We start from the raw sequence: 57671 nt of genomic DNA, 5'->3' as shown, positions 1-57671 counted from the left end.
GCCTGTATAGGCGATATATATACGTTTACGTTTCATAAAAAAGCCCAGTAAATTAACTGGGCTTAGTATACCTAAAATCGCGTTAGTTAGTAACTTATTGAATTACATTACACACTAAACAGCGTGCATAGACACCTTGTGGGTCGTTGTAATCTTTTAAATTATCAATTTCACTACTCAACTGCTTAACAAGGCTTTGTAAGTTAGCTTGTGTTGCAAGCACAGAGTCAGAAGACTGCGACTTAGCTAAGAATGCTTGTACAGCAGCGGTGCCAAAAATATCCTGTAGCATTTGCTCTTGGGGTGTTAAAGATTGCTTGATGGTTTTAACATCGTAATGCTTTAATTTTGCAAGTTCTGCTGCCGCTTCAATCGCATCTTGTTTGTCACCTAGTTTATCAACTAAGCCAAGCTCTTTCGCCTGAGTTGCAATCCACACACGCCCTTGGGCAATTTTATCAACTTGCTCAGGAGTCATATTTCGTGCTTCGGCTACAACGTTTAAGAAGCGTTTGTAGGCATTTTCTACACTGAGTTGAATGATGTCGGCCATTTTTTCATCCAGTGGGCGAGCAATAGAGAAGCCTGCTAAATCAGTGGTTGCAACACCATCTGAATAGATACCTAACTCAGCCATGGTGTTTTCAAATGTCATAAAAGTACCAAAAACACCGATTGAACCTGTAATCGTACTTGGCGCTGCCCAAATCTCATTCGCAGCAGAGGCAATCCAGTACCCCCCCGAGGCCGCAACAGAACTCATTGACGCAATAACCGGTTTTCCTGCGGCTTTAAGTGCCAGAACTTCAGCACGAATAACCTCAGAGGCAAACATGCTACCACCGCCTGAGTCAATACGCAGAACCACAGCTTTTACTTTATCATCTAAGCGCGCTTTGCGAAGTAGGGCTGCGGTAGAATCACCGCCAATTTCACCGGCTTTACGTTCACCATCAACAATCGTGCCTTTTGCAACAACTACCGCTACTTTTTCAGTAATAGGGTTATCAAATTCGATAGGAGGTTTAACCAGCGATAAATATTCACGGAAGCTCACTTGCTTAAATGTTTTACCGGTTTCTTCTGTACCGACTAGGTCAATAAGTTGCTGGCGAATTTGTTGAGATGTTTTTAGTGAATCAACCCATTGATTGTTTAAGGCATAGTCACCTGAATTTCCATCCACTGCTTGCATTTTTGCAAGGTAAACATCCATATCTTCGTCAAAGTTACTTTCATCAAATGGACGAGAAGCGGCAACATCTGACTTATATTCGTTCCAAAGTGCAGTTAACCATACTTGGTTAGCTTCTTTTGCTGCATCTGACATATCATTACGAATAAATGGTTCAACTGCTGACTTGTACGTACCTACACGGAAAATGTGTTGTGTTACTTTTAGCTTTTCAAGGGCGTCTTTAAAGTAAAGCGGGAACATGCCGTAACCTTCAATGCTGACACCACCATAAGGGTGCATAGACACTTCATTGGCATGTGCTGCAATATAGTACTGTGCTTGAGTGTAGTAATAGCCTGTAGCAATAACTTGTTTACCAGCGTCTTTGAACTCATCAATCGCTTTTGTTATTTGTTTAAGCTTATTGATATGCGCGCTTGGCATTTTTTGAAGATCAAGCAACATAACAGAGATACGGTCATCTTTTGCAGCTTGGTTGATAACTTCAATAATATCATCAAGCAAAATCTCTGAAGGTGCTTCTTTGCCCATAGTCGCATCATTAATGGCTGCTTCTACAGGGTCAACATAGGTTTTCTCTTCAACGATAGGGCCATTTAAGTTTAGGCGCAGTACGGTTCCATCCGCGACTTTAACTTTGTCTTCTTCGCTAGTAATAGCGACAATAAAGAGTATTACTAGTATTAAAAATAATAGGTTTAGAACCAAACGGCGGGAAAAGTTTATCCCAGTCCATATGCCTTTAAATATCTTTGCTAGCAAAATAATTCCTTAATTCAGTACAGCTTAGTAGTAATCCCATCTTAGCTTAGAATAATCTGAAATTTAACTGTTAAATAGTAACAGAGTGTTTAAAACGAGAAATTGCGACAGTTAATTACTCGCTAAAAGTTGATTATTCTGGGTTATTACCGCAGAATCTAAACATCATAGAGGTTCGACCAGTTAACGGGGCAGACAATGTTAGAACAAAAATTACAATTACCGCATACCGAACTTCGTAATCGTTTGGTTATGGGCTCAATGCACACCGGTCTTGAAGAGGGCTGGCATAATCGTAAACGGTTACGCGCATTTTATGAAGCACGTGCTAAAGGAGGCACAGGCTTAATTATTACCGGCGGGTATAGTCCGAATTTACGCGGTAAACTTACTCCTTTTGCATCAACGTTTAGCTCATATTATGACGTTGTTAAACACCGTGCTTACACTGAAGCAGTACACCAGCATGGTGGGAAAATTTGTTTACAGCTTTTGCATGCAGGGCGTTATGCCTACCATCCATTTAATCATGCTCCTAGTGCGATTAAAGCGCCAATAAACCCATACAAACCAAAGGCGATGTCGCTTGGTGCCATTAAAAAAACCATAAAAGATTTTGCAAGCTCAGCGCGCTTAGCCGAAAAGGCGGGCTACGATGGTGTTGAGATCATGGGCTCAGAAGGCTACTTAATTAATGAGTTTATGGCGAATCATACTAATAAGCGAAATGATGCTTATGGTGGTAGCTTAGAAAACCGAATGCGCCTAGCTGTTGAAATAGTGAAAGCAGTACGCGCAAAAGTCAGTGAAAAATTTATTATTATTTTTCGTTTATCAGTGATGGATTTAGTTCCTGACGGTTCTACTCCTGATGAAGTAAAGCAACAAGCTTTGGCGCTTGAAGAAGCCGGCGTTGATATCTTTAATACAGGTATAGGTTGGCATGAGGCTCGCGTTCCAACGATTGCCAGTATGGTTCCTCCTGGCGCATTTAAAGAGGCGTCAAAACGTTTAAAAGACACGGTCTCAGTTCCTGTGGTTGCGGTAAACCGTATTAACACCCCACAGATTGCTAATAGTATTTTAGCGGCAGGAGAGTCAGACCTTATTTCGATGGCAAGACCACTTTTAGCTGATCCTGAGTTTTTTAATAAATACGTAAATAATAAAACTGAGCAGATAAATATTTGTATTGGTTGTAATCAGGGTTGTTTAGACCACGTATTTAAAAATAAACGTGCGACCTGTTTAGTGAACCCTCAAGCTGCATTTGAGCTTGAATATAGCCTAGAAAAAGCCGCGTCATCACGTTTAGTGTTAGTGGTAGGTGCAGGACCAGCTGGCCTTGCTGCGAGTTGCTATTTAGCGCAAAAAGGGCACAAAGTAACGCTCATTGAGCGTAAAGAGCAAATGGGCGGCCAGTTTAATTTAGCCATGCAAATACCCGGAAAAGAAGATTTTAATCACACGCTAAATTATTTCACTAATGAACTTAAGCGTTTAAATGTTGAATTAAAATTGGGCACTGAGTTTTCAGATAACATGCTAAATCAATACGCTGATGTTGTCTTTGCGACCGGTGTTAGACCTCGTGAAGCTAAAATTGAATGTGCTGATGGTAAGCGTGTTTTTGCCTACGATGAAGTGATTAGAGGTGAGGTTGAACTGGGTGAAAAAATTGCGATATTAGGCGCTGGAGGTATCGGTTTCGATATGGTGGCCTTTTTAAGTGAGCATAAAGATCAAACCATTGAAGAGTTTAAAACTCAATGGGGAATAGAGTGTGAGCCACAACCTCACAAAGATAATCGCCAAATTTATATGCTAAAACGAAGCTCAGGTCGCTTTGGCAGTGAGCTGGGTAAAACGACGGGTTGGATCCACCGCCAAGTAGCAAAACAGCATGGTGTTAAACAAATTGCTGACTGCCAGTACATCAGTTTTGATAACCAAGGGTTAAAGATTACCGTAAAGGGTGAGGAACAGATACTTGATGTTGATACAGTGATTGCCTGTATTGGTCAGGTGTCTAACAGTGAACCATTTGCAGCTGAGGCTGAAAACGCAAAAGTGCATGTGATAGGTGGTGCAAAACTGGCCGCGGCCATTGATGCAAAACGCGCTATTTTTGAAGCATTGCAAGTCGCACGCAAAATCTAACTGAAAGATAACCACATTGTTAGCGGTCTTATTGATTAATCTATTTTAGTCATGAGACCGCTATGCACATTACACATACCTATCAAACAATCTTCAAACGTCTGCAGTGTTTAGAGTGGATACCCGCTTTAATTTTTCGCTTAATCTTAGCGCCGGTGATGATAATCGCTGGGTTTAACAAGTTAGCGTTGAGCGGAGATGTCTCGCATTTTTACCAATATTTTCTTGCATCTGATGACATCGTTACATGGTTTGGTAACAAAGAATGGGGCTTAGGTTTACCGATGCCTGCACTACTGGCATTTTTGGCCGCATGGGCAGAGTTTCTTGGCGGTATACTGCTATTTTTGGGGCTGTTTACACGTCTTACAGCTATTCCATTAATGATTACGATGTGTGTGGCTGCGACTAGCGTACACGGTGATAATGGCTGGTTTGCTGTCACGCCTACAGATGCCAGTACCAGTCCTGCAAGAGTATTAAGCTGGCTACAAATACCAGGTGCACAAGCAAGCCTAGACAACTCCTCAGCGGCAGCTGAGCGCTTAACAAAAATGCGCGACTTATTAGAAACCCACGGTTTTACTGATTATTTATATGAAACAGGGCGCCCTGTGATTTTAAATAACGGAATGGAGTTTTCTGTTATTTATTTTGCGATGCTGTTAAGCCTATTTTTTACAGGCGGGGGACGCTATGTCAGTCTAGATTACTGGTTTAGCAGAAAGTACCGTAATCGCTTTATTGATAATGAAGTTAAATGATAAGCTTACATTTTATTGCCCGTATTAACGGGCATCGTATTTAAGAATTTACGGAAAAATAATGGACGCTTTAACGCTTTTACAAACACGACAGTCAGATCCACGTTTAATTTCACCGGGTCCAACAGAAGAACAGCTTTCAATTATTCAGCGCGCTGCGATTAAAGTCCCCGATCATGGTTGTATTGCGCCGTGGCGTTTTATCGTGGTGGAAGGCGAAGCACGCCATAAATTAGGTGAGATCTATCACCAAGCCGCTATCGAAGAGCAGCAAGATGACCGCGTAATTGAGCGGGCAAAAGAGCTCCCCCTCAGAGCACCCATGGTGATAATCACAATTGCCGATGTAAAAGAAAACCCAAAAGTACCGCGCATAGAGCAGGTGCAAAGTGCTGGGTGCGCTGTGTTAGCAATGCAACAAGCTGCATTCGCTCAGGGATTAGGTGGCATTTGGCGCACAGGCTACTTTGCGCAAAGTCCAGCTGTTAAACACGCGCTTGGTTGCAAAGCAGAGGATGAAATTGTCGGCTACTTGTATATAGGCACACCTGAGGTAGATATTAAAAAGCCCATTCGTCATAAACCAGACACTTTTTTTGAGAAACTGTAAGTTAAGGGAACTTTTTAGCATCACAAGAGTCATACCTGATTAAGCTTGCTTATGTTACTTTTTTTCAAGTTGTGGCTTTGCTGTAAGAAGCGCTTGGATGCAAAAACTTAATTATTCTTCTTCAGTATGTTTTTTAATCGGTTGTTTTTTGTTAACGTATGGATAGTCTTAGAAAAATAACGATAAAGAAGACGAGAAAAATGGGAAACTTATTTTTACGTGAAAAAGAAAATTGGTTCGCTTGGTCTCTTTGGGGTATTGTTGGTGCAGTGATCACTTTGTTTGTTGCACTCTCGACAAAAGCGCCTCAGTTTTTAGGTTTATCAGCGGTCGGTGTTTTGTTTCTACTTACCTGGTGGATGCACAGTACAAAACGTTTTGATTTTGGGCGTGCGTTTAAAGTCTGTTGTTATGTTTTAACGTTTAGCAGTCTACCGGCCTTTTTACTGGTGATTGTGCCAAATCACAATATGAATAAAATAGACATTATTGTTCAAACACTCGGCTTTGCACTAATCAGTTTATTCGTCTGTTTAATTTGTTCATGGATTGCCCGCAGACCAAAGCAATATTATTGATTTAAATTTTTTAGGCTTTTTTACAGTTAAGTCTTTACAATGAAAGCTGTAAGCACTATTATGCGCGCCGTACGGAGAGATGGCAGAGTGGTCGAATGCACCGGTCTTGAAAACCGGCAGGGGTTTGTAGCCCCTCTAGGGTTCAAATCCCTATCTCTCCACCATTATTTTTTAAAAAACCGCCTACAGGGCGGTTTTTTGCTATCTGGAGATAAGTCATGTCAACAAGCGAGTCTTCGTCTACTTTTAAACACCTTATAAAACATATTCTGCTTTGGAGTGTTTTTTCTTATTTTTATCATAGCGGCGTGAATGTTCTAGTTGCTATGGCACATGATGCAAAGCCAGAGCATGGTTTACTCACATCGATTGCTTATGGCATCGGTTTTAATGTGCTGGTTGGTCACTTAATTGGAAAATATGATAAGCATTGGCCTGTTATAGCTGCACTGTATATCGCATCTGTTGGCTTGTTAATTGTGCCACTTGTTATACTCGGTAAAGCAGGATTGATGGATGTTTATTTTATTGTCGCAATGATCTTAAGTTTACCAACGTCAACCTTTGTCATTGAAAAAATAAAGCAGCGAATTAGTTTAAACACTGAGCAAACGCAGTAAACTAAGCATTATTCGTTGTTTTTTTATGTTAGTATAAATGCATCTTTTAACTAATAAACGTGAATTTAAACATGTCAGATATTTTTACAACAGACGCTGAAAAAGCAAGCTACGGTATTGGTTTACAAATGGGTGAGCAACTTAAAGCTAACCCTTTTGAAGGTTTAAACCTAAACTCAGTTTTTGAAGGTATGAAAGACGCATACGCAGGAAGTGATTTCCAAGTTGAGATCCCTGCAATTCAAGCTGCTTTCGAAAAAATCAATGCAGAAATCCAAGCTCGTCGTGAAGAAGAAGCTAAAGTACTTGCTGCTGAAGGTGTTGCGTTCTTAGAAGAAAATGCAAAACGTCCAGAAATTACGGTAACCGAATCAGGCTTACAGTACGAAGTATTAACAGCGGGTGAGGGTGAAAAGCCAACTGCTGAGTCTACAATTCGTGCTCATTACCACGGTACATTAATTAACGGTACTGTTTTTGACAGCTCTTATGAGCGTGGTCAACCTGCTGAATTCCCAGTAAGCGGTGTTATCAAAGGTTGGACTGAAGCGGTACAAATGATGGGTACTGGTTCAAAATGGCGTTTATACGTACCACACGAACTTGCCTATGGTGAGCGTGGCGCAGGTGCTGCAATCGCACCTTTCTCAACATTAATCTTTGATGTTGAGTTACTAGAAATTATCTAATTAATTTCTACAGACATAAAAAAACCTGCTTAATGCAGGTTTTTTTATGTCTAAATCAAATTTTAACTATTTGATTCAGCGAACTCTTTGCACTTAGCAGTGTCTTCGCATTCACCATAAAGGTAAAGAGAGTGGTTTGTTAGTTTAATACCGTTCTCTTTTGCGATTTCTTCTTGGCGACGTTCAATCGTATCATCTTCGAACTCAACAACTTTACCACATTTTAAACACACTAAGTGGTCGTGGTGAGTACTACCCGATAATTCAAAAACTGACTTGCCACCTTCAAAATGATGACGAGATACAATACCTGCATCGTCGAATTGGTTTAAAACACGATAGACAGTTGCAAGACCAATCTCTTCGCCAATGTCTAACAGAATTTTATAGACATCTTCAGCGCTGATGTGTTGGTTGTCTGGAGATTGTAGAATCTCTAAAATTTTAATACGCGGCAGTGTTACTTTTAACCCTGCTTTTTTTAATTCCAAGTTGTGATCAGTCATTAAATCTGTCTCAATTTTATTTATTTATACTAGGCATCATAAAGATGCACACGACACATTAGCAAATATTAGAATAACGTGCCTAGTTACTAAGTGCAAAGAACAATTCGTTTAATTGCCGATTTTTTAGACAAAAATGAACTGGTTGTGCATCTTTACATCAGCTAGTAAATGCGAGTAGTACTTGTTATTAATCAGCAAGTTCTGCTAAACACATTTCTTCATAAACTTGAGCACACCACTCTTTAACACGCTTTTCAGTAAGTTCTGGCTGACGGTCTTCATCAATGCCTAGGCCTACAAAGTGATTATCATCAATGACCGCTTTTGAGGCTTCGAAGTCGTAACCTTCAGTAGGCCAGTGACCCACAACTATAGCACCACGTTCAGTAACGATATCGTTGATCATGCCCATCGCATCTAAGAAATACTCAGCATAGTCTTCTTGGTCACCGCAACCAAAAATAGCAACAAGTTTACCATCGAAGTCTACTTCTTCTAACTCAGGGAAAAAATCATCCCAGTCACATTGCGCTTCGCCATAGTACCAAGTGGGGATACCGAATAACAATAAATCGAATTCAGCAATCTCTTCTTTAGAACTTTTTGCAATATCGTGAACAGCAACGAGCTTTTTACCTAATTCTTTCTGAATCATTTTTGCTACGTGTTCAGTATTGCCTGTATCGCTTCCGAAAAAAATACCTACGCTTGACATGGATTTAAAACCTTCTATCTATCAATAGCCAATCTTTCTTGTAAAATTGTTTCAATCAACGCGCTACGGCTAATATTCTGCGCATCGGCCATATCGCTTAGTGCTTGATATAACTGTGATGAAACCTTAAATTCTACACGCTTTAAACCACGTGCTTTGTCTCGTTTTATTTGATTACGTTTGTTGACTTTCAACTGCATGTCACGTGGTAGGGGATTTGTTTTTGGTCTACCAGGACGCTTTTCGTATTCAAATAAATCGGGTGTTGTTCTATCTGTTTCTGACTTTGCCATGCCTAGCCTACACCTGCGCCTTGCCAGAAGACTTGAATAAGTCCTTTTGCTATAAAACCAGAGCAGCCTAAAAATAGCACTAACCAAACGATGTATCGGCCAAATCGGGGCACGTCACCTTTCTTTAGTACGTCTTGAATTGCCATACCAATAAAAAAGAAAATGCCGGCTAAGCCAAAATACAACCCTAAGGTATCAAATTCGTTAATTAACTGACTGACCATCAACGTATAAACCTTCAAATTAAACGGCGCGTACTATACCACACAAAATCGTATTAATTTAGTGCGTACGATCAAAAACAGTGAATTTTATCGACGTTAATTCGAGGCTAAAAAATCACTGATTGCTTTATTTACAGCAAGCGGTTTTTGAGCATGAAGCCAATGACCCGCACCATGAATTATTTTTGCCTTTGAATTTGGAAATAACGCCATAATAACAGGGCGATGTTCAGCTAAAATATAGTCTGAATCATTCCCTTTAATGAATAAAGTATCACATAAACAAGAATCATTTTCATCAAGTTGTGCTAAAATATTTTCATATTGTTGGTCTAAAACAGCTAAGTTAAACCGCCACTGATACTGGCCTTGTTCATTTTTGGCAAAACTTTTTAATAAGAATTGGCGTACGCCAAGCTCGGGAATCTGTTTGGCAAGTATTTCGTCGGCTGCTTTTCTATCTGTAACGGCAGAATTAGCAACGTCGTTCAAACCTTTGAAAATAGCGCCATGGCGAGGTTTGTTAGCCACTGGCGAAATATCCATAACCACTAGTTTTTCAACGCGTTCTGGGTAGCTAAGTGCTAATTGCATAGCCACTTTACCGCCCATTGAATGGCCAACAATATGTGCTTTATTGATATTTAAATGGTTCAGTAACTCTAAAACATCGGCAGCCATTACCGTGTAGTTCATGCTATCACTGTGGAATGATTTACCATGATTACGTAAATCGATATTGGTCACTGTGTAATTTTCTGACAGTGCTTTCGCGATGACATTTAAGTTTTCTAGCGAACCAAATAATCCGTGGATCAAAACAACATGCGAACCTTGGCCGCTTTGCTGGTAATTTAATAGCATTTTTAGCTCCTATTTTAAGTGGCGCTATTTTGCCTAGTGAAATAACAAATTGCAAAACATAGAGAATTGCTGCGAGCTTAGGTATAATCATTGCGAACTTTTAAAATGTGACCCGTAAAGACAGGAATAACATGAAAAAAATCGACATAGACGACGAGTTATATCAATACATCGCGAGTAATACGCAAAGTATTGGTGAAAGTGCATCAACCATTTTGCGTCGTTTATTAAACCTTTCTGATGGCACTTTAACGACCAGTCATTCAACGACGACAAACACTGAACAAGAAATCAGCGTTGTTGAATCAGAAGAAGACACGGAACAACACACAGAATCAGCAGCGCCTGAATCAAAAAGCCAACCAGCTGTCACAGCAACGACATACGCTAAAGGTAATGTATTCAATGTGCTTAATAAAGAAGAGCTAGCGATGCAAAAAGGCGTTGTCGGCCGTTTCTTATTTATTTTGGCTGCTTTGTACAGAACACATAAAGACGATTTTGTTAACGTGCTTGAAATTAAAGGACGTGACCGCGTTTATTTTGCCACAAGTAAAGAAGCGTTACTTGAAAGTGGCAGCAGTATGAACCCGAAAAACATCACTGATACAGAATACTGGGTGATGACAAACTCTAATACTACGCGTAAAAAAATGATGCTTCATGAAGTCGCCTTGTGCCTTGGTTACACGGCTGATGAAGCAGAAAAGATTCGTGATTACTTATAATCAATAAGGAAATATTATGGCGATTCATCCAGATGCAGGTAAAACTGCACCTCAAGAAAGCTTAGTCAATGTACCAAAGCTGGTTTCAGCCTACTATTTAAATGAACCAGATCTAGAACAAAATCCAGAGCATTGCGTTGCCTTTGGTACGTCTGGCCATCGTGGTTGCTCGTACGATGTAAAGTTTAATGAGTCGCATATTTTAGCGATCACCCAGGCTATTTGTGATTTTCGTAAAGAAAACGATATTTTTGGACCACTTTTCTTAGGTAAAGATACTCACGCATTAAGTGAAGCGGCATTTAACTCTGCAATCGAAGTCCTTGTTGCTAATGAAGTACAAGTGATTACGCAAGAGAATGATGAATACACACCAACGCCGGTAATTAGCCACGCGGTAGTGTCACATAATAAAGTGAACCAAAATGAGTTAGCAGATGGGATTGTTGTTACACCTTCTCATAATCCACCCGAAGATGGTGGTTTTAAGTATAACCCGCCAAATGGTGGCCCAGCAGACACAGACGTTACCAAATGGATTGAAGACAGAGCAAATCAACTCTTATTAGAAGACCTTGTTGAGGTGGAGTTATTTCCTTTTGCAAAAGCGTCTCGCTCAGGCTTTATTAAATATCAAGACTTGATCACGCCGTACGTTAATGATTTAGAGAATATCATTAACTTGAAAGCCATCAGTGACGCTAAAATTAAAATTGGTATCGACCCACTAGGGGGTTCAGGTATTAACTTTTGGCCAGTGATTGCCAAAAAATACAATTTAGACCTAACGGTCGTAAATAAGTCAGTCGATCCACGTTTTGCATTTATGCCGCTTGATAAAGACGGTAAAATTCGTATGGATTGCTCGTCACCTTACGCTATGGCGAATTTAATTGCCCTGAAAGACGATTACGATATCAGTATTGGGAATGACCCCGATTACGACCGTCACGGTATTGTAACACCGGATGGTTTAATGAATCCGAACCATTTCCTTGCTGTTGCGATTGATTATTTATTAAATCACCGCGATTGGTCTGCAGATGTGGCAATTGGCAAAACGCTTGTTTCAAGCGGCATGATTGATAAGGTCGTTGCGCGCAACAACCGTAAAGTAAAAGAAGTGCCGGTTGGCTTTAAATGGTTTGTTGAAGGGTTAAGTTGTGGCGCTTTAGCCTTTGGTGGCGAAGAAAGTGCAGGTGCCTCATTCTTACGCTTTGATGGTACCGTGTGGAATACAGACAAAGACGGTTTCATTCTTGGCTTACTAGCCGCTGAGATCTTAGCGGTAACAGGCAAAACACCTTCAGCGCTTTACAAAGAGCTTGAACAAGAGTTTGGTGCGCCGATTTATAAGCGTATCGATGCGCCTGCGAATGCTGAACAAAAATCGCGCCTAAAAGCGTTATCAGCTGACGATGTGAAAGCCAATACACTTGCAGGTGATGAAATCATTCAAAAGCTGACCCATGCACCGGGTAACAACGCGGCGATTGGTGGTTTAAAAGTCGTAACTGAAAATGGTTGGTTTGCTGCGCGACCTTCAGGTACGGAAGATATTTATAAAATTTACCTTGAATCATTCAAAGGTGAAGAACACCTCGCATTACTAGAAAAAGAAGCCAAAAAATTAGTTGATTCTGTTATCCGCTAATTTATCTTTCTTTTTTATTATAACGGCTGATTTAATCAGCCGTTTTTGTATTCTACTCTCACGTAATATTAGGATCAGACCATGAGCTACTCATCAGCTACTTACCTGGATGCGCTTAAAGCGTCGGGTGATTTTCTAAGCTTAACTCGTGAAAACGAATTTTCATTACCTTATTCATCATTCACGTTAACGAATGGGACAAATGTGACTGTCCATGACACGGGGATTATCGAGTTTCAGCCTGCAACAGCAAGCAATAAAGATATTGTGTTATCAAGTGCGATACACGGTAATGAAACAGCGCCAATTGAAATTTGCGATCAGTTAATTAGTGCAATAATTAAAGAAGAGATGACCTTAAAACAACGCGTGCTGTTTATTTTTGGTAACCCAAAATCAATAAATATCGGTAAGCGATTTGTTGAAGAAAACTTAAATCGTTTATTCAATGGTCATCATACCCAAGAGGGCATTGCTTCAAACCCTGAGCGTGTGCGCGCAAAACAATTAGAAGATGTTGTCAGTGACTTTTTTAGTCGTGGCAGCGAAGGTAGCGCACGTTGTCATTATGATCTGCATACTGCTATTCGTGGTTCAAAAAATGAAAAATTTGCTGTGTATCCGTACTTACATGGCAAACCGTGGAAAAAATCACAATTGCAGTTTTTATTAAGCTGTGGCGTAAACACCGTATTAATGATGAAGTCGGCAGCGACAACCTTTAGCTACTACTCGTCATTTGTCCATGGCGCTGACTCATTTACCGTTGAGCTCGGTCAAGTTAAAGCGTTTGGTGAGAATGATATGTCACGCTTTGCGAAAACCAAAGAAACTTTAATTGCATTAATTAGTCAAGAAAGTGTTGAATATGGTGAGTTTAATGCATCTGATTTTGAGCTTTTTTCAGTTTATAGAACAATAAACCGAACGTGCGAAGACTTTAGTTTTCCATTCGCAGATGACGTAGAAAATTTTACGGGCTTCGCGAAAGGTGAATTATTAGCAACTGATGGTCAGACCAGGTATGTGGCTGAGGTTGAGGGTGAAGCTATAATCTTCCCAAATGCTGATGTAGCCTTAGGTCAGCGTGCATTATTGACGGTTATTCCAATGCAAGTTGATAGCAACTTTATTTAAAATAGTTGCATTTACACCCACCAAAATACAGTTAACTATATGATATTAAATAAAATTTATTTTTGTATAGTTAACTTTCCATGCATGTTTAGCGATTTATCGACTATTCGTCTATGATTAGTTGAATAACAACTTACGTTAACGTAAAGTGTCGGCAGTTTAATTTAAATAGATTGAAAATTACGCAAACTTTATCCTTACAGCTTTTGCTGATAAAAATTCAAATAAGGGCAGTAGCGTATGTATCTGACAACGAAAGAAGGTAGGTTATGAGTAATCCAAATAACGTATCGCTGAATATTAATCATGAACTGTCATTTATTGATGGTCACGCATTAAAAATCCCTACATTAAGCATTCTTAATGAGGAAGGCGACATCTATGAAGGTGCAACAGCACCTGATATCGACAAAGACACCGCAATTCGTCTTTATGAGACAATGCGATTCATTCGTGCGCTTGATGAGCGTATGCAAGCGGCACAGCGTCAAGGTCGTGTTAGTTTTTATATGCAATGTTTAGGCGAAGAAGCGGCGGTGACTGCCTCGGCTGCAGCGCTTGATCAAAATGACATGATTATGGCGCAGTACCGCGAACAAGCGGCATTACGTTATCGTGGTTTTAGCCTAGACCAATTTATGAATCAGATGTTCTCGAATGAGAAAGACTTAGGTAAAGGTCGCCAAATGCCAATCCATTATGGCTCTCGCGAACTTAACTATATGACTATATCGTCGCCGCTAGGGACACAAATCCCGCAGGCTACGGGTTACGCATACGGTCAAAAAGTACGTCACATTGATGCAGAAACGGGTGATTTAAACAGCACGATTGATAACATCACTATTTGTTATTTTGGTGAAGGTGCTGCCTCAGAAGGTGATTTCCATGCCGGTTTGAATATGGCTGCGGTTCATAAAGCGCCTGTTATCTTTTTTGCACGTAACAATGGCTATGCGATTTCAACGCCTGCAGATGAGCAATTTAAAGGTGACGGTATTGCATCACGCGGTGTTGGTTATGGCATTAAAACTATTCGAGTTGACGGTGCAGATGCACTTGCTGTCTATGCTGCGACTAAGAAAGCACGTGAAATCGTTACAACCCATGGTGAGCCGGTACTGATTGAGTCGATTGCTTATCGACTAGGTGCACACTCTACGAGTGATGATCCAAGTGGTTACCGCAGTAAAGACGAAGAAGCCAAACATCAAGGTTGCCCAATTGAGCGTTTTCGCAAGTGGTTACTTAAGCAGGGGTGGTTAGATGAAGCCCAAGATGCGAAAGATAAAGAAACTATTCGTGAAGAAATTTTAGCGGCACTTAAACGTGCAGAAAAAGTGGCGAAACCAGCGTTAGAAGAACTTATCTCTGATGTATACGATACGCCAATTCCATCACTGCAAAAACAATACGAAGAATTAAAACAACACATTTTGCAGCATCCTGATGCTTATCCAACGACTGCAGGGAGATTAAAGTAATGGCTAAAATGAACATGCTTCATGCAATTAATTCTGCCCTTGATATCACCATGGCAGAGCACCCAAATGCCTGTATTTTTGGTGAAGATGTTGGCTATTTTGGTGGTGTATTCCGTGCAACCTCAGGCTTACAAGAGAAATACGGTAAGCATCGTGTATTTAATACACCTTTGACTGAGCAAGGTATTTTAGGTTTTGCCAATGGCCTTGCTGCATTCGGTGCGCCTGCATTAGCAGAAATTCAATTTGCTGATTATATTTTCCCTGCATTTGACCAAATTGTGAATGAATCAGCTAAATTCCGTTACCGCAGTGGTAATGAATTTAACGTGGGTAATTTAACAATTCGCACGCCGTATGGTGGCGGGATTGCAGGTGGTTTATATCATTCACAATCGCCTGAAGCTTATTTTGCACATACCCCAGGTTTAAAATTGGTTGTGCCACGTAACCCTTATCAAGCTAAAGGTTTATTACGTGCATCAATCAAGGACAACAACCCGGTTCTTTTCTTTGAGCCTAAGCGTTTATACCGTGCATCAACCGGTGAAGTGCCTGAAGAAGATTACAGCATTGAGCTTGGTAAAGCCGAAGTTGTTCAAGAAGGTACTGACGTTACCTTACTTGCTTGGGGGGCGCAGATGGAAATCATTGAAGACGCAGCGAAAAAATCAGCTGAACAGGGTATTAGTTGTGAAGTTATTGACTTACGTACAATTTTACCTTGGGACGTTGAAACAATTGCTAAATCTGTTACTAAAACAGGGCGCCTAATTGTTAGCCACGAAGCGCCAATTACCAATGGTTTTGGGGCCGAGATTGTTGCGACTATTCAACAAGAGTGTTTCTTACACTTAGAGTCGCCAATTGCACGAGTGTGTGGTTTAGATACGCCGTACCCACTCGCCCTTGAAAAAGAATATGTGCCAGATGCGCACAAAGTGCTTGCTGCGATTAAGCAATCAGTTGAGTTTTAGGAGTCAGTATGTCTAAAGATTTTATCTTACCAGATATCGGCGAAGGCATCGTAGAGTGTGAAATCGTTGAGTGGTTAGTTGCAGAGGGTGATACGGTAAAAGAAGATCAGCCTATTTGTGACGTAATGACCGACAAAGCACTTGTACAAATTCCTGCAGTGCACGATGGTGTGATCAGCAAGTTATATTACGCAAAAGGTGATATTGCAAAAGTGCATGCTCCTTTATTTGCAATGGATGTTGATGGTGAAACGCCAAGCCAAACAGTTGAAGCAGCAGACGATACCGCTGCACAGCCAACACCGCAAACTGCAACCTCAGGCTCGTATTTAGAAGACTTTATCTTGCCAGACATTGGTGAAGGTATTGTTGAATGCGAAATCGTTGAGTGGTTAGTCAGCGAAGGCGATGAAATAGTAGAAGATCAAGCTGTTTGTGATGTGATGACAGACAAAGCTTTGGTTCAAATTCCGGCTAAATACACGGGTAAAGTCGAAAAGCTTTACTATCAAAAAGGCGATATTGCTGCGGTACACAGCCCGTTATTCCAAATGAGTATAGAAGGTCATACTGCCGAGCCTGATGTCAGCTCAGCGGTTGTTAAAGCACAAACTAACGCGGCCAATAAACCTTCAGAAAAACCAGCAACGCCTGCTGCAAATAAACAGCTTAACAAAAAAGCAGTTGCATCACCGGCAGTGCGTCGTAAAGCCCGTGAGCTAGATGTTGATTTAACGCAAGTGCCGGGTTCGGGTAAAAATGGCCGTATTTATAAGCAGGATATTGAAGACTTCTTAAATGAGGGTCAAAGCCAAGCACGCACTGAAACTGTTTCGTCAGCAACATCACAATCAACACCTGTGGTAGTGACAGGCGGAAGCCGTGTTGAGCCAATTAAAGGCATTAAAGCAGCGATGGCTAAGCAAATGGTTGCGTCAGTATCGACAATTCCTCATTTTACATTCTGTGACGAAATCGATTTAACAAAACTTATTGCACTGCGTACTGATTTAAAAGAGCAGTATAAACAGCAGGGCGTTAAGCTCACTATGATGCCATTTTTTATCAAAGCGTTGTCGCTTGCAATTAAGCAGTTCCCAGTGCTTAACTCGCAAGTAAACGATGAGTGTACAGAGTTGACGTACTTTGATGATCATAATATTGGTATGGCAGTAGATTCGAAGATTGGTTTATTAGTGCCTAATATTAAATCATGCCAGTCGAAGAGCATTGTTGATGTTGCAAACGAAGTTACTCGTTTAACAGAAGCCGCTCGTGATGGTCGTGTTTCACCTGATGACTTAAAGGGTGGAACAATCAGTATTTCTAATATTGGTGCGATTGGTGGCACAATTGCAACCCCGATCATCAATAAGCCTGAGGTGGCAATTGTCGCATTAGGTAAATTACAGCATCTACCGCGCTTTGATGAAAATGGTCATGTGGTATCGGCAGCTATAATGCAAGTGAGCTGGTCTGGTGACCACCGTGTTATCGATGGCGGTACTATTGCTCGATTCAATAATTTGTGGAAATCTTACTTAGAAGATCCCGCAAAAATGATGATGGCAATGAGCTAATTTATTCGTTATTAAAAAACCAGCTACGGCTTAATGCCAGTCAGTTAAGAGCTGACTGGCATTTTCTTTTGTAAGGATACTTATTTGGTTTCCTTCTTATCACCCTTGGATAATGCCTGTCTGGTAGCCTATCGGGTAAGATAAACAACCTAAGTGTTGTCAGTAACTCATCATAATGAACAGGTAACTTACTTGCACTATGTATTGGCGTAAACATGAAGAAAGCGATTACCTGCCGCATAGATTGGCTAAAGCTTAATTGAGTAGGCAAGATATCTTCTTCTTTAGTTGCATCAAGCATGATTATGCGTATTAAGTTGTAAGCGAGTAGTAATCCCCATAACTCTTGGCGTACCATGTCTGGCTTCTTACTACGTAATGTATGTTTGCTGTGATTCAATCCCTGCTTTATTTCTCTAAACGCCAGCTCAATTTCCCAGCGTTGTGTATAAACCTCTATTAATTCGTCATACGGAAATCGTAAAGGGTCAATAAGAGAACTCAGAACACGATAGCTTTTTCCATCAGCTTTATAAGTGGTTAATCTTGCCGTTATGGTATCTGGTAATGACTCAAACTTCTTTCTCGCCTGAAGGCTTGTAGACAAGGTAACAATCTTATCATTGTCACTGATACTGTGTTCAACTTGATACTGTAAATCCTTCCTTGCTGGCAACATCCAGTGAGAGTTTTTTCCTTGGCTTTGCCATTGATAAAGTAGCCCTAATGAGTAATAACCACGGTCAAACAAGGTCAGAGAGTTATCCGGTACGGCTGGTAATAGACGTTGAGCTAAGCTCATTTCGCCTACACAACGGGCATCAAAACTACTGTCTAACAATAAGTGGCTAGATACTTCCATTAAGCTACACATTCGAATTTGTGGATAGCTGACTTCTCCATGCTGATTACTGTCACTGCCAAACTTTTCTCGGTTTTCTTGATTATCATGAGTTCGGAAGCTAACGCCATCCACTGCAAGTAAATTAAGTCCACACCACTGCTCAAAAGGCTGGGTGGCAAACACTTTATGTGAAAGTAATTGAAATGTTTGTTGGACTGCTTCGTAACCCAACCTTTGGCGACCTTGCACGAGCGCACTCGGCGCTATTAATTTGTTTTTTCCAGGCAAGGATATGTCGAGTCTGTTAGCAATATCCCACACAGTTTCGTTTCGGAATAAACTCATACCAATTACAGACCACATAATAGCTTCTAGCGGTAACCGCCTTTTACGAACAGTGGCAACTCCCGCATGTTCAAATGCTTGTTCAAGAATATCAGGGTCAAGAACCTGCTTAAGTTTGTCGAGTGTATGTACATCATCTAAAAAGGAGGACATATCATCGAAGTGTTGAATTAGAGACATAAAAAAATCCGATACTATTTCTAATATCGGATTGTGAAGCTATGAAAAGATCAGTCAAGTGATCATAAAAATATGCTTAACTGATCTGCATTAAGCTACGGCTGGTTTTTTTATGTATGATGTTTAAGTGAATGTGTATAAATAACGATATTTTACAAGGAATTAAATGGAGCACTTTAAAGAAGCGTTGAATAGATATGCCGACTTTACCGGGCGCATACGTCGTCAGTCATATTGGATGTTTATCCTCTTTTACCTGCTATTTGCGATGCTTTGCGGCTTAATTGATAGCTTACTAGGCGAAGAGATTATTAGCAGTATTTATGCATTAGCGCTTTTTATACCATCATTAAGTGCAACCACCAGACGTCTTCATGATACTGGCCGGTCAGGTTGGTGGCAGCTTTTGTATTTATTACCTGTTGTTGGTGTGCTTATCGTTATTGTGTTCTGTGTTTTAGACTCAGAAAAAGAACACAATCAGTACGGCCCATGTCCTAAATAGCACTCGTCACACAATGCCCTGTTTTCATAGGGCATTGTGCGTTTAATCTCTACACTAAAGACCGTAAAAATATAAACCGTAACCAACAATCAAGGCTGGGATAGACGAATAAACAGTGGCGACCACTGCGGCTCGTGGAGCCAGCGCTATTGCAGGGAACAGGGCATCACCATCATTAGAGATTGCATTTGCAGCCATCGCGCTAAACGGAATAATGCCTTGAATATAAAGAGTCATAACGACAATTTGTGGTCCGCAACCCGGAAGCAGTCCTATGGCAACAGCTATCAAGGGGGCTAAATAGGCATAGTCAGAAAACCAACCAGTCAGGTCAACACCCACCACATTAACAAAAATCTCAAATACCATAAACGAAGCGACAACCCAGGCAGTCACGAAGTGTGTATCCATCAAGACTTTCGTTAACTTTGAAGGTGGGGTGCAGGGCGCTTCTTCGCTGGTAATTTGTTTGTAATTTTGACCTTTTGACGACAACGCCCAGATAACAACCACAAACAAGGCCATTATCGATCCAAACACACTGATGATATCGATAATAGGTTGGCTAAAAAGTGTTTGCTCAACATTCATAGCAATTAAAAAAGCGATGATCACACTTGGGAGCAGTGAAAACTTCCAAATAGGTCGGCTAAATTGGATTGCTTTTGGCTGACATTGTGGCTCTTCAATATAGTCGCTTGGCTGTGAAGGCTGAAAGCGGTGCCTACTATGAAAAAGGTTAACGATTTGTCCGCTGATGATGCCCACACACACGCCTAATAGCATCATAATAAGGCCATCAAGTGGGCGGGTTGCGAGTAGTAAAAATGCAGCATCACCCATTGTTGCTGTTAATACCGCAACCACAGAACCAAAGCTTGCTTGTCGTTTAGTAAATTGAGTGACAACAATGATTGCTCCGCCACAACCGGGTAATGCGCCCAATATAGAGGCAAAGCTCACCTCTAAAAAACCAGATCTTGCGCGTAAATAGCTTAATTGCAGTTGGGGAAGGCGATCAATTAAATAGTAATAGATTAATAGGGTTGCGGCTACGAAAACAGAAACCTGAAAAAAAGCATCGCTTAATGCTTGTAAGGTAAACCCGCGAGTTGCTGGTACAACAAGGGCAATAAGAATTAAAAGGGGCAAGAATAAGCGCTTATTGTCCGTAATATAACACCTCGCTTTTTGAGAAAAGAATCTCGATTGTGTTAATAAAATCATACAGTGCAACCTAAAAATTAATCAGATTACACTGTATTATTACTTTAAATGAAAATCAATATCATTTGCATCTATTTGCGTTGGAATTCTGAGCTCTCATTCCATTTAGGCCATTCTTCACGCTCAGAGATATCAAAACCAACTTGATAGAATAACTGAAGGTCTTGAACTGCGCCCGAAAGATCCCATTCATCACGGTAACGATCGCAAGGTTGATGATAACAACCACGAAGCACTAAACTCATGCGCTTGCGGTAAGAGGCCGTTTCTTCATCAAAAGCAACACTTCCACCGCCTGCATACATTGCAGGCACGCCCATGTTTGCAAATGCAAAATGATCTGAGCGGTAGTAGCCACCTGATGAAGGTTTAGGATCGCCCGAAACAGTTCTATCTTGTGCCTTAGCTGCCGTTTCTAATAACGTGTCCATTTCTGACTTACCAATACCAACAACACTGATATCTTTTACTTTACCGAGCAAGTTCAAGCTATCCATATTAATGTTGGCAACAGTATTTTTAGCAGGAATAACGGGGTTAGCAGCGTAATACTTAGAGCCAAGTAAGCCTTGCTCTTCAGCGGTAACAGCTAAAAAGGTCATTGAGCGGCTAGGGTGCTTCGGTAAACTTGTAAATGCTTCAGCAACCTCAATTAAACCCGCAGTGCCTGTCGCATTATCGTGTGCACCGTTATAAATCTGATCACCTTTACGGGTTTTATCAGTGCCTAAGTGATCCCAGTGAGCTGAGTATATAACATGCTCGTCTGGTTTTTCGCTACCAGGCAAAGTCGCAATGAAGTTATATGAAATTGACTTTTTAATCGTATTATTTACAGTTACGCTCGCGGTTAAATCGCCCATATCAACATGGTATGCACCTTTTGCTGCGTTGGCTTTCATGGTATCGAAGTCTAAGCCTGCTTTTGTGAAAAGCTCTTTAGCGACATCTGTCGTTACCCAACCTTCAACCGCAACACGGTCCATATTGTTGTTTTCTTTTTGAAAACCAAACTGTTCGCCACTCCATGAGTTTTCAACCACAGACCAAGGATAAGAGGCCGGTGCGGTTTCGTGAATAATAATTGCACCTGCGGCACCTTGGCGGCTCGCTTCTTCATATTTATACGTCCAACGACCATAATAGGTCATCGCATCGCCGGTAAATAGCGCCGGATCTTTTGTAGCAAAACCAGGGTCGTTGACCAGCATAACCACTGTTTTACCTTCAACGTCTAAGCCTTCGTAGTCGTTCCAGTTATATTCAGGGGCGTTAACACCGTAACCAACAAACACGAGTTCAGAATCTTTGATGCTTTGTTGTGCGCTGATACGGCTACTGCCCATGACCATGTCTTTTTTATACTCATAATCTATACCACCGATAGTAAGGACCATGTTAGGGTCGGCTTCAAGGGATACCAGAGGCACTTCTTGTAAGAAGCTATCACCATTACCTGGTTGGTAACCAAGCGCTTTGAATTGTTCTGTTAGGTAAGCAAGGGTTAATTCTTCACCTTTTGATGAAGGTGCACGACCACCAAACTCATCTGAAGCAAGCACTTTAATATGCTCAGCTAATTGTGCTGAATTAATGCTTTGATAGGCTTTTTCTACATCATCAGAAGTAATACTTGTTGAAGCACAGCCTGCAAGAATAGCGCTTGCGAGTACTGTCATTGGAAAATAGCGTTTCATAATAGCTCTTTTTTTGTTTTAAGATGGCAATAGTATATGAGGTTCTATTAATGAGAACCAGTTTTTACGGTAAACTAGCGTAAAGCTTCAAGAAGTTAAATGTAATAGCCCATGAAACGATTTACACCGCCAGAGCAGTGGTCAACACAGTATTTAACCACCGGCGCATTTGCCGACTTAGCCCATTTATTCAAAATTCATGAATTGACTGATTGGCCGAGTTGCCAATGGTTTTCACAATTTTTAAATGCCACAACGTCACAAGGCCAAGCTATTCGCTTTGTTGAAGACGAGCAGTTTGCTGATGAAAGCCGTTACTATGAACAAATTATATTCGAAACGGGCCACGTGCCGACGCGGCAACAGAATTGGCACGATCTCTTTGGTGGATTTATTTGGTGTTTGTTTCCAAAAACAAAGTCACTGATAAACCATCAACATATTGAAGAAATTAAACTACATGGTCTAAAAGAGCGAAGTAAACACCGAAACGCCCTAACATTGTTTGATGAATGTGGTGTTGTGCTTGCAATTACACACACGCAATGGCAGCAACAATTGCGTGATCATCAATGGGAACATGCATTTGTTGATAAGCGCGAAGAATGGGGGCGCACTATTCGTCCTTATATGTTTGGTCATGCAAATTATGAAATGCTCACTCAACCTTATATAGGTTTGACAGGCAAGGCGCTGTTTATCGTTGTTCCTGATGACATATTTTGTAAAGATTTAAGCAGTCAATATGCATATCTAGATCAACGCCTTTATGAGATGATTAAGTTTGATGATTGTTTGCGCGATAATAAAAACTTATCGCCACTCCCTTTGTTAGGTGTGCCAGGGTGGTGGACCGACAATGAAAATCCAGAATTTTACAGTAATACAGATTACTTTAGACCGAAACGAAGGAAACGAACATGATTGAAGTAGCAGGGCTTAAAAAGAAATTTAAGCTGACGAAAGATCATAAAAAAAACAACACGGATAAAATCGATCCCCGTGAAGATAAGCAATTTTTTCACTCTGTAAGAGATGTCAGTTTTCACTGCGATAAAGGTGAAGTATTGGGTTTGCTTGGTCCAAATGGTGCGGGTAAAACAACGACACTTAGAATGATTTCTACCGCATTGAAACCAGATGAGGGCAGCATTACTATCTCTGGTCACGATATTGTTAAAAAGCCATTGATTGGACGAAAATCAATTGGCTTTTTATCAGGCAGCACTGGGTTGTATGGGCGATTAACCGTCAAAGAAAATGTAGAATACTTTGCACGCCTGCATGGTATGAATAAAAAACTGATTGCATCACGTTGTGACGAATTGTTTACTTTACTCGATATGCACAGTTTTATTGATAAACGCGCCGAAAACCTTTCTACAGGTATGAAACAAAAAGCCAATATAGCGCGTGCAGTGATCCACCAGCCAGACGTCGTCATACTTGACGAGCCAACCACTGGCCTTGATATTATGACCACACAAACCGTTATTAACTTTATTAAAGGCCTGAAAGAGCAGGGCACGCCGGTTATTTTTTCAACGCATCATTTAGATGAAGTCGCCTTGTTATGTGACCGTGTCGCAGTTATTAATCAAGGGCTTAGCTGCTTTGATGGCACGTTAGATGAATTTAAACAAACAGGACAAAGTGACGTGCTGAACCAAGCGTTTATGAATATTTTAACGGAGAGTCGTGATGTTTGAAGTATTTAAAAAGGAATTAAAAGAGCTATTACGCGACCGTAAAACACTCATATTTGTGGTTGCGCTACCTGTTGCTATTTTTCCATTGTTATTTGCAATTATGGCCTTTATTAGCTCGCAGGCTGCGTTAGAGGCTGAGCAAGAAGTGCATACCTACGCCATTATTAATGGTCAATACGCACAAGAGTTCACAGACAAAGTTTTTTATCATAAAAGCTTTTCACAGTATAAAGGCGAAGAATCGTTCAATTCAGTTGAAGATTTAACAAATGCAGTTAAAGCTGGCACGATTGACATGGGGATATACTTACCCTCAGATGCCAAACAAACGTTAGATAATGCCAAACAGAGTGAATGGCAAGTCGTGTATAACGATGCAAAAGCGATTAACTTTTTGTTTGACCGTGTAAAAGAACTTGCCAAAGAGTATGGCGATAAACTGCGTACTACCAAGCTGTTAAGTTTTGGTGTATCAGAGCAGCAACAGGCTGCGATTATCGAGCCTATAAAAGTCGTGAAAGTGGATACGGCTGATAAACGTGAAAATCTGGGTGAAAAAATTGGCGGGTTTATTCCTTATTTATTGATCCCACTGGTTTTAATGGGCGCAACCTACCCAGCGATTGATTTAGGTGCGGGAGAAAAAGAGCGCGGTACGCTAGAAACTCTTTTACTTACGCCAATCACGCGTACGCAGCTGGTTCTTGGTAAATTTATTACATTACTCGCTTCATCTATCGCAACAACGACGATTACGGTACTCAGTATGGGAATTTGGGTGTCTGTTGCTATCGCATTTGTTGATTTAGCCGTTGTTAAAACAGCATTTAGCTCATTAACTGTGTTTGATTTGGGATTGATTTTTATATTACTCGTTCCAATTGCGGCCATTTTTTCATCGCTTGCGCTCGCGATTTCTATTTACGCACGTACCTTTAAAGAAGCACAAAACTACATGGCACCGCTGAGTATTGGGGTTATTTTCCCGATTATGATTGCGCTAATGCCTAACGTAGAGCTCACCAGCAAAACGGCGTTTATTCCGGTAACGAATGTTGCTTTAGCGATTAAAGAGATTATTAAAGGCACTGTTGATTACACCCTCGTTGGGCTCATTTTCTTAGCCACCGTTATTGTAGCGGGGGCGTTATTGGCTTTCTGCGTTAAGTGGTTTAATAAAGAAGACGTGCTATTTAGATAGTCAATAAGTCAGTTATTTATACGATTAAAAGCACCGTTTTGGTGCTTTTTTCGTTTCTAGCGAACGCTGCTGTAGGTAGTCATAATTAATTATAATTTTTTATCTTTCCCCCATCTTTATCATGAAATTCTCCTATACTATTTACAAGGTGGTAAATAAGGCTTTTTGTTCAATGGATTCTGAAAAATTATCGCGTTTAATAGTGCTACACAAGTTACCTATATTTGCATTTATTGTCCTTGTCATAATGGCGTGCTTAGCAACCGTAAAATATGAAATTGATACGCGTGAAGATGTCTACAAACGAACTTATGAGCAAATGCAGCGAGAGCTTTCAGCAAAAAAGTCGACCTTTACTACGACGTTAAGAGAGAATATTTCAGCTTTAAACTTCCTTGATGCAACCCCGCCGATCATGGCGATTATGCGGGCCACAAATGAAAATAATATCGACCCTGTGTTAGGCACGCCCATTTCAGCCTGGAAAGACCGCTTAGCTAAAATATTTAGCGGGTTTATGGCAACCGACAAAGATTTAGCGCAAGCACGCTACATATATGTCGCTGATAACGGCAAAGAGGTTGTACGTGTAGACAACATAAACGGCAAAGTCAGCCGTATTGCTGAGCAAAATTTACAGCACAAAGGTCAGCGTGATTACATGCAAATCACCCGTCAATTAACCAATGGCCATATTTATGTTTCGCCTATTAATTACAATCGTGAAAACGGTGCACTTCAAGTGCCTTATGTAAGCACGTACCGAGTCTCTAAGCTGATTAAAGATGCCAATGGTGACCCTTTCGCGGTGTTAATCATTAACTATTATGCAGACGATTTAATTCAAGGTTTAATAGAAGGAACCCCGCGAAAATTTAATGTTTTTCTTTTAAATGCAAAACAACAATTTATCTATCATCCAAATGAAGCATACCGTTTTAGTTTTGAAAAAGGCGATGCGCATTTTTGGTACGAAGAATTTAATAGTAATCATGATATGGCGCACGTTGATCTCTTTGACGTGGTGAACTTACCTGACAGGCTTTTTTTGAAAGAGGAGATAGCGTTTCAAAATGGTATTCAAATGGAGCCGTTAACGATAGCAGTGGCAATTGATACTGAAAACTTACTGTATGAAATAAAGCAAAAGCGCTATAGATTTATAGCCATGCTCTGTTTGATCATTGTAGTAGTCGTTATCTTGTTCATTATTTACCAGCGAGATATTAATCGTAAACTCGAGCTAAGCTTTCTTAAGGAGAAGAATAGCAAAATAATCGAAAGCTCATCCGATGCCATTATTATGATAAAAGCAAACGGTGTTATCGATAATGCGAATAAAACAGCGAAAGAGTTTTTTGGAATTGAAGAGCAACACACACAATTTGATGAATTATTTAACTACAATGACGAAGATTTTCAGGGCATTGCTCAGGCACTTAAAGAAGGAAAACGGTGCTCATTCGAAGCGGTACATATTGCCGATGAAAATACCCACTACTTTTCGATTACCATGGCTCCTATTTTTGATGCGGCTAATCAAGAATTTCAAATAGCGGCAATATTACGCAATATTGATTCGCTGAAATGTGCTCAACATCAGCTTGAAAAGCTCAATGGTTCACTGGAAGAAAAAGTAAAGATGCGCACAGCCGAGCTTGAAGAAGCGACCGAAAAAGCATTAGCGGCAAGTAAAGCTAAAAGTCAGTTTGTTGCCAATATTTCCCATGAAATTCGGACCCCGATGAATGGTGTACTCGGTATGCTAGAAATGCTTGAAGAAGAACTGCTTACCCCACAGCAAAAAAAATATTTACATTACGCGAATAGTAGCGCTAATTCTTTAATGACGTTGATAAACGATATTCTTGATTTTTCGAAAATCGAGGCAGGCAAACTCGATTTAGACTGTCACGAATTTGATGTGGTATCTGTGTGCAGTGATTTAGTGACATCGATGGCAGTGCAAGGACAGAAAAAAGGCATTGAAGTACTTTTTGATTGCAGTGGCATTACACGAAGAACGGTTATGGGTGACAGTCATCGACTAAAACAAATCTTAAATAACCTGTTAAGTAACGCCTTTAAATTTACCCACCAAGGGCATGTTAGCCTGACAGTTACACAGCTGTCTGTTGAGAAAAATAAGCTAATGTTGAATTTTTCGGTGTGTGATACTGGGATTGGAATTTCAAAAGAGAATCAAGATAAGCTTTTTGAGGTGTTTACCCAAGAAGACTCGAGTACAACGCGTCATTACGGTGGAAGCGGCCTTGGTTTGTCAATCAGTCGCAAGTTATCGCAACTTATGGGCGATGATATCATAGTAGAAAGCGAAAAAGGTAAGGGCAGCTGTTTTATCGCAAGTGTTTGTGTCGCACCTTCAGACATATCCATACAACACAGTGTTATTGCTGCATTACCTGAAAAACGAATGGGTATCGCGGTGCAGTACGATAAATTGGCAACCAACCTTGAAAAACAACTTACTGTGCTATCAGAGCCCGCACCCAAACAGCTACTTAGATTAAATAACGTGACAGAGGCTGAACTTAAGTTACTTGATTTAGTGATTGTTGAGCACAAACATCCCTTATTCGAGCTAGTGTTGAATTGGGCGAGAAATCATCTGCAAAAACATGCACTCATCTTAGGGGTTATGTCGTCACTTGCCAAAAAATATGACTTACCTGCTAATGTAATGGTGATTGCAAAGCCCATTACGCCTGATGAATTAAGCTATCGATTAGCGCTATTATTGAATAATAGTCAGCAGTTTGTTGAGCATGTTAAAAGCACAGATAAAGAGCAAGTTAGAATTGATTTGAGCGATAAACATATTCTTATCGTTGATGATAATTTAATTAATATTGAAGTGAGTAAAGCCATCCTTCGCGACAGCAATGTGACTATTGAATCAGCCAATGATGGCTTTGAAGCATTAGAACTTTTGAAAAATAGTAAGACAATATTCGATTTAATTTTAATGGACTGTCAAATGCCCAACTTAAATGGTTATGACTGCACAAAGGAAATCAGACAAGGTAAAGCAGGCGATGCTTATCAAGATGTGATCATCATTGCGATGACAGCCAGTGCCATGGCTGGCGACAGAGAAAAGTGTTTAAGTGTTGGCATGAACGATTACATTACAAAACCTATTAAGCAAGCCACATTACGCAATAAATTGTCGATGTGGCTCAAAGGTTAAACAGCTTATGCCGCATCTTGGCTTTTGTCGAAGGCGGGGGTTGGCTTTAATTTGCTGATATCTGCAGAGTGAATGACTTTTTGTGTTTCGCTCCAATGTAGCAACTCAATTTTTCCGCAACTGTTTTCAACAAGCGCTGTGCAGTTTTCTATCCAATCTCCGTCATTGCAATACACAATATCATCGACAATTTTCACCGCAGGGTGATGAATATGGCCACATATTATGCCATCAACGCCTTGTTTTTTTGCTTCATGAATTGCTGCATTTTCAAAGGCTTCAATTGCTGCACGCGCTTTGTGTACGCGTGCTTTGATCCACGAAGCAAGCGACCAGTAATTCCCTCCAAACAAACGTCTAATTCGGTTTGTCCAGCGGTTTAAAAAGAGTAAAAAATCGTATCCAGCATCACCCGCTATGCTAATTAGCTTGTTGTAACGGGTTGCTGAATCAAAGTCATCACCGTGCAAAAGTAAAAAACGTTTATTCGCCTTCGTGGTGTGTATATATTTTTTATGAACTTCTATACCAAATAATGACTCGTTGGCGTAATGACGAAAAGTTTCATCATGGTTTCCTGGTATGTAAATAACACGCGTGCCGTCTTTGGCTTTTTTTTGAATAAGCGCAAGTACATCATAGTGACTTGGGTGCCAGAAAAACTGCCGTTTCATTGACCATAAATCAACTATATCGCCAACAAGGTAAAGTACATCACATTCGATAGAATTTAAAAAGTTTAATAGATACTGAGCTTGGCAGTCTTTGTAACCTAAGTGAACGTCGGAAATCCAAACGGCAGGATAGTGAGTTTTATTACTGCTAGTTGTGTTATTCATGGCATTTACTCATGGTGTAATAAGCTAAATGCTAGGGATAGAAGGTGACATTAAAAAGACGGTTTAGCGAAACATCTATGACAAAGTGCACATGATCAAAAAAACCGCCGAAGCGGTTTTTTTAACTGAGATAGCGTAAAAGGTTTAGCCTTTTACTAATGCCGCAATTTCAGCGATTGCAGTGTCTAAATCAAGCATGAGCTTTTCACCCGTACGACGGTTTTTAAGCTCAACTTTATTCTCATCTAGGTTTCGTTCACCAATGACCAGTGTGTAAGGCACACCGAGTAATTCCATGTCGTTGAACATAACACCTGGGCGCTCTTTACGGTCATCAAATAACACATCGATACCTTGCGCTTTTAGACCGTCATATAAGTTGTTTGCAATATCAGGAATACGATGAGATTTATGCATGTTCATAGGAACGATGGCTAAATCAAACGGTGCAATAGGTTGTGGCCATTTAATACCGTATTCATCATTATTTTGTTCAATGGCAGCGGCAACGATACGCGATACACCAATACCATAACAACCCATTGTCATGATCTGATTTTTACCTGACTCGCTTAATACACCTGCTTTCATTGCTTCAGAGTATTTAGTACCCAGTTGGAAGATATGACCAACCTCAATACCGCGTTTAATTTGTAACGTACCTTGGCCACATGGGCTAGGATCGCCTTCTACAATATTACGAATATCGGCAACTTCATAGTTTTCAACATCGCGGTCCCAATTAATGCCGCTAAAGTGCTCGCCATCTTTGTTTGCACCGGCAACAAAGTCAGCCATTACATTGGCAGTGCGGTCTACAATAATAGGCATGTTTAGACCAACAGGGCCTAGTGAGCCTGGTTTCGCGCCAATCGCCGCAACGATGTCTTCTTCTTTAGCCATTTCAAGAGGTGAATCAACAAGCGGGTGTTTCTCTGCTTTTAGTTCATTTAATTCATGATCACCACGTACAATAAGAGCCACTAAACCACGTTGTTCGTTTTCATCAGGTGCGCCATACACAATCAGTGTTTTAACGCCACGATGAGGTTTAACCCCGTAATGCTCTTTTAGCTCAGCAATTGTTTTTGCATCTGGCGTAGGGAATGCCTTAAGCTCTTTTGTCGCTGCTGGACGTGCATCTGTTGGTGCAAGCGCTTCAGCTTTTTCGATATTTGCTGCGTAATCACTTGCATCACTGAATGCAATGGCATCTTCACCAGATTCAGCCAGTACATGAAACTCATGCGACACGCTGCCACCAATAGAGCCGGTATCAGCAATAACTGGACGGTAATCAAGACCCAGACGCTCAAAGATATTGCAGTATGCTGTGTGCATTACTTGGTATGTTTTTTCTAAACACTCGTCACTTAAATGGAAAGAATACGCATCTTTCATGGTGAATTCGCGTGCACGCATCACACCAAAACGAGGACGCACTTCATCACGTACTTTTGTCTGTACTTGATAAAGAGTCAGTGGAAGTTGTTTATATGAGCTTACTTCTTTACGAACGAAATCAGTGATAACTTCTTCGTGCGTCGGACCAAGTGCGAATGGGCGATTGTGGCGGTCATTAATACGCAGTAATTCAGGACCAAATTGCTCCCAACGGCCCGATTCTTCCCATAAGTCAGCTGGCTGGATAATCGGCATTAGCATTTCGATTGCGCCGGCTTTATCCATTTCTTCACGTACAATGTTTTCTACTTTTTTCAGTACGCGTAAACCAGAGGGCAACCACGTGTATAAACCCGACGCAACGCGGCGGATCATGCCAGCTCGTAGCATTAATTGATGAGAAACAATCTCAGCATCAGACGGAGTTTCTTTAAGTGTTGCGAGTATATATTGACTGGTACGCATCTCTATTCCAAGTAGTGTTAAAATTATTATCGTTTACTCAAATCATTTGAGTAGTAACAAGGCGCTCAGTTTACCAGCGGAAGCGGTGACACTAAAGCGCTAAGTGTTAAAAACTAGCATTTTTCGATGCTGGTTACAGTATTATGGTCGCCAGTAACAAACCAACGAATATTAAAATCATATAATGTCATGCCGTAGCTTTGTGTTGATTCACGTTGCTTTTTGTAAGCAGGGCGTGGGTCTTGCTTTAACACATTGCTGATAAAGGCTTTTAATTCGGGATAATCGGTTTGTTTAGCGATAAAAGCAAGCGATTCTTCGCTAAATTCTACACTCATATCTGTTTCTGGGCGGGTGTCGGCAAAGCCAGCACTGGCCTCATGCATTGCATCTGAATAAGGTAAATAGGGTTTGATGTCTAAAATAGGCGTGCCATCAAGTAAATCAATACCCGATAACAATAAGCTCAACTGACCATTTTTGTATTCAATGCCTTCAAGTTTTACGGCACTCATACCGATTGCGTTGGGTCTAAACGTGGCACGCGTTGCAAATACACCTTTACGCTCGTTACCCCCTAAGCGAGGAGGGCGTACCATAGCTGAATAGCCTTTGTCTGCTGTTTCATGAAATCTAAATAGCAGCCAAATATGACTAAACTCATCGAGGCCACGCACAAATTCTTCACGATTGAAATCAGCTGTAAAAACGAGTTTTGCTTTTGCTTCGGGTACTAAACGTGGTTGCCGTGGTATGGCAAACTTTTGTTTATAAGGAGAATGGATATGCCCGACAGCCGTTAATTGATATTCGCTCATAATGCGTTGTAATTAGGAAAAACTGCCATCATTTTACATGCAAACACAAAAAAAGGCAGTCTGGGCTGCCTTTAAACATTTAAACTAAGTGGTCTAAATTAAAACATGTACTGAAAAGAGACCGATGCGACATCCATATCAGGGTCAATATCATCTTCAAGCTCATAACGCTCATACTCAAAACGTACTTGCATATTGGTAGTAAAAGCATACTCAATACCTGCGCCATAAAATACATCGCCGCCATCTGTATCTGCACTAATGCTGCCAAGATCACCTAAATCTTGTTCCACTTCGGCATCCCATTCAAGCCACCCGCCTTTCGCATACACTGAAAAGCTCTCAGTAATGGGGGCAGCAAGCCTCGCTGCGAGGGAAATACCATCAAGCTCTACTTTTGAATCAATGTCACTTGCTTCATCAAAGTTTTGATAGGCAAGCTCTAAGCTTAAGTACTTATTGAACTGTGTCCCTATGTAGCCTTTAAGCATTTGTGAATCATCATCGAAATCGGTGTCGTTTTCACTGTCTTCAAATTGGAAAGAGTATTGACCATAACCAATACCAGTATAAATACGAGGAGAATCCATTTCGGAAGTATCTGCATGGGCAGCATTATTAAAACCAAGTAGTGCTAAAGAAAGTGCAGAAATTGAAATTACTTTAATCATTTAATAGCTCCTTTAAAAAATAAATAAACGATGTATTCATATCGGTCGTAGGAACTATTGCACTGAATATGCCAATATATTTTATACGCTTAAAGTATTGGTTTTAACACTGTTTTAGGCTTTTTTTGCGCATTATGATTAATCAGTGATCAGCTGTTCAGTTTCATATGCGCAACAATTTCAATCAGCTATGTAGAAGTTACTTAACTACGCTTTTTGCAGTAATGTTTCTGTTTCAATGGCAATCTCTTTCATTTTAATTGCGTAGTTTTCGATTTTCTTTTCTTCATCAGTTTCAGCTGTGTAGGTCGGTACCGCGATAGGGTAACCCGCTTCATCCATTGCTATGAAACTAATAACACAGTGATTTGTTTCGACTAAGTTTTGTGTTTTAGGGTCGCCGCAACGCACTTGAATAAAAATTTGCATACTTGTTTTACCGGTATGCGCAATACTCGCTTTAACTTCAACAATTTGTCCGACAAGAATAGGGCGCTGGAATTTAACACCAGCAACAGACACGGTGACACAGTAGTGACCGCTCCAACCCGCTGCACAGGCATAGCCTGCTTGGTCTATCCATTTCATTACAACACCTCCGTGTACTTTACCTCCAAAGTTCACATCAGTAGGCTCAGCTAAAAAACGAAAAGTTACACTTGATGACGGCATATATCACTCACTATAAATTTAAACACGACTAAGGGTTTGCTTACCTTTCAAGGTTAAATTTGCAGCAGTCTGTGTGCGATTCAGTCAAGGCAGCGGCTATAGCGTGTGGTTATCCCCATGAATAGCCGATAACGCAGCATCAAAACCAAACAGGCGCTCCCCTTTGAGTTATGCTTAGGGGCGCTTTACTCTTTGTTGCTCGGTTTTTACTTAGCTCACTAGGTTACAAACCACGCGCCGTGATTTAAGCGTCCCAAGTTTGAACAAATCTTAATCTGCAAAGGTAAACAGATCTTAAGCATAGACTAAAAAAGGGGCCGAAGCCCCTGCAATTTAGGATAAATAGTAATTAAATGAGTAACGTGCGTTACATATTAGGGTAGTTTGGTCCACCCGCACCTTCAGGCGTGACCCAGCAAATGTTTTGACTTGGATCTTTAATATCGCAGGTTTTACAATGCACGCAGTTTTGTGAATTGATCACAAACTCTTTTTGGCCTTCGATTTCTTGAACTTCATAAACCCCTGCAGGACAATAACGTTGTGCTGGTTCGTCAAACTTCACTAAATTTACGTTAATTGGAATGCTGTTGTCTTTGAGCTTTAAGTGACAAGGCTGAGATTCTTCATGGTTCGTATTTGATAAAAACACCGACGATAATTTATCGAAGCTCAGTTTGCCATCGGGTTTGGGATAACTAATCTTTTCGGCTCTGCTTGCATCAACAAGTGTTGCATAGTCAGGTGTATTGTCTTCAAACTTGAAGGGAAGTTTCCCTGCAAAGATATTTTGGTCAAGTGTGTTGTATGCGCCACCCAAAAATTTACCTAACTTGTGCATAACAGGGCCAAAGTTGCGTGATTGATACAGCTCTTTATAGGCCCAACTTTGCTCAAATGCGGTTGCATATTCAGCCAAATCGCTATTTTCTTTGCCTTGAGCAAGCGCCTCAACAATCACATCGGCAGCGACCATGCCTGATTTCATAGCCGTGTGATTACCTTTAATTTTAGCAAAATTCAGTGTGCCGGCATCACACCCGACAATTAAGCCACCAGGAAAATGCATTTTTGGTAAAGAGTGCAGGCCGCCTTTTGCTATCGCACGAGCGCCATACGCAATACGTTCACCGCCCTCTAATACGTCTTTAAAGATTGGGTGATGTTTCATGCGTTGAAATTCATCAAACGGACTCAGGTGCGGGTTTGAGTAATTAAGGTCGACAATTAAACCAACCACAACTTGGTTGTTCTCGCTGTGATACATAAACGCACCACCGCTTGTATCACCCGTTAGTGGCCAACCAGTACCATGAACCACAGTACCTTGTTTATGTTTGCTTTCGTCAACGTGCCAAATTTCTTTAAAGCCTAAGCCGTAGTGCTGGGGTGATGCATCTTTATCAAGGGCAAAATGATTAATAAGCTCTTTGCCTAAATGACCACGGCAACCTTCAGCAAATACTGTGTATTTTGCTCTTAATTCCATGCCCGGCATATAGCCGTCTTTTTCATTACCGTCTTTATCAAGACCCATATCGCCGGTAATAATCCCTTTCACGGTGTCATCTTCGATAATTAACGAGTGCGCACTAAATCCGGGGAAAATTTCTACCCCTAGATTTTCTGCTTGTTCAGCTAAAAATCGACATACATTGCCCATCGAAACAATATAGTTGCCATCATTGTGGAACGTTTTCGGGCTCGCAAAGTGGGGGATGCTGGTGGCTTTTTCACTGTTATTAAACCAGTAAATGTCATCCTGAGTCACTTTTGTTGAAACAGGCGCTCCTAATGATTGCCAATCTGGGAGTAGCTCATCAAGTGCGCGTGTCTCGAATACCGCACCCGATAAAATATGCGCGCCCACCTCAGAGCCTTTCTCTACCACACAGATCATTAATTCTTGTTGTTTTTCTTGTGCTTGTTGTGCCAATCGAATAGCTGTTGATAAACCCGCTGGGCCTGCGCCTACGATAACAACATCAAATTCCATGGTTTCGCGTTCGACCATATAAACCTCTTATCAGTGACGGACCTGCATTAAAAGAACCGTATTTCATACTTGCAAATGAAACGTTACAGGCTGTGAATACTTTAAGGTTATTTTAGGTTGACGTTTACGTCAACAGGAAGTAGTCTGAAATCATAAAATAAATAAGTTGACGTAGACGTCAGCTTTAAGAACACACAATTGATGGAGTCACGATGAAAATCCTCGTTCCAATTAAAAGAGTAATTGACTATAACGTCAAAGCACGCGTTAAAGCAGATAAATCGGATGTTGATTTAGCTAATGTAAAAATGGCGATGAACCCGTTTTGTGAAATTGCAATTGAAGAAGCTATTCGTTTGAAAGAAGCAGGCACGGCAACAGAAGTTGTGGCTGTAACTATTGGTAATAAATCATCTCAAGAGCAATTACGTACAGCATTAGCACTGGGTGCAGATAAAGCGATTCATATCGAAACTGAAGAAAAACTAGAGTCGCTACACGTAGCGAAGCTATTAAGTAAGATTGTTGAGCAAGAGTCACCCGAGCTGGTTATTTTAGGCAAACAATCGATTGATTCAGACAATAATCAAACAGGTCAAATGCTCGCTGCTTTAACAGGACGTGGCCAAGGTACTTTTGCCTCTAAAGTTGATGTGCAATCAGGTACTGTGAATGTTACGCGTGAAGTAGATGGTGGTTTACAAACTGTCGCGCTTAAATTACCTGCCATTGTAACGACAGATTTACGCCTAAACGAGCCGCGTTATGCATCGTTGCCAAATATTATGAAAGCAAAGCGTAAGCCGTTGGAGGTCATTGCTGCAGATAGCTTAGGTGTTGACCTTGCTCCGCGCATTCAGCTTGTTGAAGTTAATGAACCTGAAAAACGTTCAGCCGGTATTATCGTTGAAGATGTGGCGACGTTGGTTGAAAAGTTAAAAACAGAAGCGAAGGTGATCTAAATGAAAACATTAGTGATAGCTGAACACGACAACGGTGTTCTAAAGCCTGAAACACATAAAACAATGACCGCTGCTGTTAAATTAGGTTTTGACGTTGATTTATTATTAGCTGGTGAAAATCTAGCGGCTATGAGCGAAAAGGCAGCGTCGATCGCCGGTGTTAGCAATGTACTAGTCGCTGACGATACAGCATACGCTCACCAATTAGCTGAGAATGTGGCTGATCTTGTTTTATCTCTTAGTGACAATTATTCACACATTGTTGCAAGTGCTACGACAACGGGCAAAAACTTTATGCCACGTGTTGCGGCCTTACTAGATGTTGCGCAAATCTCAGAAATTATTGATGTGATTGATGCTGACACGTTCAAGCGTCCAATTTATGCGGGTAATGCAATTGCAACCGTTAAATCACTCGATACTAAAAAAGTAATCACTGTACGTGCAAGCAGCTTTGATGTGGCCGCTGAACAAGCCCCTGTTTCTGTCTCAGCGATTGATAGTAAAGGGTCTGTAGGCTTAAGCGAGTTTGTATCACAAGAACAAACTGAATCAGAGCGTCCTGAGCTCACGGCAGCACCGGTGGTTATTTCGGGTGGCCGAGGTATGCAAAATGGTGAAAATTTCGCGTTATTAAACGGTATCGCTGACAAACTAGGTGCGGCAATTGGCGCGTCTCGTGCTGCAGTTGACGCGGGCTTTGTGCCAAATGATATGCAAGTAGGTCAAACGGGTAAAATTGTTGCCCCTGATTTATACATTGCAGTAGGTATCAGTGGGGCCATTCAGCATTTGGCGGGTATGAAAGACTCAAAAGTCATTGTTGCAATAAATAAAGACCCTGACGCACCTATTTTCCAAGTGGCTGATTATGGTTTAGTTGCTGACTTATTTGATGTATTACCCGAGCTTGAAAACGCACTGTAATACATAACGATTCTGGTTGTTAAAAGCTGTTCACCTTCTAGGTGCGCAGCTTTTTTTATACTCGTTTCTGTCTGAATACGAGTAAGGGCGTTATAAATGTAACTAACGCGCGACTTTTCTTTATCGAAAATCGGCATGTTACATAAACTTGCTTTGGGACTTTATTTGCTCTGATTAGCTTTACCGGCTTTAACTGTTCCTTAGTACGGTTTAGACGAACTTTTACTGAGCTCAATAGACTGTTTTATTCGCCTACAAGTTTATGCGCCTTCAAGTTGTTTTTTAGACATAAGAGGTCTTCTATTGGTTACACCTCTATTAATTCACTGCTAAATACCCTTGGTTGCTCATTTTGGCTTGGACTTGTGGAGACTTTAAGAGCATTACTAGCTTTTCGCCAATCAGCTTAGAGCGGGGCGATTGGGTATTAACTATCAGAATTAACGGTCTTACAAATTCATAATCACCATTTTCTATCGTTTCTTTGGAAGGTTTAACGTTATTAATTGATAACAGTGTTACTTTATTAATGCGTCTATCGTCTTCGAGTTTACTTATCGCACCGTAAGAGTCGTAGGCAATCGCGTTTGGAATCCGTTGAACAATGCCCAGCGCTTGGTTGAAATGGTCATATAGGCTCACTCGCTGGTTAGAAAACAAGCCTCTGTTGCCTGCATTTTTTAGTCTTATGTAGTTTGTATCGGGGTCTTTAATGTAATCAAGTTCGAGAAACTCTAAAAACACATCAAAACTGCCGTGATGAGTCCCTTTACTAAAAAGTAGGATCTCATCATTTTTGTTACTTAATTTTGGTGTTTTTGATGACAGGCTAGACCACGTGTTTATTTTACCTTGGTAGATGCTTCTAAGCTCATTACTGGTCAGGTTGTCGATATTCAATGAACTATTGATGAAAAAAGCAAGCGCATCTTGTGCAATCACAATTTGCTTTAAATAAGGCCACTTCTCTTGTTCAATCTTTGTCAGGTATCGTGAACTGCTGCCAATATCAATCACATTGTCGGCAATGGCTTTTATGCCTTTATCACTGCCCATGGGTCTAATTTGTATTGAGTTGCCAAAGCCATTGTGTAACTCGTCCTTAATTTCTACAAGCAGCTCTGTAACGGTCGTTGATCCTGCGATTAAAATCGGTTTCGCATTAATGGGTTCTTCAAGGGCAACCAAGCGGGGCGATAAGGTAAAAATAGCGGTGAGGGTTAATATCTTAAGAGAGTGTATGAGCATGTCTGATAATAGCTCCTTTATAAATCACTAACGTTGACTATAGAGTATAGATTGGCTTTTGTAATTATTATGCTGGTGATTTAATTGAGAAGGCTGCGTATTTACAGGTATAAAAAAACCAGCCAATTGTGAAGTGACCCCATAAAGTTGGACATTCCAATTACTGGGGGTCTTTTTATGTCCAAACATCATCGAGCTTTTAAGCTCAAAATAGCAGAGCTCGCTTTGTCTGAAAGCTCTTCGACGGTAAGTAACAGATTTAATGTTACAGATAGGCAGGTCCGATATTGGACCGCTATTTATCGAATTCATGGCGCTGAAAGCTTCAGGTCTGTTCACAAACCTTATTCTCAAGCATTTAAGGTAGAAGTGTTAAAAACGATGACAGCAAACAGTTGGTCACTCGGTTATACCAGTGCTTTTTTCGATTTATCGTCCCCTGGCATTCTTTTTCAATGGCAAAAGCTTTATGCTCGTGATGGTATATCACGTCTCAAACCACAAATAAAAGGTAGGCCAGTCATGACTAATAATTCTTCTTCTTCATCAAAACCAGTAGAGCAAATGACTGAGGAGGAGTTACGAGAAGAATTAGCATACTTACGAGCAGAGAATGATGTGCTAAAAAAGTTAGAAGCCTTGGCTCAAGCCAGAAAGAAAAAAGCAAAGACAAGACGATAGTCGTCGAAGAGTTCAAGGCAAAACATAGCTTACGACACCTTTTAAAGGCTACAGGGCTGCCAAAGAGTGTTTACTATTATCATCGCACTACCTGTAAGCAACCCTGTACAAGCAATGATTTACTGGTAAAAATACGTGATATCTATCACGCGCATAAAGGACGATATGGCTATCGCAGAATTACGAGTGCTCTGAGAACAATGGGGGTACTTGTTAATCATAAGCGCGTTCAACGGCTGATGAATGAGTTAGGCCTCAAGTCAAAAGTAAGGCCTAAGCGCTATAAATCCTATAAAGGTGAAGTGGGTAAAATCGCAGAAAATACGCTTAACCGCGAGTTTAGTGCGCAGAAGCCAAATCAAAAATGGGTGACGGATGTGACAGAGTTTAAAGTGGATAATGAGAAGGTATATCTATCGCCTATGATTGACCTATTCAACCAAGAGGTAATCAGTTACGAAGTCAGAAAATCCGTTGCACTCCCTTTGGTAACTGACATGCTTAAAACAGCAACTGCTAGGTTGAAGCCAAATGAAAAGCCAGTTGTACACTCAGATCAAGGGTGGCAATATCAAAACAAACAATATCAAAATCATCTCAAGGAAAAAGGGTTGCAACAAAGTATGTCTAGAAAAGGAAATTGTTTAGATAATGCGGTTGCTGAGAACTTCTTCGGCATATTGAAGAGTGAGATGTACCACAACGAAACGTTTAAAGACGTGAATGAGCTTATTGAAAACATCAAAGAATATATCCACTATTACAACAATGAGCGTATTAAGCTGAAACTAAAAGGCCTGAGTCCGATACAGTATCGAAATCAGGCCTTGGCAGCCGCTTAAAAATGAGTCCAACTTTATGGGGTCACTTCATTGGCTGGTTTTTAACACTAACATTTAAGCTTGCTTAGTAAGTCGCGCTGCCTTTAGTACGTGGGAATGCAATAACGTCACGTACGTTACCCATACCCGTTACATAAGCGACTAAACGCTCAAAGCCTAGGCCAAAACCAGAATGTGGTACTGTGCCGTATTTACGTAGGTCACGATACCAGCTGTAGTCTTCTTTATCTAAGCCCATTTCTTCTAAGCGTTGGTCAAGTACGTCTAAACGTTCTTCACGCTGTGAACCACCAATGATTTCGCCGATACCAGGCGCAACAACATCCATTGCTGCTACTGTTTTGCCATCTTCGTTTTGACGCATGTAGAAGGCTTTAATATCGCGTGGGTAGTTTTTAATAACAACAGGCGCATTAAAATGTTCTTCTGCTAAGTAACGCTCGTGCTCAGATTGTAAATCTACACCCCACTCAACAGGGAATTCAAACTGTTTACCACAGGCTTTTAAAATTTCGATAGCGTCAGTGTAATCAACTTGTGCAAAGTCTTTGGTTACAAACTCTTCTAAACGTGAAATGGCCGTTTTCTCAACACGTTGTGCGAAAAACTCCATGTCGTCACGGCGCTCAGTTAATACGGCATTAAAGACATACTTAAGCATATTTTCAGCAAGTTTTGCGATGTCTTCTAAATCAGCAAACGCAACTTCAGGTTCTACCATCCAAAATTCGGCTAAGTGACGCGATGTGTTTGAGTTCTCAGCACGGAAAGTAGGGCCAAAGGTATAGATTTTAGACATAGCAGACGCATACGTCTCACCGTTCAACTGACCAGATACAGTTAAGAATGCTTCTTTACCAAAGAAGTCTTCACTGTAATCGATATCGCCTTTATCTGTGCGTGGTAGATTTTGCATATCAAGTGTTGATACACGGAACATTTCACCGGCACCTTCACAGTCACTTGCTGTAATGATAGGCGTACTGATCCAGTAAAAACCTTGCTCATGATAAAAACGGTGAATAGCTTGTGCTAAACAGTTACGAACACGTGTTACTGCACCCATAATGTTAGTACGTGGGCGTAGGTGCGCATGCTCGCGAAGGTATTCAATACTATGACGTTTAGCTGACATAGGGTAGGTGTCTGGGTTTTCTACCCAGCCTAATACTTCAACCGTGTTTGCTTGAATTTCAAACGACTGACCCTGGCCAGCAGATTGCACAAGCACACCTGTTACAGAAACAGAACAACCCGCCGTTAAACGTGTAACTTCATCATAATTATTAAGTGAATTAGGTACTACCGCTTGAATAGGATCAAAACACGAACCGTCATGAACGGCTAAAAATGAAATTCCTGCTTTTGAATCGCGGCGTGTACGGATCCAGCCTTTTACTGTTACTTGGCTGTCTACCGCAACCTTGCCTTTTAATAGCTCTGAAATCGCTAAATGGCTCATCTTCACTCCAATGATATAAGTTGCCTAATATTATAATGCTGTGCATTGCACTTGAATCGACTATCTTACCTTCGTAAATCAAATAAAAAAACTATTCCGGCACACTCTTTAGCAGTTTTTCTTCAATTGGATAAAATAGCATCAATATTTTGCGTTAAAATGACGATTATTTAAATTCTCGCTGCGCTAATTGGTTATTTTGTGGCATTATTATCAATCCTAAACAAGAAATCGTTTCTTATTGTTTTTAACTTATTTGTATTACAGGTGCTATGAAACAAGTTTTTATTCTTCGCGGCTTACCCGGCTCAGGTAAATCATATTATGCGCAAAGCCTTGCCGATGAATTGGTGGCTGGTAATGAAAGTGATTATGTTGTGTGCGCAACCGATGATTATTTTTATAACAGCGAAGGTGTCTATCAATTCGATAAATTTAAGCTCCCTGAATATCATAATTTAAACTTAGCGCGATTTATTAATGCCTTAGCTGAAGAAATCCCCTTGGTGATTGTAGATAACACTAATATAAAAAAATGGGAATTTATTGCCTATGCCCAAGCTGCTTCGGCGTTAGGTTATCAGGTTAAAGAAGTGATTGTAGGTGAAATCAAAGACAAGTCACTTCAGCATTTATATGCTAAACGCTGTGAGCACAAAGTGCCGCTAAGAATGATAAGCAAAATGGCTTATATGTTTGAATGGTAAAAGGAAGCATACGCTTCCTTTTTTGTGTCTAGAACATATTTTGGCTAATGGCGTCATCAATCGCGCCACACAATTTTTCTAAGCAAGTTTCGCTGCTAATGTACGGCGGCATTAAGTAGATAAGTTTTCCAAATGGGCGGATCCAAACCCCTTTTTCTACAAAAAACTGTTGTATTTTAGCCACATCAACACGGCGGTTTAGCTCTACCACACCAATTGCACCAAGTGTCCGTACATCCACCACATTGGCATGTTGCTTACATTTGCTTAGCTGCTCAGTAAGCACCTCATTAATATGCACAATTTGCTCTTGCCAAGGCTGCTCTAGTAATAAATCAATACTTGCACAGGCTGTTTCACAGGCCAGTGGATTCCCCATGAATGTGGGGCCATGCATAAGTACACCGGCTTCGCCTTCACTTATGCCAACGGCCACCTTTGATGTCGTTAATGTGGCTGATAACGTCATCATCCCTCCGGTGAGTGCTTTGCCAATACACATGATATCGGGCTCAATGTCGGCATGTTCAACGGCAAAAAGTTTGCCAGTACGGCCAAACCCAGTGGCAATTTCATCACATATAAGCAGTACATTGTACTTATCGCAAAGAGCTCTTATATGGCGAAGATACTCAGGGTGGTAAAAGTTCATCCCCCCTGCGTTTTGTACTATAGGTTCAATAATAAAAGCGGCGACGTCTTGATGATGCTCTTTAAAGTAAACCTCGAGTGTTTCTGCTTCATGTATATCAAAGGTTTCATTAAAGCGGGAGACGGGGGCAGGTACAAACACATGCTCAGGGAGAAACCCAGAGTACATACTGTGCATAGAGTTAACCGGATCGCATACGCTCATTGCCGCGAAGGTATCACCATGATATCCCTTAAGCGGGGTCATTAATTTTTGTTTAGTTTTAATACCTTGGCTTAACCAATACTGCAATGCCATTTTGATAGCTACTTCGACACTTACAGAGCCGCTGTCTGCTAAAAACACTTTATCTAATGTTGATGGTGTGATCTCAACGAGCTTTTTGGCAAGTTCAACCGCAGGTTTATGGGTTAAACCACCAAACATAACATGGCTCATTTTACCTAACTGTTTGGTAATGGCTTCGTTTAGTACAGGATGACAATAACCGTGAATCGCACTCCACCACGATGCCATACCGTCAATGAGTGCTTCGCCTGTTTCTAAAAAAATGCGGTTCGCTTTTGCATGGCTTACAGGGTAAACGGGAAGCGGGGTGGTCATGGACGTATAAGGGTGCCAAATATGTTCACGATCAAAATCTAAATCAATTGTTTGTTTATTGTGCATATGTAAACTTTGCTCTGCTTGGTTTCGTTGACAATGTTACGTCAAGACGTAGACTAAGCCAATCAGACCGTCCTAATAAATTTAAAAAGAGAAGATTATGGAGCACGCAATTGTCCGTCACGATTGGACCCACCAACAAGTAAAAGCATTATTTGATATGCCATTTAACGATTTACTGTTTAAAGCGGCCAGTGTTCACCGCGAAAATTTCAATCCTAATGAAGTTCAAATTTCAACGCTACTTTCTATTAAAACGGGTGCATGCCCAGAAGACTGTAAATACTGCCCACAATCAGGACATTATAAAACAGATCTTGAGCGTGAGCGCCTTATGGAAGTAGAAAAAGTTGTTGAGCAAGCGCGTGCCGCAAAAGAAAAAGGGGCTACGCGTTTTTGTATGGGCGCTGCGTGGTCAGATCCTAAAGATCGTGACATGCCTTACATCGAAAAAATGGTGCAAGAAGTAAAAGAATTAGGCCTTGAAACATGTATGACTTTAGGCATGCTCGATAATCAAAAAGCGCACGCCTTAAAAGAAGCAGGACTTGATTATTACAATCATAACCTAGACACCTCACCAGAATATTACCAACAGATTATTACCACCCGTACTTATCAAGACCGTTTAAATACAATAGACAACGTACGCGATGCAGGCATGAAAGTATGTTCTGGCGGTATTGTTGGCATGGGTGAACAAGCCGCAGACCGTTATGGTTTATTGATGCAACTTGCAAACTTAGATCAGCAACCAGAGAGTGTGCCTATCAATATGCTGGTAAAAGTAAAAGGCACGCCACTGGAAGATGTCGATGACCTCGATCATTTTGAATTTATTCGCACCATCGCTGTGGCACGTATTATGATGCCAAAAAGTTATGTACGTTTATCGGCAGGGCGTACTGCGATGAACGAGCAAATGCAATCGATGTGTTTCTTTGCGGGCGCTAATTCTATTTTTTATGGTGATAAGCTACTCACAACAGAAAACCCAGAAGCGGATGCCGATATGATGCTGATTAAAAAGCTGGGTATGAACCCTGAAAAACGTGAAGATTATTCAGATGAAGCCGTCGCAGCGTCACTTTCTTCAAAAGTGGCCGACAAAGCAACATCAGAACTATTTTACGAAGCTTAAACACGTTATGCCTTTTGAATTTATTGCACAGCATCTTCAAGCGCGTAAAGAAGATGCTTTACTTAGGCAGCGCCAACTGGTCGAAGAGTCAAACGGACGCTTTATTCGTATTGCAGGAAAACAGTACTTAAATTTTGCCAGCAATGATTATTTAGGCTTCGCTGATGAACTCGTTACAGTGAGTGAGCTGCCACTAGGCAGTCACAGTTCAGCATTAGTAAATGGCTATAATAAACCGCAACAGGCTCTTGAGCAGCGCCTATGTGAGTTACTGGGTTATGAAAGTGCCATGCTTTTCAACAGTGGCTTTAGTGCAAATAGCAGTGTGTTAAAAGCCTTGTTTCACGATAAAGCTGTGGCGCAATCTGCCGCAATTTTTCAAGATAAACTCAATCATGCTAGTTTGATTGATGGCGGTCTCCATTCTCAAGCGGCGATGGTGCGGTTTAATCATAATGATTTAAAGCACTTAGAGTCACGCTTACAAAAATCGAAAGCTAAACATAAACTCATTGTGAGTGAAGGCGTGTTTTCGATGGATGGTGATAAAGCACCTGTTGCACAGCTGTGCGAACTTGCGCATAACTATAATGCCTGGCTAATGATTGATGACGCCCATGGGTTTGGTGTGTTAGGTAAGCACGGGCTTGGTAGCTGTGAAGTGCACAAACCCGATTTATTGATCATTACATTTGGTAAAGCCCTCGCTAGCAGTGGTGCATGCTTGCTGGCGAGTAAATCGGTTATTGATTACATGCTGCAATTTAACCGTGATTATATCTATTCAACAGCCATGTCGCCTGTGATGGCAAGTAGTACGCGTGTACAACTAGAAAAAATACTGGCCGCTGATAATAAACGTATGCAGCTTTTTAAAAATATTGCGTATTTTAAAACATTAGCAAAAGCGAAAAACTTAGCGCTTATGGATTCAGATACAGCAATACAACCATTGGTACTCGGCGATGCCGCACAAACGATTGATGTGGCGAATAAGCTAAAACAGCGTGGAATTTGGTTAACAGCCATTCGTCCACCAACCGTACCTTTTAATACATCGCGATTAAGAGTCACACTTAGCAGTGCCCATCAGCTCGATGATATAAACACGTTGGTAGATACGTTAGTGGAGTGCTTATGAGCCAATTAGCACACAGTACTGCTCACGGCGTTAAAGATCACAAGCTGTCCACAGCGAGTCAGTTTTCGAAAGCGGCTGCGCATTACAACAGCCATGCTAACGTTCAAAAGCAAGCAGCAGCGCATTTAATCAAACTGCTTGCGAATAAAAACCAACAGGGCGTTTGCCTCGATTTAGGTGCAGGACCGCTGGTTAATACAGCCCTATTGCAACAATATTTTGCAACGGTAGTGGCGATGGACTTAAGCCACGCCATGTTAAACACCGATAAAAGCCGTGAATATTTAAAGCTGTGTGCCGATATGGATAATTTGCCACTGCAAAAAAACAGTGTTGATTGCGTATTCAGTAATTTTGCCGTGCAATGGTCGGCAGATTTACCCTTACTTTTCAAACAGCTGTTTGCCGTGCTTAAAGATAATGGTCGGGTGTATTTAAGTTGTGTTATTGCAGGCTCATTACACGAAATTAAACAGGCTTTTGCCTGTTTAGATGACCAATCTCGTATTAATCAATTTCACTCATCCGACAATGTCACACAGTATGCGAAGGCTGCTGGATTTAAGGTGAATTTTGCAGTAGATACCTGTTATACCGACGCTTATAAAAGCCCACTTGAGGCAATACGTTCAATCAAGGCCATTGGCGCTACGTCATTACACAGTAGTAAAAAGCGTCAGGGTCTTTTAACAAAGCAAGCATTGAATAACGTGTGCAAGGCATATCCTCTGGTTGATGGGCATGCTAGAGTGAGTTATCACGTCGTACTTTTAGAATTAGAAAAACAATGAAAGAATTTTTTATCACTGGCACGGACACCGATGCCGGTAAAACCCATGTCACCAGTTTATTATTAAAGCTGCTAGCACAACATAAACAACGAGCGGTTGGTTACAAACCCATTGCAGCAGGGGCTGAGATGGCTTTTGGTGAGTTGGTAAATGAAGATGCGCTAACCTTAATGGAAAGCTCGTCTGTTGGTGCTAAGTACACAATTGTGAATCCGTTTACTTATGAGCCACCAATTGCTCCGCACATTGCCGCAGCGAAAGTTGGCGATAGACTCACCTTTGAGAAACTAGATAGCGCGTATGAGAATGTGAAAGCACTCAATACTGATTATATTCTGACAGAAGGGGCCGGTGGTTGGTGCTTACCCATTAACGAAACTGACTTGTTATCTGATTGGGTTAAACAGCAAAACCTCAATGTTATTTTGGTTGTAGGCATGAAACTGGGTTGTTTAAATCATGCTTTATTGACTGCCGCTCATTTTAAAGCGTCGGGCGTAAACTGTGTAGGGTGGATAGCAAATCATGTTGACCCCACCATGCAAGAACAAGAGGCTAATTTACAGACCCTTAAAAATACTTTACCGTTTCCGCTATTAGGTATTACCCCCTACACAGAAAAAACCCCTAAATTAAATATTTATAAAACCTTACTTGAAACTTTATCCATTCACCCATAATAATTGAGTTGTTACTTTTGACATACTCTGTCACAATTGGTTGCAATTAGTTCCTTGTAACCAATTGCTTTAAAATTAAACTAAAGGTAGTAACAAGCTCAGTTAATTTTATTAACTAACGGTTTTTAATCATGCCGTTAGTTAATACAATTGGTATGTTTATTCTGAGGTTTTTATGAAGCGTGTATTCTTGTTTCTACTGACTAACTTAGCGGTCATGCTAGTGTTAGGCATTGTGTTGTCTATTGTGATGAGTGTACTGGGTATTAGTCATCGCAGTTTAGGCGGCATTCTAGTCATTTCGACCGTATTTGGTTTTGGCGGCTCATTTATTTCGTTATTTATGTCGAAATGGATGGCTAAAAAGTCAACGGGCGCTCATGTTATTGAACAGCCTCGTTCAGAAACTGAGCAATGGCTTGTTTCAACTGTGGCTGCACAGGCTAAAAAAGCAGGCATTGCAATGCCTGAAGTGGCCATTTACGACAGCCCTGAAATGAACGCATTTGCAACTGGGCCTAGTAAAAACAACTCGTTAGTTGCTGTGAGTACAGGTTTATTACACAACATGAATCAAGACCAAGCGGAAGCTGTTTTGGCGCATGAAGTATCGCATATTGCTAATGGTGACATGGTCACGCTTACGCTTATTCAAGGCGTGGTGAATACCTTTGTTATCTTTATGGCAAAAGTATTGGCTGGTATTGTTGATAACTTTATCAATAGCGATGAAGAAGAAGGTGGCAGTAGCTGGACTTACTTCTTGTTTGATATGATTTTCCAAATGTTATTTGGTGTATTAGCGAGTGTGATTGTGGCCTACTATAGCCGTAAACGTGAGTTTTCGGCGGATGCAGGCGCTGCAAAACTTGTTGGCGCAGATAAAATGCGCAGCGCACTTGAGCGTTTAAAGCAAAACCACCCATCGCAACTAGAAGGTTCAATGATGGCATTTGGTATTGCAAGCGGTAAAGGTGTCGCTGAGTTATTCTCATCTCACCCGCCACTTGATGAGCGTATTAACGCCTTACGTTAAATAAACTGATAACGTGAGTTGCTAATTAACACATTAAAAAGCCAGCTTATTGCTGGCTTTTTGTTTTTATTCACTTTGACTTTTTTCTCTTTCGAGTTGCTGTGGTAGTAATACTTCAACGATTTCTCTGGCTGGCAGTGTGTATCTCACACCGTCAAACATGACCGATGTGTGCTCATCAATACTCGTGATGCCTGTTAAGGTCCAGCCTTCGCCTCGTTCTTTGCAATAAACAGTGGTGGTTGGTTGAATTACTTTAAATTCTTCACTCATCGTACTAAACCTAATTGCTTGTAATTGCGCTTATAGTAAGACAATAATGCCTGCTCATAAAGTAAAAAGAAGAAATAGACGTGTCTTGTGATGACAACTATGCCTACGATTTAAGGCCCATACGCCATAAAGATTGCCAAGCAATATGGGAGATTTTAAAAGATCCTCAAGTGCAGTCATTTAATGACTATAAAAGTGATTTAACAAAAGGTGACGTATACGATTTTATTCAAGGTGATATCGAAGGTTTTTATAACCAGCAAGGTATACGTTTAGTGATTGTTTTACGAAGTAGTGGCTTAGTAATTGGCAGTATTGGGCTATTTAACATAATAGATGGGCAGGGTGTGTTAGGCTTTGAACTCGCATCTCACTACTTTGGTAAGGGGATAATGCAAAAAGTGCTGTTAGAGTTTTTTCAAAAACTAAATGTGTTTATAACAACTCCTGTTGATAAAGTGCATGCAATTGTTCAACCCGAGAATACAGCTTGCATAAAGCTGCTTGCAAAATGTGGTTTTGAACTTAACAATGAGCTGTGGACAAAACACATCACTTAAAGATGTTATTATAGTACAAGCTTGTTATGGCAAAATGGCTACTATAAAATGAGCGCCTGTTTAATGAGAGGACCTTAAGTCGGTATGGCCAAAGCTAAACCTGTTTCGACTATTGAAAGTTATGGCATCTACAGTCATTGGGATGCAAAAGAAAAAGACCTACCACAAATCACTGAATTTACCACGGATGTGCCAGCCGAGTTAGATATCGAATTTGGCTTTATTGTTAATATTAAAAAAGCAAAAGGCCAAAAAATTAAGTTCTGTGTGTATCATCCAAATATTCCCGATGATGACGGTGAAATAATGCCGCCATTTGAAGGTGAAGAGTATGTAAAAACAAACGACTGGCAGTTTTACTTAGGCGATACTATCTGGGCGCCTGTTGATAATAAAGTGGGTATTTGGCGCATGACTATTGAGCTAAATGGCCATATAATTGCAGATAAATCGTTTAACTTACTGAAACCAAGCGAAGGCTCAGCCAACGATTTTTGGAAGCATCGCGGCTATTAAAAACCACAAGAGGGAATATGTACCAAGGAAGCTGTTTGTGTCGCAAAGTAACGGTAACAATTGCTGGTGGCATAGATTCAATTATTCATTGCCATTGCTCACTATGCCGTAAAAATTCGGGTACCGCTTATGCGACGAATGGGTTTATTCGCCGTGATGGGTTTGCAATTACACAAGGTAAGCAGTATCTGAGTGCGTTTGAATTTAAAGCCGGTAGAATACGTTATTTTTGTCGCTGTTGTGGCTCGCCTATTTACAGTGAAAATAAAGAGGATATGAGTCGTTTGCGTATACGCTTAGGTCTATTGGACAGCGATATTACAGAGCGTCCGATTAGCCATAACTTTGTCAGTTCGAAAGCCAATTGGGATACCTTCGACAGTGATATTCCATGTTATGATGGTTTTGAACCAAGCAGACGTAAGTAACCATTATGATAGCCACGACGCCCAAACCCCCGTATTACGCAGTTATATTTACGAACACCTTATCTGAGAACACCGCAGGCTATGAAGAAATGGCTAACCGTATGGTTGAGCTTGCCGAGCAACAACCTGGTTTTTTAGGCATGGAATCAGTGCGTGATGGTGTAGGGATTACCGTTTCTTACTGGCAAAGCCTAGATGCTATTAAGTCGTGGAAACAACATGTTGAGCACCTCAACGCTCAACAACTTGGTCGCGATAAATGATATAACGCATTTACAACACGTATCGCAAAAGTAGAACGTGAATACTCGCTGTAGAATAGCAGTAACAATAAGAACACATCATACTTTATCTTTATTAATTACACTCTCAGCAATTGAGTGGGGAAGTATAATAATTAATCGCAAGAACGATGGTTCAAGCCCTAAGTAACATCTAATTTAGTCGAATTAACTTTGCAGAGCTGAGTTAATTTTGTTTATCTTTTGCATTTTTGTCGCTTCTTTATTACCAATAACATGTCTTAATTTCGTGCATAAACCCCAGTTGCATTTTGCACTCAGTTACCAGCAAGCCGCATACGTAATATCAGAGCAGTGACTTAATTTCTCCCCATGACATCGAAAATACGCTAGGTATGTAAAAGCTCGCAAAATAGAGGAGTAGGGAAAAATAAGAGTTTTCACAATGGTGTTATCGATAACATCTTTTATGTGTATGTATTTATATTCAATTAGCTTTTAATGATTTGAATGTAATTATCGTTATTGCAGTGTCGTACAGGGTACGTTGGCATAGAGTTATTTATCTAAAAAATAAAGCCCACGATTGTGGGCTCTAAATTAAAACTTAATTACAATGTGTAATTGAAGCCGATGGCAATACCATCATCTTCGGTTTGCGACATTTGAGCTTCTTGCTCTGCATCATTGCTTGAAAAGTCACTAAAGTCTTTACGCGCTTCGATATACAAAATCGTGTCTTTGCCCATGAAATAGTGTGCGCCTAAAACTGCAAACTGACGCTTGAACACATCCTCAGGATCTGCATTAAAGTTTGGCTGGATCACGTAATCGTCACCGGCATCAAACACGTTATAGGCAACAAAAGTACGTAAATTATTGTCGAATCGATAACTTAAAATTGATTCTAACCCGACAGCGTCTTTTATTAAGCGGCCAATGTTATCGGTGTCGTGGTTTTCGTTTTTGTTTATGTTGGCCGATGCATACCAGCCCGGTTTATAAAAGTCACCATAGGTAATGCCCGCACCATAAATTAGATCAGTGACCGATTGATTCCGCCCACCCGCGTATAAAACATCAAATTGTCCACGGTTTACACCCGCTGTTAATTTTAAATTATCAGTAGCAAAATAGGTGAGGGCAGCACCATAGGTTGAATTAAACTCTACTTTTTGCGCAGCGTTATTGCCTTGGTTCCAAAGCACTTCACATGAACTTCGTGATATATCGGCAATATCACATGTATAAAAATCATCAGATTTTAACTGGGCTTGCAGTGCAACATGAAACTTACCCCATTTATTACGGTATTGCAGTACTTTATCACCTCGACCGGTGCCGTTTACTGCACCATCGTCTTTATTATACGTATACACGCCAGCTGCGTTACCATCCCACACTAAACTAAAATTAGTGTTATAAACAACGTCATACCAAGCACCCCATTGTTTACCCAGCGTAATTTGACCATAGTCATCGTGCTTAATACCGACATAACCTAATCGATTATATAAAAACTCATCCTGAATTGATTCAAAGCGATTATTATAAATAATGTCACTACTGCCTACCGGGTTTACGCCCCATTCTAGTAATGCAAATGCATGCCATCCATTTTGTAATTGGCGCTTAAAATCAAAATTAATGCGTGACGCACCATTAACAACTTCTGTCTGACCTTGCGTGTTTATAATACGCGCATCGATAAAGCCGCCTACTGTGACACTGTTCGTTTCATCTTTGTATATTTCGATTGCATCTACAGTGTAACTTGTGAATAAACCAGCAATCAGTGTGGCAGCGAGTGTTCTTTTCATAGAGTACCTTGTTTTATTATTGTCCCTAAGAGGTATAAATTAACTAAAAGATGAAGACTATCAAAGCTAAAATAAGGTAAAAAGTGAAAAAATATCATGAAAGGTACAGCCTTTGTGGAATATTTATTCATTTTCAGTTCACTTCATTGAATAATCAACGTGTTAGTCAGACTAAAAAATAGACACTTTTTGACTAAGTGTTCTTAGCATTAATTTAGTATTGGGTGTGTCTGCACCTAATCCATACAATAAAGTCATAAAATAACAATCAAGCAAGATTGCAGCTTTTACTTTGTTAAATTGTGGTTGGTCAGCAAAAACTAATGAATGCATTAGATCCATATGCTGCTGTTGAAATGTTTGCGAAAACAATCGTTGGCTAAAAAGCACTTTATAAAAACAATGGTGCAAACAATAAAATTGATAAAAATATTGTGCATAGTGATTAAGCTTAAGTCGGGGCGGGCGATGTATATCGGTCTCTTTTGCACGCTCTAACACATCTTTAAAACGCATGTCTAAACACGCCTCTAAAATTGCCACCTTATCAGAAAAATGATTAAACAAAGTGCCTACAGCAATACCGCTTGCTGTAGATATTTGCCTGGTTGACGTGTCGTTAAAGCCACTTTCAGTAAAGAGACTCCACGCTTCGTTCAGTATCCGTGAGTGCGTTTGATCGTGCTTTTTCATGTTTAGCCCATTGATTTATATTGCTAAATTTTTAAATGAGCGCGCTCATAAATAAAAGTGAGCATGCTCATTAAAGGTAGACTGCCCATTTGAAATTGTAAAATCACTGCGCGTATTTAAAGAAACTTTCATGGCGTGCAAAGCGGCTTTAGTTTAAAATTGCACGCAGTTTTATTTTTACTTTTACCCGCTGGAGGGTACCGCTATCATTAGTACAGCTAATATCACCATGCAATTTGGTGCTAAACCTTTATTCGAAAATATCTCAGCTAAATTTGGCGATGGCAACCGCTATGGTCTAATCGGTGCAAATGGCTGTGGTAAATCAACGTTCATGAAAATCCTCAGTGGTGAGCTTGAGCCATCAGCAGGAAATGTCAGCACAGATCCAAACGAACGTATCGCAAAACTAAACCAAGACCAGTTTGCTTACGAAGAGTTTTCTGTTATCGACACGGTTATCATGGGTCATAAAGAGCTGTGGGAAGTAAAAAAGGAGCGTGATCGTATTTATAGCTTACCCGAAATGAGCGAAGAAGACGGTATGAAAGTAGCCGATCTTGAGACCGAATTTGCTGAAATGGACGGTTACTCTGCTGAAGCTAAAGCAGGTGAGTTACTTATTGGCGTAGGTATTGGCACTGAACAGCATTACGGTCCAATGTCTGAAATTGCCCCTGGCTTTAAACTGCGTGTGTTACTTGCTCAAGTACTGTTCTCTGACCCAGATATCATGTTACTGGATGAGCCCACCAATAACTTGGATATTTACACCATCAAATGGTTAGAAGACGTGTTAAACCAGCGCGACTGCACCATGATTATCATTTCGCATGACCGTCATTTCTTAAACTCAGTGTGTACACACATGGCTGATATCGATTACGGTGAATTACGTATTTATCCAGGTAATTACGATGAATATATGTTTGCTGCAACACAGGCTCGCGAACGTTTACTAAGCGAAAACGCCAAGAAGAAAAGCCAAATTGCTGAACTTCAACAATTTGTATCGCGTTTCTCTGCAAATGCTTCTAAAGCAAAGCAAGCTACATCACGCGCTAAACAAATTGATAAAATTCAGCTTGAAGAAGTAAAAGCGTCATCACGTCAGAGCCCGTTTATTCGCTTTGAACAAGAAAAGCAATTATTCCGTAATGCACTTGAGTTAACTAACCTTGCACAAGGCTTTGACGAGATGCTTTTCAGCGGCCTTGAGGGCTTAGTGGAAGTGGGCGAGCGCATTGCGATTATCGGTGAAAACGGTGTTGGTAAAACAACACTTTTAAATACTCTTGCTGGGCGTTTAGCACCAAAGCAAGGTGAGTATAAATGGTCTGATAACGCGAACATTGGTTATTATGCACAAGACCATGCAGATGAGTTCGAAAAAGACATGAACTTGTTTGAATGGATGGAACAATGGCAACAAGCAGGAGATGATGAGCAAGTTGTTCGTAGTTTCCTTGGTCGTATGCTGTTTTCACAAAACGACATCAAAAAATCGGTAAAAGTCATTTCAGGTGGTGAGCAAGGCCGTATGTTGTTTGGTAAGATTATGATGCATAAACCAAACATTTTGTTAATGGATGAGCCAACCAACCACATGGATATGGAATCTATCGAAGCGCTAAACTTAGCCCTTGAAGCGTACGAAGGTACATTATTGTTCGTTTCACACGATAGACAGTTTGTATCATCACTTGCAAATCGTATTTGGGAGATTAAAGACGGTAAAATTATCGACTTTAAGGGAACATATACTGAGTACCTAGCAAGTAAAGAAGCGTAATCGTTAAGTTACTGCTTAAAAGCCATGCAAGTCATGGCTTTTTTGTGCTTCTAGAGTCGCATCTTTATGTGACTTAGGTATATAATACACGCCACAAAATAAGGACAAAAGTCCGCTTTTATACCAATTTGCATGATTAAATTATCAGTTGGTATTAATCGCTTTTTTATAAAATAAATTGATTGAGGTGTAAATATGACTGTTGGCATTATTATGGGTTCCAAATCAGATTGGCCAACGATGGAACATGCGGCGTTAATGCTTGAAAAATTCGGCATTGAATACGAAACCAAAGTTGTTTCTGCACACCGTACTCCTCAATTACTTGCCGATTATGCAAGCTCAGCTGCTGAGCGTGGTATAAAAATTATTATAGCGGGTGCCGGTGGTGCTGCGCACTTACCTGGTATGGCTGCGGCGTTTACCTCGCTACCTGTATTAGGTGTGCCTGTTAAATCTAAAACGCTAAACGGTGTTGATTCATTATTATCTATCTGCCAAATGCCTAAAGGTGTTGCTGTCGGTACGCTTGCTATTGGTGAAGCTGGTGCGGCAAACGCGGGTCTACTCGCTGCACAAATTTTAGGTTGCCAACAGCCTGAAATCTTCGCAAAAGTAGAAACATTCCGCAAAGAACAAACAGAGACTATTTTAGCTAACCCAAATCCTGCAGAGTAATATGAATATTTTGATTTTAGGTGCAGGTCAGCTAGCTCGTATGATGAGTTTAGCAGGCGCACCGCTTGATTTAAACGTGGTTGCTTACGATGTAGGCAGTGAAAAAATTATTCACCCTTTAACAGGTGAAGTTCACAGCAGCACATTACAACAAGCAATCGATAATGCAGATGCTATTACCGCAGAGTTTGAGCACATTCCCGATGATGTCTTAACACTGTGTTGTCAAAGCAATAAGTTTTACCCGGGCAAAGCAGCCATAAAAACTGGCGGCGACCGTGCATTAGAAAAAGCGTTACTCGATAAAACACACGTAGAGTGTGCGCCTTATCAATTAATCACCGAAAAAGCACATTTAATTGCCGCAGTTGAACGTTTAGGTAAACCGCTGGTAATTAAAACTTGCCAAGCTGGTTACGACGGAAAAGGCCAGTGGCGTTTAAAATCAGATGACGAAATTGAACAAATCTGGTCTGAAATGGCAGACTTCATTGCTTCAGGTACTGACTCTGCGCCACATTCAATCATTGCTGAAAAGATGATCCCATTTGACCGTGAAGTATCAATCATTGGTGCACGCGACAAAGCAGGGAACACGGTTATTTACCCATTAACCGAAAATCAGCATACCAACGGTGTATTAACGCTATCTGTTGCTGGCAAAGAAAAAGCGGCCATTCAAGAGCAAGCTGAGCGCGCGTTTAATAAATTAGCGCAAGAGCTTGATTATGTAGGTGTGTTAGCGATTGAATTCTTTGATGTGCAAGGTACATTGCTCGTTAATGAAATTGCGCCACGTGTGCATAACTCGGGTCACTGGACGCAGCAGGGCACTCACTGTTCGCAATTTGAAAACCATATGCGCGCAGTGGCGGGTTTACCTCTGGGTAGCACGGAGTTACTTCGCCCAACAGCGATGATTAACGTGTTAGGCCAACCATCTATCCCTCAATCAGTGCTGGCTACACACGACGTTACGAGTCACTGGTATGGCAAAACAGCAAAGCCGGGTCGCAAAATGGGGCACATTAATGTCTCTGCCGATAATCTTCATCAACTGGGTGAGCGTTTAGCGGCCCTTGCCGAAATTCTACCAGAAGAAGATTACCCAGGTGTCGCAAACACCAGTACACAGTTGATTTTAAACTAATCAGTTTAAATTGCTAAAAGCCGAGGTCTTCTCGGCTTTTTAATGCCATTACATGTATTTACGTCTCTTGTCTCAAAGAGCTTGCGTCTATAAATTCTTCCGATAGACTCCTATTTTTATACTAATATTAGCGTGCTATGTTCCATCCACGATTACAAACAGTCGTATTTGCGTTTTTTATGGCGTTATTTATGTCTGGTTTTATGTCATTGGTGATCAGCATTTTTAACGTTGGTTTTGTCGATAATATTGTGATTCTTTGGTTAAAAGCATGGGCTTTTGCTTTTTGTGTTGCATTTCCTACTGTGATTTTAATCGCGCCTTTGGTGCATAAATTAACAAACAGACTGATAAGAGCCCCGTTGTGATTGCTGAACGTCCCAAACAACTTCTTTTTATTGCGTTATTCTTAATCTCGGCTATTCCTTTTGTAGGTTCTGCTACATCGCTCATTGTAGGGGCTTTATTTGCTATTATTTTGGGTAACCCCTTTGCAGCTCTATCTCAAAAATTGAGTAAGATAATGCTCAAAATTGCTGTCATAGGTTTAGGGTTTGCTGTTGATTTTAATCAAGTTATTGAAGTAGGGCGCAGCTCTATCGTACTCACCATTGTTAGCATTACAGCCATAATTGGACTTGGTGAAATTTTATCTCAGTTATTTAAACTGAATAAAAATACTGGGGTATTGATATCGTTTGGTACGGCAATTTGTGGTGGGAGTGCGATAGCAGCTATGGCCCCCGTAATAAAAGCAAAAGATCATGAAGTCGCCATTTCACTCGCGGTTGTTTTTTTATTAAACGCGCTAGGTCTGGTGCTATTTCCAATGATTGGTCACTATCTTGGTCTAACAGAACAGCAATTTGGTGTATGGGCCGCACTTGCAATACACGATACCAGTAGCGTTGTTGGTGCATCAGCTGCTTATGGCGCATCAGCATTAGCGATTGCAACCACCATAAAGTTAACCCGAGCAATGTGGATTATTCCTTATACAAGTATTGCGGGAGTTTTTTGGAAATCCGATGAAAAAGCAAGTATCCCTTTGTTTATAATTGGATTTTTAGCAGCAGCACTGATAAATTCAAGCTTACCAGAGTATCAACCTCTTTGGCATGCATTGAATATTGGCGCGAAACAAATATTAGTTATGACGCTATTTTTAATTGGCAGTGGCTTATCTGTTACAGTGCTTAAGCAAGCTGGTATTAAACCTTTTATGATGGCAATGATCTTATGGATCATCGTCA

At 40.7% G+C, this 57671-nt stretch carries 58 protein-coding genes and 1 tRNA gene (2 of these 59 cut by a window edge); 37 read left to right on the top strand and 22 right to left on the bottom strand.

The window, feature by feature from the left end; all coding sequences use genetic code 11:
- Positions 1 to 36, bottom strand: the 5' end (the start) of a protein-coding gene (gene ansA / locus H3302_RS08415) for an asparaginase (RefSeq protein WP_036968216.1). Its footprint begins 975 nt before the window's first position; only the first 36 of its 1011 coding nucleotides appear in the window; the start codon lies at positions 34 to 36; the stop codon falls past the left edge of the window.
- 58 nt (positions 37 to 94) lie between these two features.
- Positions 95 to 1960 carry a signal peptide peptidase SppA gene (sppA, locus tag H3302_RS08410; protein WP_036968219.1) on the bottom strand — a complete coding sequence of 622 codons (1866 nt, stop codon included), beginning with the start codon at positions 1958 to 1960 and terminating at the stop codon, positions 95 to 97.
- A 198-nt stretch (positions 1961 to 2158) separates the two neighbouring features.
- On the opposite strand from sppA, the gene H3302_RS08405 reads away from it, so the two are divergent.
- The 7 genes from H3302_RS08405 (at position 2159) to H3302_RS08375 (ending at position 7381) form a co-directional block, all read left to right on the top strand.
- Positions 2159 to 4120, top strand: a complete 1962-nt coding sequence (locus H3302_RS08405) for an FAD-dependent oxidoreductase (protein WP_182394893.1) — start codon at positions 2159 to 2161, stop codon at positions 4118 to 4120.
- 62 nt (positions 4121 to 4182) lie between these two features.
- Positions 4183 to 4884 (top strand): DoxX family protein, encoded by a 702-nt coding sequence (locus H3302_RS08400; protein ID WP_065979964.1) that lies wholly within the window; start codon positions 4183 to 4185, stop codon positions 4882 to 4884.
- A gap of 61 nt (positions 4885 to 4945) precedes the next feature.
- Positions 4946 to 5494: an NAD(P)H nitroreductase gene (locus H3302_RS08395; RefSeq protein ID WP_182394890.1), complete on the top strand. Its 549-nt coding sequence runs from the start codon at positions 4946 to 4948 to the stop codon at positions 5492 to 5494.
- Positions 5495 to 5694: 200 nt separating this feature from the next.
- Positions 5695 to 6072 carry a hypothetical protein gene (locus H3302_RS08390; RefSeq protein WP_036968230.1) on the top strand — a complete coding sequence of 126 codons (378 nt, stop codon included), beginning with the start codon at positions 5695 to 5697 and terminating at the stop codon, positions 6070 to 6072.
- A 73-nt stretch (positions 6073 to 6145) separates the two neighbouring features.
- A tRNA-Ser gene (locus tag H3302_RS08385) sits at positions 6146 to 6236 on the top strand.
- A 54-nt stretch (positions 6237 to 6290) separates the two neighbouring features.
- The gene (locus H3302_RS08380) at positions 6291 to 6692 is read left to right on the top strand and encodes a hypothetical protein (protein ID WP_051501762.1); all 402 of its coding nucleotides are present in this window, start codon (positions 6291 to 6293) and stop codon (positions 6690 to 6692) included.
- Positions 6693 to 6763: 71 nt separating this feature from the next.
- The gene (locus H3302_RS08375) at positions 6764 to 7381 is read left to right on the top strand and encodes an FKBP-type peptidyl-prolyl cis-trans isomerase (protein WP_036968233.1); all 618 of its coding nucleotides are present in this window, start codon (positions 6764 to 6766) and stop codon (positions 7379 to 7381) included.
- 62 nt (positions 7382 to 7443) lie between these two features.
- On the opposite strand, the gene fur is transcribed toward H3302_RS08375, so the two are convergent.
- From fur to H3302_RS08350, 5 genes are all read right to left on the bottom strand, one after another.
- Positions 7444 to 7887, bottom strand: coding sequence for a ferric iron uptake transcriptional regulator (gene fur, locus H3302_RS08370; RefSeq protein ID WP_036968236.1), 444 nt, complete (start codon positions 7885 to 7887; stop codon positions 7444 to 7446).
- A gap of 190 nt (positions 7888 to 8077) precedes the next feature.
- Positions 8078 to 8605, bottom strand: coding sequence for a flavodoxin FldA (gene fldA, locus H3302_RS08365; RefSeq protein WP_036968238.1), 528 nt, complete (start codon positions 8603 to 8605; stop codon positions 8078 to 8080).
- Between the two features lie 14 nt (positions 8606 to 8619).
- Complete coding sequence (gene ybfE, locus H3302_RS08360; protein WP_004586673.1) at positions 8620 to 8898, bottom strand: LexA regulated protein; 279 nt, start codon at positions 8896 to 8898, stop codon at positions 8620 to 8622.
- Positions 8899 to 8900: 2 nt separating this feature from the next.
- Positions 8901 to 9122: a DUF2788 domain-containing protein gene (locus H3302_RS08355; protein WP_036968243.1), complete on the bottom strand. Its 222-nt coding sequence runs from the start codon at positions 9120 to 9122 to the stop codon at positions 8901 to 8903.
- 96 nt (positions 9123 to 9218) lie between these two features.
- On the bottom strand, positions 9219 to 9986 hold the full coding sequence (locus tag H3302_RS08350) for an alpha/beta fold hydrolase (protein ID WP_065979962.1): 768 nt from the start codon (positions 9984 to 9986) through the stop codon (positions 9219 to 9221).
- A 131-nt stretch (positions 9987 to 10117) separates the two neighbouring features.
- Here H3302_RS08350 and seqA point away from each other — a divergent pair, with 131 nt between their 5' ends.
- The 6 genes from seqA to H3302_RS08320 all read left to right on the top strand — a co-directional run bounded on the left by seqA (position 10118) and on the right by H3302_RS08320 (position 17546).
- Positions 10118 to 10714 carry a replication initiation negative regulator SeqA gene (seqA, locus tag H3302_RS08345; RefSeq protein WP_036968250.1) on the top strand — a complete coding sequence of 199 codons (597 nt, stop codon included), beginning with the start codon at positions 10118 to 10120 and terminating at the stop codon, positions 10712 to 10714.
- Positions 10715 to 10730: 16 nt separating this feature from the next.
- Positions 10731 to 12368: a phosphoglucomutase (alpha-D-glucose-1,6-bisphosphate-dependent) gene (gene pgm / locus H3302_RS08340; RefSeq protein WP_182394888.1), complete on the top strand. Its 1638-nt coding sequence runs from the start codon at positions 10731 to 10733 to the stop codon at positions 12366 to 12368.
- Positions 12369 to 12449: 81 nt separating this feature from the next.
- Positions 12450 to 13505: a succinylglutamate desuccinylase gene (astE, locus tag H3302_RS08335; protein ID WP_065979960.1), complete on the top strand. Its 1056-nt coding sequence runs from the start codon at positions 12450 to 12452 to the stop codon at positions 13503 to 13505.
- Between the two features lie 269 nt (positions 13506 to 13774).
- Entirely contained in the window at positions 13775 to 14989 is a 1215-nt protein-coding gene (locus H3302_RS08330; RefSeq protein ID WP_036968259.1) for a thiamine pyrophosphate-dependent dehydrogenase E1 component subunit alpha, read from the top strand.
- Entirely contained in the window at positions 14989 to 15966 is a 978-nt protein-coding gene (locus H3302_RS08325) for an alpha-ketoacid dehydrogenase subunit beta (RefSeq protein ID WP_182394886.1), read from the top strand. Before H3302_RS08330 ends, H3302_RS08325 begins: the two co-directional genes overlap by 1 nt.
- 8 nt (positions 15967 to 15974) lie before the next feature.
- Positions 15975 to 17546, top strand: coding sequence for a dihydrolipoyllysine-residue acetyltransferase (locus H3302_RS08320; RefSeq protein WP_182394883.1), 1572 nt, complete (start codon positions 15975 to 15977; stop codon positions 17544 to 17546).
- A gap of 40 nt (positions 17547 to 17586) precedes the next feature.
- Here H3302_RS08320 and H3302_RS08315 read toward each other — a convergent pair whose 3' ends face one another.
- The gene (locus tag H3302_RS08315) at positions 17587 to 18915 is read right to left on the bottom strand and encodes an IS4 family transposase (protein WP_182394880.1); all 1329 of its coding nucleotides are present in this window, start codon (positions 18913 to 18915) and stop codon (positions 17587 to 17589) included.
- A gap of 166 nt (positions 18916 to 19081) precedes the next feature.
- Here H3302_RS08315 and H3302_RS08310 point away from each other — a divergent pair, with 166 nt between their 5' ends.
- Positions 19082 to 19420 carry a DUF805 domain-containing protein gene (locus H3302_RS08310; RefSeq protein ID WP_065979958.1) on the top strand — a complete coding sequence of 113 codons (339 nt, stop codon included), beginning with the start codon at positions 19082 to 19084 and terminating at the stop codon, positions 19418 to 19420.
- A gap of 54 nt (positions 19421 to 19474) precedes the next feature.
- Here the strand turns inward: H3302_RS08310 and H3302_RS08305 are convergent, their stop codons facing one another.
- Together H3302_RS08305 and H3302_RS08300 are read right to left on the bottom strand one after the other, a co-directional pair.
- Entirely contained in the window at positions 19475 to 20647 is a 1173-nt protein-coding gene (locus tag H3302_RS08305) for a putative manganese transporter (RefSeq protein WP_036968273.1), read from the bottom strand.
- Between the two features lie 71 nt (positions 20648 to 20718).
- Entirely contained in the window at positions 20719 to 22344 is a 1626-nt protein-coding gene (locus H3302_RS08300; RefSeq protein WP_182394878.1) for a M28 family metallopeptidase, read from the bottom strand.
- 111 nt (positions 22345 to 22455) lie between these two features.
- On the opposite strand from H3302_RS08300, the gene H3302_RS08295 reads away from it, so the two are divergent.
- From H3302_RS08295 to H3302_RS08280, 4 genes are all read left to right on the top strand, one after another.
- Positions 22456 to 23268 (top strand): DUF3025 domain-containing protein, encoded by an 813-nt coding sequence (locus H3302_RS08295; protein WP_182394877.1) that lies wholly within the window; start codon positions 22456 to 22458, stop codon positions 23266 to 23268.
- Positions 23265 to 24053 (top strand): ABC transporter ATP-binding protein, encoded by a 789-nt coding sequence (locus H3302_RS08290; RefSeq protein ID WP_036968282.1) that lies wholly within the window; start codon positions 23265 to 23267, stop codon positions 24051 to 24053. Before H3302_RS08295 ends, H3302_RS08290 begins: the two co-directional genes overlap by 4 nt.
- Complete coding sequence (locus H3302_RS08285) at positions 24046 to 25254, top strand: ABC transporter permease (protein WP_182394876.1); 1209 nt, start codon at positions 24046 to 24048, stop codon at positions 25252 to 25254. The genes H3302_RS08290 and H3302_RS08285 overlap by 8 nt, the downstream gene beginning before the upstream one ends.
- Positions 25255 to 25426: 172 nt before the next feature.
- Positions 25427 to 28465, top strand: coding sequence for an ATP-binding protein (locus H3302_RS08280; RefSeq protein WP_182394875.1), 3039 nt, complete (start codon positions 25427 to 25429; stop codon positions 28463 to 28465).
- A 5-nt stretch (positions 28466 to 28470) separates the two neighbouring features.
- Here the strand turns inward: H3302_RS08280 and H3302_RS08275 are convergent, their stop codons facing one another.
- From H3302_RS08275 to H3302_RS08250, 6 genes are all read right to left on the bottom strand, one after another.
- Positions 28471 to 29304 (bottom strand): UDP-2,3-diacylglucosamine diphosphatase, encoded by an 834-nt coding sequence (locus H3302_RS08275; protein ID WP_065979953.1) that lies wholly within the window; start codon positions 29302 to 29304, stop codon positions 28471 to 28473.
- Between the two features lie 144 nt (positions 29305 to 29448).
- Positions 29449 to 31173, bottom strand: coding sequence for a proline--tRNA ligase (locus H3302_RS08270; protein WP_036968292.1), 1725 nt, complete (start codon positions 31171 to 31173; stop codon positions 29449 to 29451).
- Between the two features lie 113 nt (positions 31174 to 31286).
- Positions 31287 to 31991, bottom strand: a complete 705-nt coding sequence (gene tsaA / locus H3302_RS08265; protein ID WP_036968295.1) for a tRNA (N6-threonylcarbamoyladenosine(37)-N6)-methyltransferase TrmO — start codon at positions 31989 to 31991, stop codon at positions 31287 to 31289.
- Between the two features lie 98 nt (positions 31992 to 32089).
- Entirely contained in the window at positions 32090 to 32662 is a 573-nt protein-coding gene (locus H3302_RS08260; protein ID WP_036968298.1) for an outer membrane beta-barrel protein, read from the bottom strand.
- A 207-nt stretch (positions 32663 to 32869) separates the two neighbouring features.
- Positions 32870 to 33334, bottom strand: coding sequence for an acyl-CoA thioesterase (locus H3302_RS08255; protein ID WP_036968300.1), 465 nt, complete (start codon positions 33332 to 33334; stop codon positions 32870 to 32872).
- Between the two features lie 367 nt (positions 33335 to 33701).
- The gene (locus H3302_RS08250; protein ID WP_036968302.1) at positions 33702 to 35348 is read right to left on the bottom strand and encodes an electron transfer flavoprotein-ubiquinone oxidoreductase; all 1647 of its coding nucleotides are present in this window, start codon (positions 35346 to 35348) and stop codon (positions 33702 to 33704) included.
- Between the two features lie 194 nt (positions 35349 to 35542).
- Here H3302_RS08250 and H3302_RS08245 point away from each other — a divergent pair, with 194 nt between their 5' ends.
- A complete protein-coding gene (locus H3302_RS08245) occupies positions 35543 to 36292 on the top strand; it encodes an electron transfer flavoprotein subunit beta/FixA family protein (protein WP_036968304.1) in 750 nt (249 codons plus the stop codon).
- The gene (locus H3302_RS08240) at positions 36293 to 37219 is read left to right on the top strand and encodes an FAD-binding protein (protein WP_182396384.1); all 927 of its coding nucleotides are present in this window, start codon (positions 36293 to 36295) and stop codon (positions 37217 to 37219) included.
- A gap of 318 nt (positions 37220 to 37537) precedes the next feature.
- Here the strand turns inward: H3302_RS08240 and H3302_RS08235 are convergent, their stop codons facing one another.
- Positions 37538 to 38467, bottom strand: a complete 930-nt coding sequence (locus tag H3302_RS08235) for a PstS family phosphate ABC transporter substrate-binding protein (RefSeq protein WP_065979950.1) — start codon at positions 38465 to 38467, stop codon at positions 37538 to 37540.
- Between the two features lie 177 nt (positions 38468 to 38644).
- Between H3302_RS08235 and H3302_RS08230 the strand changes: the two genes are divergently transcribed.
- Positions 38645 to 39148, top strand: a complete 504-nt coding sequence (locus H3302_RS08230; protein ID WP_182395458.1) for a transposase — start codon at positions 38645 to 38647, stop codon at positions 39146 to 39148.
- A complete protein-coding gene (locus tag H3302_RS08225) occupies positions 39145 to 39990 on the top strand; it encodes an IS3 family transposase (protein WP_259369895.1) in 846 nt (281 codons plus the stop codon). Before H3302_RS08230 ends, H3302_RS08225 begins: the two co-directional genes overlap by 4 nt.
- Before the next feature lie 64 nt (positions 39991 to 40054).
- On the opposite strand, the gene asnS is transcribed toward H3302_RS08225, so the two are convergent.
- A complete protein-coding gene (gene asnS, locus H3302_RS08220; RefSeq protein WP_036968310.1) occupies positions 40055 to 41452 on the bottom strand; it encodes an asparagine--tRNA ligase in 1398 nt (465 codons plus the stop codon).
- A gap of 272 nt (positions 41453 to 41724) precedes the next feature.
- On the opposite strand from asnS, the gene H3302_RS08215 reads away from it, so the two are divergent.
- Positions 41725 to 42159 carry an ATP-binding protein gene (locus H3302_RS08215; protein ID WP_182396383.1) on the top strand — a complete coding sequence of 145 codons (435 nt, stop codon included), beginning with the start codon at positions 41725 to 41727 and terminating at the stop codon, positions 42157 to 42159.
- 28 nt (positions 42160 to 42187) lie between these two features.
- On the opposite strand, the gene bioA is transcribed toward H3302_RS08215, so the two are convergent.
- Entirely contained in the window at positions 42188 to 43480 is a 1293-nt protein-coding gene (gene bioA / locus H3302_RS08210; protein WP_180310840.1) for an adenosylmethionine--8-amino-7-oxononanoate transaminase, read from the bottom strand.
- A gap of 97 nt (positions 43481 to 43577) precedes the next feature.
- Here bioA and bioB point away from each other — a divergent pair, with 97 nt between their 5' ends.
- The 5 genes from bioB to htpX all read left to right on the top strand — a co-directional run bounded on the left by bioB (position 43578) and on the right by htpX (position 48266).
- The gene (gene bioB, locus H3302_RS08205; RefSeq protein ID WP_036968319.1) at positions 43578 to 44618 is read left to right on the top strand and encodes a biotin synthase BioB; all 1041 of its coding nucleotides are present in this window, start codon (positions 43578 to 43580) and stop codon (positions 44616 to 44618) included.
- Between the two features lie 7 nt (positions 44619 to 44625).
- Entirely contained in the window at positions 44626 to 45759 is a 1134-nt protein-coding gene (locus tag H3302_RS08200) for an 8-amino-7-oxononanoate synthase (protein WP_075593550.1), read from the top strand.
- Complete coding sequence (locus H3302_RS08195; RefSeq protein WP_182396382.1) at positions 45756 to 46550, top strand: methyltransferase domain-containing protein; 795 nt, start codon at positions 45756 to 45758, stop codon at positions 46548 to 46550. Before H3302_RS08200 ends, H3302_RS08195 begins: the two co-directional genes overlap by 4 nt.
- A complete protein-coding gene (gene bioD / locus H3302_RS08190) occupies positions 46547 to 47230 on the top strand; it encodes a dethiobiotin synthase (protein ID WP_182396381.1) in 684 nt (227 codons plus the stop codon). Before H3302_RS08195 ends, bioD begins: the two co-directional genes overlap by 4 nt.
- 175 nt (positions 47231 to 47405) lie before the next feature.
- Entirely contained in the window at positions 47406 to 48266 is an 861-nt protein-coding gene (gene htpX, locus H3302_RS08185) for a protease HtpX (RefSeq protein ID WP_036968332.1), read from the top strand.
- Between the two features lie 66 nt (positions 48267 to 48332).
- Here the strand turns inward: htpX and H3302_RS08180 are convergent, their stop codons facing one another.
- Positions 48333 to 48539, bottom strand: a complete 207-nt coding sequence (locus H3302_RS08180; protein WP_036968335.1) for a hypothetical protein — start codon at positions 48537 to 48539, stop codon at positions 48333 to 48335.
- An 80-nt stretch (positions 48540 to 48619) separates the two neighbouring features.
- On the opposite strand from H3302_RS08180, the gene H3302_RS08175 reads away from it, so the two are divergent.
- From H3302_RS08175 to H3302_RS08160, 4 genes are all read left to right on the top strand, one after another.
- Complete coding sequence (locus H3302_RS08175; RefSeq protein WP_182396380.1) at positions 48620 to 49099, top strand: GNAT family N-acetyltransferase; 480 nt, start codon at positions 48620 to 48622, stop codon at positions 49097 to 49099.
- Positions 49100 to 49183: 84 nt separating this feature from the next.
- Positions 49184 to 49615 (top strand): DUF3859 domain-containing protein, encoded by a 432-nt coding sequence (locus H3302_RS08170; RefSeq protein ID WP_036968338.1) that lies wholly within the window; start codon positions 49184 to 49186, stop codon positions 49613 to 49615.
- Between the two features lie 17 nt (positions 49616 to 49632).
- Positions 49633 to 50043 carry a GFA family protein gene (locus tag H3302_RS08165; RefSeq protein ID WP_074989599.1) on the top strand — a complete coding sequence of 137 codons (411 nt, stop codon included), beginning with the start codon at positions 49633 to 49635 and terminating at the stop codon, positions 50041 to 50043.
- 5 nt (positions 50044 to 50048) lie between these two features.
- Complete coding sequence (locus tag H3302_RS08160; RefSeq protein ID WP_182396379.1) at positions 50049 to 50306, top strand: antibiotic biosynthesis monooxygenase; 258 nt, start codon at positions 50049 to 50051, stop codon at positions 50304 to 50306.
- 590 nt (positions 50307 to 50896) lie between these two features.
- On the opposite strand, the gene H3302_RS08155 is transcribed toward H3302_RS08160, so the two are convergent.
- Positions 50897 to 52105, bottom strand: a complete 1209-nt coding sequence (locus H3302_RS08155; RefSeq protein WP_036968343.1) for a porin — start codon at positions 52103 to 52105, stop codon at positions 50897 to 50899.
- Between the two features lie 171 nt (positions 52106 to 52276).
- Positions 52277 to 52798: a TetR/AcrR family transcriptional regulator gene (locus H3302_RS08150; RefSeq protein WP_036968346.1), complete on the bottom strand. Its 522-nt coding sequence runs from the start codon at positions 52796 to 52798 to the stop codon at positions 52277 to 52279.
- Positions 52799 to 53003: 205 nt separating this feature from the next.
- Between H3302_RS08150 and H3302_RS08145 the strand changes: the two genes are divergently transcribed.
- From H3302_RS08145 to H3302_RS08125, 5 genes are all read left to right on the top strand, one after another.
- Complete coding sequence (locus H3302_RS08145; RefSeq protein ID WP_074988205.1) at positions 53004 to 54590, top strand: ABC-F family ATPase; 1587 nt, start codon at positions 53004 to 53006, stop codon at positions 54588 to 54590.
- Positions 54591 to 54785: 195 nt separating this feature from the next.
- Complete coding sequence (gene purE / locus H3302_RS08140; protein WP_182396378.1) at positions 54786 to 55268, top strand: 5-(carboxyamino)imidazole ribonucleotide mutase; 483 nt, start codon at positions 54786 to 54788, stop codon at positions 55266 to 55268.
- Position 55269: 1 nt separating this feature from the next.
- Positions 55270 to 56418: a 5-(carboxyamino)imidazole ribonucleotide synthase gene (locus H3302_RS08135; protein WP_036968354.1), complete on the top strand. Its 1149-nt coding sequence runs from the start codon at positions 55270 to 55272 to the stop codon at positions 56416 to 56418.
- A gap of 137 nt (positions 56419 to 56555) precedes the next feature.
- Positions 56556 to 56786 (top strand): DUF2798 domain-containing protein, encoded by a 231-nt coding sequence (locus H3302_RS08130; RefSeq protein WP_036968356.1) that lies wholly within the window; start codon positions 56556 to 56558, stop codon positions 56784 to 56786.
- On the top strand, positions 56783 to 57671 hold the 5' portion of the coding sequence (locus H3302_RS08125; protein WP_182396377.1) for a YeiH family protein. It continues 44 nt past the right edge of the window; 889 of the gene's 933 nt are visible here — the first part of the coding sequence; the start codon lies at positions 56783 to 56785; its stop codon lies beyond the right edge, outside the window. Before H3302_RS08130 ends, H3302_RS08125 begins: the two co-directional genes overlap by 4 nt.

The organism is Pseudoalteromonas sp. MT33b (assembly GCF_014117385.1).
GTDB lineage: Bacteria > Pseudomonadota > Gammaproteobacteria > Enterobacterales > Alteromonadaceae > Pseudoalteromonas > Pseudoalteromonas lipolytica.
This window is presented reverse-complemented; position numbering and strand designations above follow the sequence as displayed.

Bases quoted from the DNA above. Each gene is read 5' to 3' on its own strand.
- H3302_RS08405 (WP_182394893.1), top strand. From the start codon at position 2,159: ATGTTAGAACAAAAATTACAATTACCGCATACCGAACTTCGTAATCGT.
- H3302_RS08400 (WP_065979964.1), top strand. From the start codon at position 4,183: ATGCACATTACACATACCTATCAAACAATCTTCAAACGTCTGCAGTGT.
- H3302_RS08395 (WP_182394890.1), top strand. From the start codon at position 4,946: ATGGACGCTTTAACGCTTTTACAAACACGACAGTCAGATCCACGTTTA.
- H3302_RS08390 (WP_036968230.1), top strand. From the start codon at position 5,695: ATGGGAAACTTATTTTTACGTGAAAAAGAAAATTGGTTCGCTTGGTCT.
- H3302_RS08380 (WP_051501762.1), top strand. From the start codon at position 6,291: ATGTCAACAAGCGAGTCTTCGTCTACTTTTAAACACCTTATAAAACAT.
- H3302_RS08375 (WP_036968233.1), top strand. From the start codon at position 6,764: ATGTCAGATATTTTTACAACAGACGCTGAAAAAGCAAGCTACGGTATT.
- fur (WP_036968236.1), bottom strand. From the start codon at position 7,887: ATGACTGATCACAACTTGGAATTAAAAAAAGCAGGGTTAAAAGTAACA.
- fldA (WP_036968238.1), bottom strand. From the start codon at position 8,605: ATGTCAAGCGTAGGTATTTTTTTCGGAAGCGATACAGGCAATACTGAA.
- ybfE (WP_004586673.1), bottom strand. From the start codon at position 8,898: ATGGCAAAGTCAGAAACAGATAGAACAACACCCGATTTATTTGAATAC.
- H3302_RS08355 (WP_036968243.1), bottom strand. From the start codon at position 9,122: ATGGTCAGTCAGTTAATTAACGAATTTGATACCTTAGGGTTGTATTTT.
- H3302_RS08350 (WP_065979962.1), bottom strand. From the start codon at position 9,986: ATGCTATTAAATTACCAGCAAAGCGGCCAAGGTTCGCATGTTGTTTTG.
- seqA (WP_036968250.1), top strand. From the start codon at position 10,118: ATGAAAAAAATCGACATAGACGACGAGTTATATCAATACATCGCGAGT.
- pgm (WP_182394888.1), top strand. From the start codon at position 10,731: ATGGCGATTCATCCAGATGCAGGTAAAACTGCACCTCAAGAAAGCTTA.
- astE (WP_065979960.1), top strand. From the start codon at position 12,450: ATGAGCTACTCATCAGCTACTTACCTGGATGCGCTTAAAGCGTCGGGT.
- H3302_RS08330 (WP_036968259.1), top strand. From the start codon at position 13,775: ATGAGTAATCCAAATAACGTATCGCTGAATATTAATCATGAACTGTCA.
- H3302_RS08325 (WP_182394886.1), top strand. From the start codon at position 14,989: ATGGCTAAAATGAACATGCTTCATGCAATTAATTCTGCCCTTGATATC.
- H3302_RS08320 (WP_182394883.1), top strand. From the start codon at position 15,975: ATGTCTAAAGATTTTATCTTACCAGATATCGGCGAAGGCATCGTAGAG.
- H3302_RS08315 (WP_182394880.1), bottom strand. From the start codon at position 18,915: ATGTCTCTAATTCAACACTTCGATGATATGTCCTCCTTTTTAGATGAT.
- H3302_RS08310 (WP_065979958.1), top strand. From the start codon at position 19,082: ATGGAGCACTTTAAAGAAGCGTTGAATAGATATGCCGACTTTACCGGG.
- H3302_RS08305 (WP_036968273.1), bottom strand. From the start codon at position 20,647: ATGATTTTATTAACACAATCGAGATTCTTTTCTCAAAAAGCGAGGTGT.
- H3302_RS08300 (WP_182394878.1), bottom strand. From the start codon at position 22,344: ATGAAACGCTATTTTCCAATGACAGTACTCGCAAGCGCTATTCTTGCA.
- H3302_RS08295 (WP_182394877.1), top strand. From the start codon at position 22,456: ATGAAACGATTTACACCGCCAGAGCAGTGGTCAACACAGTATTTAACC.
- H3302_RS08290 (WP_036968282.1), top strand. From the start codon at position 23,265: ATGATTGAAGTAGCAGGGCTTAAAAAGAAATTTAAGCTGACGAAAGAT.
- H3302_RS08285 (WP_182394876.1), top strand. From the start codon at position 24,046: ATGTTTGAAGTATTTAAAAAGGAATTAAAAGAGCTATTACGCGACCGT.
- H3302_RS08280 (WP_182394875.1), top strand. From the start codon at position 25,427: ATGGATTCTGAAAAATTATCGCGTTTAATAGTGCTACACAAGTTACCT.
- H3302_RS08275 (WP_065979953.1), bottom strand. From the start codon at position 29,304: ATGAATAACACAACTAGCAGTAATAAAACTCACTATCCTGCCGTTTGG.
- H3302_RS08270 (WP_036968292.1), bottom strand. From the start codon at position 31,173: ATGCGTACCAGTCAATATATACTCGCAACACTTAAAGAAACTCCGTCT.
- tsaA (WP_036968295.1), bottom strand. From the start codon at position 31,991: ATGAGCGAATATCAATTAACGGCTGTCGGGCATATCCATTCTCCTTAT.
- H3302_RS08260 (WP_036968298.1), bottom strand. From the start codon at position 32,662: ATGATTAAAGTAATTTCAATTTCTGCACTTTCTTTAGCACTACTTGGT.
- H3302_RS08255 (WP_036968300.1), bottom strand. From the start codon at position 33,334: ATGCCGTCATCAAGTGTAACTTTTCGTTTTTTAGCTGAGCCTACTGAT.
- H3302_RS08250 (WP_036968302.1), bottom strand. From the start codon at position 35,348: ATGGTCGAACGCGAAACCATGGAATTTGATGTTGTTATCGTAGGCGCA.
- H3302_RS08245 (WP_036968304.1), top strand. From the start codon at position 35,543: ATGAAAATCCTCGTTCCAATTAAAAGAGTAATTGACTATAACGTCAAA.
- H3302_RS08240 (WP_182396384.1), top strand. From the start codon at position 36,293: ATGAAAACATTAGTGATAGCTGAACACGACAACGGTGTTCTAAAGCCT.
- H3302_RS08235 (WP_065979950.1), bottom strand. From the start codon at position 38,467: ATGCTCATACACTCTCTTAAGATATTAACCCTCACCGCTATTTTTACC.
- H3302_RS08230 (WP_182395458.1), top strand. From the start codon at position 38,645: ATGTCCAAACATCATCGAGCTTTTAAGCTCAAAATAGCAGAGCTCGCT.
- asnS (WP_036968310.1), bottom strand. From the start codon at position 41,452: ATGAGCCATTTAGCGATTTCAGAGCTATTAAAAGGCAAGGTTGCGGTA.
- H3302_RS08215 (WP_182396383.1), top strand. From the start codon at position 41,725: ATGAAACAAGTTTTTATTCTTCGCGGCTTACCCGGCTCAGGTAAATCA.
- bioA (WP_180310840.1), bottom strand. From the start codon at position 43,480: ATGCACAATAAACAAACAATTGATTTAGATTTTGATCGTGAACATATT.
- bioB (WP_036968319.1), top strand. From the start codon at position 43,578: ATGGAGCACGCAATTGTCCGTCACGATTGGACCCACCAACAAGTAAAA.
- H3302_RS08200 (WP_075593550.1), top strand. From the start codon at position 44,626: ATGCCTTTTGAATTTATTGCACAGCATCTTCAAGCGCGTAAAGAAGAT.
- H3302_RS08195 (WP_182396382.1), top strand. From the start codon at position 45,756: ATGAGCCAATTAGCACACAGTACTGCTCACGGCGTTAAAGATCACAAG.
- bioD (WP_182396381.1), top strand. From the start codon at position 46,547: ATGAAAGAATTTTTTATCACTGGCACGGACACCGATGCCGGTAAAACC.
- htpX (WP_036968332.1), top strand. From the start codon at position 47,406: ATGAAGCGTGTATTCTTGTTTCTACTGACTAACTTAGCGGTCATGCTA.
- H3302_RS08180 (WP_036968335.1), bottom strand. From the start codon at position 48,539: ATGAGTGAAGAATTTAAAGTAATTCAACCAACCACCACTGTTTATTGC.
- H3302_RS08170 (WP_036968338.1), top strand. From the start codon at position 49,184: ATGGCCAAAGCTAAACCTGTTTCGACTATTGAAAGTTATGGCATCTAC.
- H3302_RS08165 (WP_074989599.1), top strand. From the start codon at position 49,633: ATGTACCAAGGAAGCTGTTTGTGTCGCAAAGTAACGGTAACAATTGCT.
- H3302_RS08160 (WP_182396379.1), top strand. From the start codon at position 50,049: ATGATAGCCACGACGCCCAAACCCCCGTATTACGCAGTTATATTTACG.
- H3302_RS08155 (WP_036968343.1), bottom strand. From the start codon at position 52,105: ATGAAAAGAACACTCGCTGCCACACTGATTGCTGGTTTATTCACAAGT.
- H3302_RS08150 (WP_036968346.1), bottom strand. From the start codon at position 52,798: ATGAAAAAGCACGATCAAACGCACTCACGGATACTGAACGAAGCGTGG.
- purE (WP_182396378.1), top strand. From the start codon at position 54,786: ATGACTGTTGGCATTATTATGGGTTCCAAATCAGATTGGCCAACGATG.
- H3302_RS08135 (WP_036968354.1), top strand. From the start codon at position 55,270: ATGAATATTTTGATTTTAGGTGCAGGTCAGCTAGCTCGTATGATGAGT.
- H3302_RS08130 (WP_036968356.1), top strand. From the start codon at position 56,556: ATGTTCCATCCACGATTACAAACAGTCGTATTTGCGTTTTTTATGGCG.